The organism is Streptomyces sp. NPDC127197 (assembly GCF_042672405.1).
GTDB classification, from domain to species: domain Bacteria; phylum Actinomycetota; class Actinomycetes; order Streptomycetales; family Streptomycetaceae; genus Streptomyces; species Streptomyces flavusporus.
Genome location: NZ_JBHXVG010000031.1, coordinates 1 through 57,067 on the forward strand (window position 1 = coordinate 1; position 57,067 = coordinate 57,067).

General features: G+C 69.8%; 47 protein-coding genes and 8 pseudogenes (1 of these 55 cut by a window edge). 37 read left to right on the forward strand and 18 right to left on the reverse strand.

The genetic code is table 11. The features are described 5' to 3' along the window. A pseudogene (locus ACFVJQ_RS34360) lies at positions 1 to 320 on the forward strand (ISAzo13 family transposase); the annotation flags it as partial. Between the two features lie 19 nt (positions 321 to 339). Here ACFVJQ_RS34360 and ACFVJQ_RS34365 read toward each other — a convergent pair. Continuing rightward, a pseudogene (locus tag ACFVJQ_RS34365) lies at positions 340 to 668 on the reverse strand (transposase); the annotation flags it as partial. Positions 669 to 715: 47 nt separating this feature from the next. Between ACFVJQ_RS34365 and ACFVJQ_RS34370 the strand changes: the two are divergent. The 3 genes and pseudogenes from ACFVJQ_RS34370 to ACFVJQ_RS34380 all read left to right on the forward strand — a co-directional run. Continuing rightward, positions 716 to 880 (forward strand): hypothetical protein, encoded by a 165-nt coding sequence (locus tag ACFVJQ_RS34370; protein WP_385512374.1) that lies wholly within the window; start codon positions 716 to 718, stop codon positions 878 to 880. A gap of 201 nt (positions 881 to 1,081) precedes the next feature. Then, the gene (locus ACFVJQ_RS34375; RefSeq protein ID WP_385789547.1) at positions 1,082 to 1,903 is read left to right on the forward strand and encodes a transposase family protein; all 822 of its coding nucleotides are present in this window, start codon (positions 1,082 to 1,084) and stop codon (positions 1,901 to 1,903) included. A gap of 58 nt (positions 1,904 to 1,961) precedes the next feature. Beyond that, positions 1,962 to 2,144, forward strand: a pseudogene (locus tag ACFVJQ_RS34380) (IS5/IS1182 family transposase); the annotation flags it as partial. On the opposite strand, the gene ACFVJQ_RS34385 reads toward ACFVJQ_RS34380, so the two are convergent. Then, positions 2,135 to 2,302: a hypothetical protein gene (locus tag ACFVJQ_RS34385; RefSeq protein ID WP_385512245.1), complete on the reverse strand. Its 168-nt coding sequence runs from the start codon at positions 2,300 to 2,302 to the stop codon at positions 2,135 to 2,137. The pseudogene ACFVJQ_RS34380 and the gene ACFVJQ_RS34385 sit on opposite strands and share 10 nt — an antisense overlap. Before the next feature lie 272 nt (positions 2,303 to 2,574). Here ACFVJQ_RS34385 and ACFVJQ_RS34390 point away from each other — a divergent pair, with 272 nt between their 5' ends. Both ACFVJQ_RS34390 and ACFVJQ_RS34395 read left to right on the forward strand, forming a co-directional pair. Beyond that, positions 2,575 to 6,288, forward strand: coding sequence for a S8 family serine peptidase (locus ACFVJQ_RS34390; RefSeq protein ID WP_385789549.1), 3,714 nt, complete (start codon positions 2,575 to 2,577; stop codon positions 6,286 to 6,288). Positions 6,289 to 6,542: 254 nt separating this feature from the next. Next, on the forward strand, positions 6,543 to 7,202 hold the full coding sequence (locus ACFVJQ_RS34395; RefSeq protein WP_385789551.1) for a TetR/AcrR family transcriptional regulator: 660 nt from the start codon (positions 6,543 to 6,545) through the stop codon (positions 7,200 to 7,202). On the opposite strand, the gene ACFVJQ_RS34400 is transcribed toward ACFVJQ_RS34395, so the two are convergent. Together ACFVJQ_RS34400 and ACFVJQ_RS34405 are read right to left on the reverse strand one after the other, a co-directional pair. After that, on the reverse strand, positions 7,186 to 8,553 hold the full coding sequence (locus ACFVJQ_RS34400; protein WP_385789553.1) for a phenylacetate--CoA ligase family protein: 1,368 nt from the start codon (positions 8,551 to 8,553) through the stop codon (positions 7,186 to 7,188). The two genes, ACFVJQ_RS34395 and ACFVJQ_RS34400, sit on opposite strands and share 17 nt — an antisense overlap. Beyond that, positions 8,550 to 10,211: a carboxylesterase/lipase family protein gene (locus ACFVJQ_RS34405; RefSeq protein ID WP_385789555.1), complete on the reverse strand. Its 1,662-nt coding sequence runs from the start codon at positions 10,209 to 10,211 to the stop codon at positions 8,550 to 8,552. Before ACFVJQ_RS34405 ends, ACFVJQ_RS34400 begins: the two co-directional genes overlap by 4 nt. A gap of 289 nt (positions 10,212 to 10,500) precedes the next feature. Here ACFVJQ_RS34405 and ACFVJQ_RS34410 point away from each other — a divergent pair, with 289 nt between their 5' ends. Continuing rightward, positions 10,501 to 11,772: an RNA-guided endonuclease InsQ/TnpB family protein gene (locus ACFVJQ_RS34410; protein WP_385789557.1), complete on the forward strand. Its 1,272-nt coding sequence runs from the start codon at positions 10,501 to 10,503 to the stop codon at positions 11,770 to 11,772. Positions 11,773 to 11,783: 11 nt separating this feature from the next. Here the strand turns inward: ACFVJQ_RS34410 and ACFVJQ_RS34415 are convergent, their stop codons facing one another. Then, positions 11,784 to 13,022 (reverse strand): choice-of-anchor Q domain-containing protein, encoded by a 1,239-nt coding sequence (locus tag ACFVJQ_RS34415; protein ID WP_385789559.1) that lies wholly within the window; start codon positions 13,020 to 13,022, stop codon positions 11,784 to 11,786. A 323-nt stretch (positions 13,023 to 13,345) separates the two neighbouring features. On the opposite strand from ACFVJQ_RS34415, the gene ACFVJQ_RS34420 reads away from it, so the two are divergent. After that, positions 13,346 to 13,504, forward strand: a complete 159-nt coding sequence (locus ACFVJQ_RS34420; protein WP_385512376.1) for a hypothetical protein — start codon at positions 13,346 to 13,348, stop codon at positions 13,502 to 13,504. 72 nt (positions 13,505 to 13,576) lie between these two features. Here the strand turns inward: ACFVJQ_RS34420 and ACFVJQ_RS34425 are convergent. The 3 genes and pseudogenes from ACFVJQ_RS34425 to ACFVJQ_RS34435 form a co-directional block, all read right to left on the reverse strand. Beyond that, positions 13,577 to 13,702, reverse strand: a pseudogene (locus tag ACFVJQ_RS34425) (PAS domain-containing protein); the annotation flags it as partial. Positions 13,703 to 14,109: 407 nt separating this feature from the next. Further along, on the reverse strand, positions 14,110 to 15,630 hold the full coding sequence (locus ACFVJQ_RS34430; RefSeq protein WP_385789561.1) for an alpha-L-fucosidase: 1,521 nt from the start codon (positions 15,628 to 15,630) through the stop codon (positions 14,110 to 14,112). A gap of 311 nt (positions 15,631 to 15,941) precedes the next feature. Further along, positions 15,942 to 16,925, reverse strand: a complete 984-nt coding sequence (locus ACFVJQ_RS34435; RefSeq protein WP_385789563.1) for a discoidin domain-containing protein — start codon at positions 16,923 to 16,925, stop codon at positions 15,942 to 15,944. A gap of 485 nt (positions 16,926 to 17,410) precedes the next feature. Between ACFVJQ_RS34435 and ACFVJQ_RS34440 the strand changes: the two genes are divergently transcribed. Both ACFVJQ_RS34440 and ACFVJQ_RS34445 read left to right on the forward strand, forming a co-directional pair. Further along, the gene (locus tag ACFVJQ_RS34440; protein WP_385789647.1) at positions 17,411 to 18,766 is read left to right on the forward strand and encodes an NAD(P)/FAD-dependent oxidoreductase; all 1,356 of its coding nucleotides are present in this window, start codon (positions 17,411 to 17,413) and stop codon (positions 18,764 to 18,766) included. 73 nt (positions 18,767 to 18,839) lie between these two features. Continuing rightward, a complete protein-coding gene (locus tag ACFVJQ_RS34445) occupies positions 18,840 to 18,971 on the forward strand; it encodes a hypothetical protein (protein ID WP_385512262.1) in 132 nt (43 codons plus the stop codon). Positions 18,972 to 19,777: 806 nt separating this feature from the next. On the opposite strand, the gene ACFVJQ_RS34450 is transcribed toward ACFVJQ_RS34445, so the two are convergent. Continuing rightward, complete coding sequence (locus tag ACFVJQ_RS34450; RefSeq protein WP_385789565.1) at positions 19,778 to 21,082, reverse strand: MFS transporter; 1,305 nt, start codon at positions 21,080 to 21,082, stop codon at positions 19,778 to 19,780. A gap of 1,084 nt (positions 21,083 to 22,166) precedes the next feature. Here ACFVJQ_RS34450 and ACFVJQ_RS34455 point away from each other — a divergent pair. From ACFVJQ_RS34455 to ACFVJQ_RS34465, 3 genes are all read left to right on the forward strand, one after another. Continuing rightward, entirely contained in the window at positions 22,167 to 22,907 is a 741-nt protein-coding gene (locus tag ACFVJQ_RS34455; protein WP_385512266.1) for a VOC family protein, read from the forward strand. A gap of 535 nt (positions 22,908 to 23,442) precedes the next feature. Further along, positions 23,443 to 24,540 carry a MerR family transcriptional regulator gene (locus ACFVJQ_RS34460; RefSeq protein WP_385789567.1) on the forward strand — a complete coding sequence of 366 codons (1,098 nt, stop codon included), beginning with the start codon at positions 23,443 to 23,445 and terminating at the stop codon, positions 24,538 to 24,540. 526 nt (positions 24,541 to 25,066) lie between these two features. Continuing rightward, positions 25,067 to 26,230, forward strand: coding sequence for an IS630 family transposase (locus ACFVJQ_RS34465; protein ID WP_385789569.1), 1,164 nt, complete (start codon positions 25,067 to 25,069; stop codon positions 26,228 to 26,230). Here ACFVJQ_RS34465 and ACFVJQ_RS34470 read toward each other — a convergent pair. Next, positions 26,176 to 27,075 (reverse strand): helix-turn-helix transcriptional regulator, encoded by a 900-nt coding sequence (locus ACFVJQ_RS34470; RefSeq protein WP_385512271.1) that lies wholly within the window; start codon positions 27,073 to 27,075, stop codon positions 26,176 to 26,178. The two genes, ACFVJQ_RS34465 and ACFVJQ_RS34470, sit on opposite strands and share 55 nt — an antisense overlap. A 103-nt stretch (positions 27,076 to 27,178) precedes the next feature. Here ACFVJQ_RS34470 and ACFVJQ_RS34475 point away from each other — a divergent pair, with 103 nt between their 5' ends. The 7 genes and pseudogenes from ACFVJQ_RS34475 (at position 27,179) to ACFVJQ_RS34505 (ending at position 32,491) form a co-directional block, all read left to right on the forward strand. Beyond that, the gene (locus ACFVJQ_RS34475; protein ID WP_385789571.1) at positions 27,179 to 28,705 is read left to right on the forward strand and encodes an MFS transporter; all 1,527 of its coding nucleotides are present in this window, start codon (positions 27,179 to 27,181) and stop codon (positions 28,703 to 28,705) included. Next, a pseudogene (locus ACFVJQ_RS34480) lies at positions 28,702 to 28,944 on the forward strand (helix-turn-helix domain-containing protein); the annotation flags it as partial. The gene ACFVJQ_RS34475 and the pseudogene ACFVJQ_RS34480, both read left to right, overlap by 4 nt. Before the next feature lie 64 nt (positions 28,945 to 29,008). Then, positions 29,009 to 29,281, forward strand: coding sequence for an LLM class flavin-dependent oxidoreductase (locus ACFVJQ_RS34485; protein WP_385789649.1), 273 nt, complete (start codon positions 29,009 to 29,011; stop codon positions 29,279 to 29,281). Next, positions 29,269 to 29,811 (forward strand): LLM class flavin-dependent oxidoreductase, encoded by a 543-nt coding sequence (locus ACFVJQ_RS34490; RefSeq protein WP_385789573.1) that lies wholly within the window; start codon positions 29,269 to 29,271, stop codon positions 29,809 to 29,811. Before ACFVJQ_RS34485 ends, ACFVJQ_RS34490 begins: the two co-directional genes overlap by 13 nt. Beyond that, positions 29,733 to 30,170, forward strand: coding sequence for a DUF692 family multinuclear iron-containing protein (locus ACFVJQ_RS34495; protein ID WP_385789651.1), 438 nt, complete (start codon positions 29,733 to 29,735; stop codon positions 30,168 to 30,170). Before ACFVJQ_RS34490 ends, ACFVJQ_RS34495 begins: the two co-directional genes overlap by 79 nt. Beyond that, the gene (locus tag ACFVJQ_RS34500; protein ID WP_385789575.1) at positions 30,167 to 30,565 is read left to right on the forward strand and encodes a hypothetical protein; all 399 of its coding nucleotides are present in this window, start codon (positions 30,167 to 30,169) and stop codon (positions 30,563 to 30,565) included. The genes ACFVJQ_RS34495 and ACFVJQ_RS34500 overlap by 4 nt, the downstream gene beginning before the upstream one ends. A gap of 510 nt (positions 30,566 to 31,075) precedes the next feature. Beyond that, positions 31,076 to 32,491: an MFS transporter gene (locus ACFVJQ_RS34505; protein ID WP_385789577.1), complete on the forward strand. Its 1,416-nt coding sequence runs from the start codon at positions 31,076 to 31,078 to the stop codon at positions 32,489 to 32,491. Positions 32,492 to 32,751: 260 nt separating this feature from the next. Here the strand turns inward: ACFVJQ_RS34505 and ACFVJQ_RS34510 are convergent. Beyond that, positions 32,752 to 33,475, reverse strand: a pseudogene (locus ACFVJQ_RS34510) (hydroxylase); the annotation flags it as partial. Between the two features lie 22 nt (positions 33,476 to 33,497). On the opposite strand from ACFVJQ_RS34510, the gene ACFVJQ_RS34515 reads away from it, so the two are divergent. The 3 genes from ACFVJQ_RS34515 (at position 33,498) to ACFVJQ_RS34525 (ending at position 34,611) form a co-directional block, all read left to right on the forward strand. Further along, a complete protein-coding gene (locus tag ACFVJQ_RS34515) occupies positions 33,498 to 33,644 on the forward strand; it encodes a DUF6417 family protein (protein WP_385789579.1) in 147 nt (48 codons plus the stop codon). Positions 33,645 to 33,987: 343 nt separating this feature from the next. After that, on the forward strand, positions 33,988 to 34,221 hold the full coding sequence (locus ACFVJQ_RS34520; RefSeq protein WP_385512282.1) for a hypothetical protein: 234 nt from the start codon (positions 33,988 to 33,990) through the stop codon (positions 34,219 to 34,221). A gap of 15 nt (positions 34,222 to 34,236) precedes the next feature. Beyond that, the gene (locus ACFVJQ_RS34525; RefSeq protein ID WP_385512284.1) at positions 34,237 to 34,611 is read left to right on the forward strand and encodes a fic family toxin-antitoxin system, toxin component; all 375 of its coding nucleotides are present in this window, start codon (positions 34,237 to 34,239) and stop codon (positions 34,609 to 34,611) included. Here ACFVJQ_RS34525 and ACFVJQ_RS34530 read toward each other — a convergent pair. The 4 genes and pseudogenes from ACFVJQ_RS34530 to ACFVJQ_RS34545 form a co-directional block, all read right to left on the reverse strand. Further along, positions 34,608 to 35,171 carry a transposase gene (locus ACFVJQ_RS34530; protein ID WP_385789581.1) on the reverse strand — a complete coding sequence of 188 codons (564 nt, stop codon included), beginning with the start codon at positions 35,169 to 35,171 and terminating at the stop codon, positions 34,608 to 34,610. The two genes, ACFVJQ_RS34525 and ACFVJQ_RS34530, sit on opposite strands and share 4 nt — an antisense overlap. A 106-nt stretch (positions 35,172 to 35,277) precedes the next feature. Beyond that, positions 35,278 to 35,478 (reverse strand): annotated as a pseudogene (locus ACFVJQ_RS34535) (IS5/IS1182 family transposase); the annotation flags it as partial. Between the two features lie 81 nt (positions 35,479 to 35,559). Beyond that, positions 35,560 to 35,838, reverse strand: coding sequence for a hypothetical protein (locus tag ACFVJQ_RS34540; RefSeq protein ID WP_385512288.1), 279 nt, complete (start codon positions 35,836 to 35,838; stop codon positions 35,560 to 35,562). A 331-nt stretch (positions 35,839 to 36,169) separates the two neighbouring features. Continuing rightward, positions 36,170 to 36,442, reverse strand: a complete 273-nt coding sequence (locus tag ACFVJQ_RS34545; protein WP_385789583.1) for a hypothetical protein — start codon at positions 36,440 to 36,442, stop codon at positions 36,170 to 36,172. 380 nt (positions 36,443 to 36,822) lie between these two features. On the opposite strand from ACFVJQ_RS34545, the gene ACFVJQ_RS34550 reads away from it, so the two are divergent. The 4 genes from ACFVJQ_RS34550 (at position 36,823) to ACFVJQ_RS34565 (ending at position 40,167) form a co-directional block, all read left to right on the forward strand. Then, positions 36,823 to 36,900, forward strand: coding sequence for a hypothetical protein (locus tag ACFVJQ_RS34550; protein WP_385512370.1), 78 nt, complete (start codon positions 36,823 to 36,825; stop codon positions 36,898 to 36,900). Between the two features lie 914 nt (positions 36,901 to 37,814). Beyond that, positions 37,815 to 38,303 carry a hypothetical protein gene (locus tag ACFVJQ_RS34555; RefSeq protein ID WP_385789585.1) on the forward strand — a complete coding sequence of 163 codons (489 nt, stop codon included), beginning with the start codon at positions 37,815 to 37,817 and terminating at the stop codon, positions 38,301 to 38,303. A 374-nt stretch (positions 38,304 to 38,677) separates the two neighbouring features. Next, positions 38,678 to 39,181 carry a transposase gene (locus ACFVJQ_RS34560; RefSeq protein WP_385512295.1) on the forward strand — a complete coding sequence of 168 codons (504 nt, stop codon included), beginning with the start codon at positions 38,678 to 38,680 and terminating at the stop codon, positions 39,179 to 39,181. A 320-nt stretch (positions 39,182 to 39,501) separates the two neighbouring features. After that, positions 39,502 to 40,167, forward strand: a complete 666-nt coding sequence (locus ACFVJQ_RS34565; RefSeq protein WP_385512296.1) for a nitroreductase — start codon at positions 39,502 to 39,504, stop codon at positions 40,165 to 40,167. Here ACFVJQ_RS34565 and ACFVJQ_RS34570 read toward each other — a convergent pair. Both ACFVJQ_RS34570 and ACFVJQ_RS34575 read right to left on the reverse strand, forming a co-directional pair. After that, positions 40,154 to 41,462, reverse strand: a pseudogene (locus ACFVJQ_RS34570) (IS701 family transposase). The gene ACFVJQ_RS34565 and the pseudogene ACFVJQ_RS34570 overlap by 14 nt on opposite strands. A 158-nt stretch (positions 41,463 to 41,620) precedes the next feature. Beyond that, entirely contained in the window at positions 41,621 to 43,171 is a 1,551-nt protein-coding gene (locus ACFVJQ_RS34575) for a 3'-5' exonuclease (protein ID WP_385789587.1), read from the reverse strand. A 395-nt stretch (positions 43,172 to 43,566) separates the two neighbouring features. Between ACFVJQ_RS34575 and ACFVJQ_RS34580 the strand changes: the two genes are divergently transcribed. Both ACFVJQ_RS34580 and ACFVJQ_RS34585 read left to right on the forward strand, forming a co-directional pair. After that, positions 43,567 to 43,788 carry a hypothetical protein gene (locus ACFVJQ_RS34580; protein WP_385512300.1) on the forward strand — a complete coding sequence of 74 codons (222 nt, stop codon included), beginning with the start codon at positions 43,567 to 43,569 and terminating at the stop codon, positions 43,786 to 43,788. A gap of 14 nt (positions 43,789 to 43,802) precedes the next feature. Then, entirely contained in the window at positions 43,803 to 44,387 is a 585-nt protein-coding gene (locus tag ACFVJQ_RS34585) for a hypothetical protein (protein ID WP_385789589.1), read from the forward strand. A gap of 474 nt (positions 44,388 to 44,861) precedes the next feature. Here ACFVJQ_RS34585 and ACFVJQ_RS34590 read toward each other — a convergent pair whose 3' ends face one another. Further along, positions 44,862 to 45,686, reverse strand: a complete 825-nt coding sequence (locus ACFVJQ_RS34590) for a hypothetical protein (RefSeq protein ID WP_385789591.1) — start codon at positions 45,684 to 45,686, stop codon at positions 44,862 to 44,864. Positions 45,687 to 46,691: 1,005 nt separating this feature from the next. Here ACFVJQ_RS34590 and ACFVJQ_RS34595 point away from each other — a divergent pair. The 8 genes from ACFVJQ_RS34595 to ACFVJQ_RS34630 form a co-directional block, all read left to right on the forward strand. Continuing rightward, positions 46,692 to 47,873: an ROK family transcriptional regulator gene (locus tag ACFVJQ_RS34595; protein ID WP_224733145.1), complete on the forward strand. Its 1,182-nt coding sequence runs from the start codon at positions 46,692 to 46,694 to the stop codon at positions 47,871 to 47,873. Between the two features lie 350 nt (positions 47,874 to 48,223). Beyond that, the gene (locus tag ACFVJQ_RS34600; protein ID WP_385789593.1) at positions 48,224 to 49,747 is read left to right on the forward strand and encodes a sugar ABC transporter ATP-binding protein; all 1,524 of its coding nucleotides are present in this window, start codon (positions 48,224 to 48,226) and stop codon (positions 49,745 to 49,747) included. Further along, positions 49,744 to 50,778, forward strand: coding sequence for an ABC transporter permease (locus ACFVJQ_RS34605; RefSeq protein WP_385789595.1), 1,035 nt, complete (start codon positions 49,744 to 49,746; stop codon positions 50,776 to 50,778). Before ACFVJQ_RS34600 ends, ACFVJQ_RS34605 begins: the two co-directional genes overlap by 4 nt. Positions 50,779 to 50,880: 102 nt before the next feature. After that, positions 50,881 to 51,930 (forward strand): substrate-binding domain-containing protein, encoded by a 1,050-nt coding sequence (locus ACFVJQ_RS34610; protein WP_385789597.1) that lies wholly within the window; start codon positions 50,881 to 50,883, stop codon positions 51,928 to 51,930. 68 nt (positions 51,931 to 51,998) lie between these two features. Next, positions 51,999 to 53,213 (forward strand): Gfo/Idh/MocA family protein, encoded by a 1,215-nt coding sequence (locus tag ACFVJQ_RS34615; RefSeq protein ID WP_385789599.1) that lies wholly within the window; start codon positions 51,999 to 52,001, stop codon positions 53,211 to 53,213. A 31-nt stretch (positions 53,214 to 53,244) separates the two neighbouring features. Then, a complete protein-coding gene (locus ACFVJQ_RS34620; protein ID WP_385789600.1) occupies positions 53,245 to 54,252 on the forward strand; it encodes a sugar phosphate isomerase/epimerase family protein in 1,008 nt (335 codons plus the stop codon). A gap of 456 nt (positions 54,253 to 54,708) precedes the next feature. Then, entirely contained in the window at positions 54,709 to 55,860 is a 1,152-nt protein-coding gene (locus ACFVJQ_RS34625) for an inositol-3-phosphate synthase (protein ID WP_385789602.1), read from the forward strand. Beyond that, positions 55,857 to 57,067: the 5' portion of an SCO3242 family prenyltransferase gene (locus tag ACFVJQ_RS34630; protein ID WP_385789604.1), read on the forward strand. It continues 16 nt past the right edge of the window; the window shows 1,211 of its 1,227 coding nt (coding positions 1-1,211); the start codon lies at positions 55,857 to 55,859; the stop codon falls past the right edge of the window. Before ACFVJQ_RS34625 ends, ACFVJQ_RS34630 begins: the two co-directional genes overlap by 4 nt.

Here is a 57,067-nt window from a genome sequence, read left to right on the forward strand (position 1 = left end):
ACGCCTTGGCCGAGGCGGCCTTCCAACGACGCTTCCACCGTCCACGCAGCTACCTCCACCCGCAAACCAGCAGCCTGGACCACTACCACCGCCTCCTGGCGGCCCTGTTACGCCGCCGCAGAGCGATCACCAGCACACTCCTGGCCCAACTGCTGGGAGTCGGCCGCACCAACCTGTCCAACCAGTTCCAAGACGGCCACCGACTCCTGGACCTGCACCGTGTTGTCGTCACACCGCTACCCGGATCACCCGCCCGCACCCTGGAACAGCTCAAAGCCCGCCTGCCACTCCACGAAGATCGCCCAGCGGATCCACTCTGACAGTTATTCAGATACAAGCCCCTGAGGTTCCGGTGTACTGCCGGCCCACCCCGGCCGAGGTGGTGCCCTTCTTGATGAACCCGGTGTCGTCGATGACCAGCACACCGTCCGGTCCGAGTCGTTCGGCGACGTAGGCACGGACGTCGTCGCGCAGGGCGTCCGCGTCCCGGACACTGCTGTTCAAAAGCCGCTGGAAGCCGTCAGGAGTGCGGTGACCTGCCCATTCCGCGAGCTGCAGCCGTTCTTGCGTGCCGCCTGTCCTAGCAGGCCCCGGACGTAGTCCCGCATCCGCCACCGCAGATCCGCCCGGCCGAACCTGCCAGCAACCCGCCCGAACACCGACTCCAACTCGGCTGCCCAGCAACCGACCTCAGCCGTCCCCTCCCTACCAGAGCGTGGACGCCTGCCGCACCCGGGAAGGCGAGCTACTCCTCGTCGAGCTGGAGGACCTCAACCCCTACCTGTCCCTGGACCTGGTCTCCGATCGGACCCGTGACTCCTTCGTGGCGAGCATGACGGCATCACTCCACCGTTTCCTAGACGCTCGGCCCCGTACCTGAGGTGGCTTACGGGCCCTGAAGAGTGATGCGCTCAAGGAATCGATGTCACAGGAGGGCCTGGGCCGGAACGCAGAGCGAGCCGCACGAGTTGGGGAGATTGGGACGTCTGCCCTGGCCCGTACGGCTCTCTCGCATCGTATCTGCACTGGCATCTCTCGGCGTCGACTCGGTGCGCTCATCGTGGAGTTGGCGCCGGGATGGATGGCGCGGGAGAACTCGCGGCTGCGGGAACACCGAGGCCACGAGCGGCTGCGGGCCGAAGGCGGCGGGCCGGACCATCAACTGGTCTTCACCCATCGGGCGATCGCGACTCTGGTGGTCCTGCGGTTCCAGCTCCCGCACGCAGCCCTGGCCCTCTTCTACGGAGTCGACCGCTCCACGGTCACCCGGGCCGTCCACGAGATCCGCCCGCTGCTGGCGGCGCGTGGTTTCGCGGTGCCCGGCGAGGCCGGGGTACGCCTGCACACGCTGGCCGATGTCTTCGCCCACGCCGCCACGCGGGGCGTTGAACTGCGGATGGAGGGCACCGAGGTGCGAGTGCGGCGACCGCGGGCGGGCAGGCCGGGACGGCGCGCGTTCGTCTCCGGCAAGACACGGCAGAACACCAAGAAGGCCACTGTCATCACCGGCGAGAAGGGCCGCACCCTGTTCACCGGCGCCATCCGCCCCGGTCGCATGCACGATCAGACGGCGGCCAAGAGCGAGGGTATCGAGGACCTCTTCGAGCAGTACCCACAGGTTAAGGCCAAGGTCGATGCCGGATACCGGGGCCTGGCCAAACGGTTTCCCGACCAGGTCCAGGCCCCGCCGAAGAAGCCCGGCAAGGACGCCTCGTCCGCGGAGATCGAGGCGTGGGAGGCCGTGCGGCAGCAGCAGTCCTCGATGCGGATCTGCGTCGAGCACGCCAACGCCGAGCACAAGCAGTGGCGGCCCCTCCAGCGATACCTCGGACGCCGCGAGTACTACGACGAGACCCACCTGGCGATCGCCGGCCTGGTCTCCGACCGCACCGCCAAGCGGTGATCAACCACCAGCCGACCCGCCAGGCCGACACAACCCGATCTCAGTCGCGCACCACACCGTAACCAGCAAGACGTACCTGGCCGCCGACCGGCGCTGCCGACCGATGGCTCCTTCTGACCGCCGGACAGGCCGCCGACAGCCCTCAGTTCATCCCGGTCCCGAGCAGGTGCGAGTCCGTCTGCCCGTCGGCCGTCCCCGCGCCCGGTCGGCCGCCGTGACCGGCGATAAGGCCTACTCCTCCTGGCGGAGGTGGAACGCGAAGAGCGCCGGCACCCTGAAGGCCGCGCCGAGCCCGATGACGATACTGGTCGCGGCAATCTCCGCGGTGAAAGCCGCGATGGCATCGGGCACGCTCAGCGAGAGCCCGAAGACGACGCCGCGGACCGCGCCAAAGCGCAACAGCCCTTCGACTTTTCGATCCTGGACATGTCCTTCTGTCTTGACGTCGGTGACTCTTGCGCTCCGACGTCACCGCACCCCCATGGGTGACCGGTGCGGCGTGCTGTCGCGGTCGGCGGGGCGACACCGCGACGCCAGGGGATCCATCCCCTGGCGTCGCAACTGCGCCATGGCACAAACGCGACGGCGCCGGACTCTTGAGCACGGTTGAGTGCGGCCGGACGATCAGGCGTCTTCCACTCTTCGCAAGCGTCTGAGGAGTCTCCTTGCGCATGGTTCCCATCCCCGGACCCGGGCCGATCGCGCTCGGCGTGGTCACCGCCCTGGCACTCGGGGTCATACCGGCCGCCGCCACCGCCGTATCCGCGCACCCGGCCGGTCCCGTGCCGCCTGCTGGCGCCGCACAACGGTCGCCCGGCAACAGCAGCACGCACACCGTCACCCTGATCACCGGCGACAAGGTCACGATCGGCACGGCTGCCGACGGCACCGTAGTCCGGTCCTTCAAAGGCGCGAACGGAGCCGCCACAGGTTTCCACCGGGCTGTCGTCGACGGCTCGACGTACGTCTATCCCGACGCCGTCCTGCCGTACGTCAGCGCCGGCAAGCTGGACAAGCAACTGTTCAATGTGACCCGGCTGATCAACGACGGCTACGACGACGCGCACACCTCCCGGCTGCCACTTATCGTGCGCTACACCAACGCCGCCGCCAGATCCCGGACCCAGCCGAAGGTGGCCGGCTCGACCGTCGTCCGCCGGCTGGGCAGCATTCAGGGGGCTGCCCTCGCCCAGAACCGCGAACAGGCTCCGGCGTTCTGGTCCGCACTCACCGGTGATGCCGACGCGGCGGCCCGGTCGGCGAAGCCCGCCTTCGCCGGTGGCATCGCCAAGGTCTGGCTCGACGGCAAGGTGAGGGCCAACCTCGCCGACTCGACAGCCCAGATCGGCGCGCAGCGCGTCTGGGCTGAGGGGAACACCGGCAAGGGTGTGAAGGTTGCGGTGCTCGACACCGGTGTCGACCCCGAACACCCCGACCTCGTCGGGCAGGTCGACGACAGCGCCAGCTTTGTCCCCTACGAGCTGGAGATCACCGACTACCACGGTCATGGCACCCACGTCGCCTCGACGGTGGCCGGCACCGGCAGCGCCTCCGACGGAAAGGAGCGGGGCGTAGCCCCCGGCGCCCGGCTGGCCATCGGCAAAGTGCTCGACAACGAGGGCCGGGGCGAGTCGTCCTGGATCATCGCGGGCATGGAATGGGCCGCCCGGGATCAGCGGGCCAGGATCATCAGCATGAGTCTGGGCGGCAGCGGCGACGGCACCGACCCGATGAGCGAGGCGGTCAACCAACTCAGCCGCGAGACCGGAGCGTTGTTCGTCATCGCGGCGGGCAACGGCGGCCCGCGCTCCATCAACAGCCCCGGTGCCGCCGACGCCGCGCTGACCGTCGGCGCCGTCGACTCCGCTGACCGGCTCGCCGAGTTCTCCAGCCAGGGTCCGCGTGACGGCGACGCCGGGCTGAAGCCCGAAATCACCGCACCCGGCGTCGACATCCTCGCGGCCCGCTCCCACTACCGACGGGGCGGTTCGGGTTACTACACCACGATGAGCGGTACGTCGATGGCGACACCGCACGTCGCCGGCACCGCCGCGCTGCTGGCTGCCACGCACCCCGACTGGACCGGCCCGCGGCTGAAGGAGGCACTGGTCAGCAGTGCCAAGGCCACGCCTGCGTACGCCCCGTATCAGGCGGGTGGAGGGCGGGTCGACGCCGTGGCGGCGGTGCGCACCTCGGTCTTCGCGACCGCCAGCGCCTACTCCGGTTTCCACGCGTGGCCCCCGAAGCCGGGAGAGACCGACGTCCAGAAGGTGACGTACACCAATGCCGGCGACGCACCGGTCAGTCTGGACCTGGCGATCGACGCCGCTGCCCCAGCGGGCCTGTTCGCCCTCTCCGAGGACCGGGTCACTGTTCCCGCGCACGGCACCACCTCGGTCGCCCTGACCGCGGAACTGGACCGGCTGCCGGTCGACCAGCCGGTCAGCAGCATGATCATCGGCACGGACAGCACCGGAGCGGTCCGTGCCCGGACCCTGATCGGCGCCGCCAGGGAGGGACAGCGGCAGAACCTGACCATCAACGCGAAGGACCGCTCGGGCAGGCCGCTCTCCGGCAGGGTCCTCCTCACCGCCGACCACCTCTTCACGGTGATGGAACTCGACGAGTCCGGCACCGGTACGGCGCGGCTGCCCGTGGGCAGCTACAGCGGATGGCTCACCGCCGATGTGCGAGGGGCCAACGGGCCGCATTCACTCGGGATGGCGCTGCTCAGCTTCACCGACGTGCAGTTGGACCAGGACCGCACCGTCACCCTGGACGGCCGAAAGGCGCGTCAGGTCTTGGCGCACGTACCGAGGCAGACCACGGCGGTCGCGCCGCGGCTGGACGTCCACCGGTCCTTCACCGACAGCCTGGTCGAGTCCTCCATGCTGCCCGACGCGTCCTACGACAGCATCTGGGCTCTGCCGACCGGCAAGAAGGTCACCGTCGGCGAGTTCGAGTTCGGCGCGCGCTTCCGCCTCGAGCAGCCGGCGCTGACCGTGGGCACGCAGTCGGGAACCTACGACGACCCGCTGGTCAAGCGTGCGGCCAAGCCGCTGCCGGCCGGCACCCGGATGCTGAGGGGTGTCTTCGCCGGCGAGGGTTCGGCCGACGCGCTGGCCGGGCACGACGTGCGCGGCAAGGCCGTGGTGGTGCGGCGCAGCGACACCGTCGCGATCAAGGAGCAGGCGCAGGCCGCGGCAGCGGCGGGCGCGCTGGTGCTTCTCGTCGTCAACGACGGAATCGGCCGACTGCAGCCCTGGGACGAGACTCCGTGGAGCCCTCTGGACCCGGCCCCGCTGACGGTGGCGACACTCAACGCCGACCAGGGCGGTGACCTGATCGACGCGCTCCAGCAGGGCCGCGCCGTGCTGAAGGTGACCTCACAGCCCACCACCGACTACGTCTACGACGTGGTGCACCACTGGTCCGGCGCCGTCCCGGCGGACCCGACCTGGCGGGTGGAGCAGCGTGACCTGGGCCGGGTGGACGTCTCCTTCCGCAACCACCGTCCCGGCAAGGCGAACGAGTTCCGTTACGACGTCTGGCGGGGCTGGACCGCCGGAAACCAGCTCACCGCTCCCGCCCAGGGAGAACGGACCGACTGGGTCACCTCCGACGCCGCCTGGCTGGAGGACGCCATCGTTCCGGGGGAGACCGGCCAGCACTCGGTCGGCGTCCTTCGTTACCCGGCCGGGAAGAGCGCCAAGGTCAGCTGGTTCGGGCCTGTCCAGCGGCCCCGGATGGGCCCGATCGGCTTCCAGCCGGTGCGCTACCTCGACACGATGTACATTCCGGCGCCCGGCTGGGGTGACTCCGGAGCCGGCCACGTCGGGGAAGCCCGCGGCAACCACGACGTCAAGAACTGGATGTCGCTCTACCAGGGTGACCGGCAACTTGACTGGGGCAACTCCGAGTTCCTGCCGGTCCCCGGGCTGGCAGCGGAGCGGCTGCCCTACCGGCTGGTGGTCGACAACGACCGGGGAGCCTGGGCCAACCCGTACTCGACGCACACGCTGACCGAGTGGAACTTCACCTCCGCGGCCACCGGGAGCGCGTCGGCCGAGTCCCTGCCGCTGATCCAGCTCGACTACGGTGTGGACACCGACAGGGCCGGCCGGGCCGGCCGGCGCGCCGAGCTGACGGTGACCGCCTCGCACCTGCCCGGCACAACGAGCACCATCGGCAAGCTCTCTGTCGAGATCTCGTACGACGACGGGGCGACCTGGCAGCGGTCGGAGCCTGCCCGTCACGGTGACCGATGGCGGACCACCCTGAAGGCGCCGAGCTCCGCCGACTTCGTCAGCCTCCGGGTCACCGCCCGGGACAGCGCCGGCAACAGCGTCTCGCAGACGATCACCCGGGCCTTCGGCCTGCGCTGACGTCACCTGAATCAGCCCCCACGCACGGGCGGGTCCGCAGCCGGCGGCCCCGCCCGTCGGCGTTGCGACGCGCCCCCCGGATCAGTCGGGCTGGGGCAGGGCAGCTGTTCGGCAAGCCGGTGAACACCCGTAAGGAGTTCGGCTCCCCGGCCAACTGAGCCGACAGGGGCGGTCTGAGTCGATGCCCGGCACTGAGGACCGCCCCCGTCCCTTCGAGGCCCCGTTGGCCTGTGTTTCCTCTAGAGTCGGGCCCTATGACGCAGGCACCGGCCCCGGACCGCGGCGCGCGGTCCCGTGACGCGATTCTGGACACCGCCGGCGACCTGATGGCGCGCCATGGCTACGCCGCCACCTCCATCTCGATGATCTCCGCCGCGTGCGGTCTGCCGGTCAGCTCGATCTACTGGCACTTCGGCAGCAAGGACGGGGTCTACGTGGCGGTGCTGGAGCGAGCCAGGACCGCGCTGCTGGCGGCCCTGCCCCCGGCCGAGGTGCCGGGCGCCGACGTCGTGCAGCGTCTGGACACCTTTCTCGCGGAGGTCGAGGACGCCTTCCAGCGTCACCCGCACGGTGTGAAGCTGCTGTTGGGGCTGGGCATGGTGCAGCAGGATGCCAGTGCGGCGGCCGTGGCCGAGGTGCGTCACTACCGCGACGCGCTGGTGGCCTGGGCCCGCGATTCGGTGAGCTCCGTCTTCGCCCTGCGTGACCGCCCCGAGGTGGCGGACGAGTTGGCGCGCTTCACCCTGAGGATGGCGAGCGGAACCGCCGTGGCCCGTTGGTTCGAGCCGGGCACCGTCCTGGAGATCGGATCGCTGCGCGTGGCGCTGCTGGCGCTGGCGGCCCACCGCGGCGTTCCGGTGCGGGGCGTCCCGGGCGAGGACGCCCCGCCGCGCACCGTCACGACCAGGGAATGACGACCCGGTACTTGCCGCCCGGAGACTGCTCGGGTGGCTCGTGGGCGCGCTCGACGCTCACCTGGCCCACCCCGTGGGCCGTGAGCAGAGCGGCCACCTCCTCTCGCACCGCCGTCCACAGCCGGTCCCGATCGGCTCCTGCGGCGGACCGGATCCGCACGCGGACACAGGTGGGCGCCGTCTGGACGATCTGGAACAGATCGATGTCCGGGATGCTCTCCAGGAGCGTCTCGAAGGCCATGGGCACGATACGGACGGTGCCGCCGTCGCCGCGCGGGAAGGACAACAGGTCGGCCGCGCGGCCGCGGACCCTGATCGCGGGGAGCGGGTCCCCGCACGGGCACGCGTCCGGGCGCAGCAGGACGCTGTCGCCGAGGTCGTAGCGCAGGATCGGCTGCGCCCATCGGCACAGGCTGGTCAGGAGCACGGTGAAGGACTCCTGACCGGGCGGGGTGGGGCGGTGATCGGCGTCGACGGGCTCCAGGAGCAGCCAGTCGCTGTGGACGTGGAGCCATCCGAACGCGCAGCCGTAGGCCAGGGCGAGGCTCTCGTTGCAGCCGTAGGTGTTGACCACGTGCGCACCGAAGGCAGAGCGGATCCTCAGGTGGTCGCGGTCACCGATGCCCTCGGCCAGCAGTGACACCACAGCCGGGGCGATGCGCAGCCGACCGGCCAGCTGCTCGCCGGCGAGCAGCGCGATCACGGTGGCGTAGCCGGCCAGCAACACTGGGCGACACCGGTTGAGTTGGTCGACCAGGTCGGGCAGCGGGCTGTGCGCCGACAGCACCCGGCTGCCCCGCGCATGCAGGCGGCCGGCCGCGCGGGAGCGGGCGATGACGGCGTACGCGGCCAGATGACCGCTGGTGGCCACGATGTGCGCGGCCCGCATGCGGTGGGCGAGCAACCGGGCCGTCACCGAAGGGGTGAGGGTACGCCGGGCGGCCCGCAGCGACAGGGCCCTGACCACCGCCGACGCGCGGTCGTCGAGCAGGAACAGGCCGCGGTGCCCGGTGGTTCCGGACGTGGTGGTGACCAGGTACCTGCCCAGGAAACGTTCACCGGCCCGTCGGGGATCGGCGACGAAAGCCCGTACGCGGTCGATGGTCACCTCGGGATCGGTGACCCAGTCGTCGAAGCGGGCCATCAGGGTCTGCTTGCGCGTCACCGGCAGCAGGGCGGGGTCCTCGACGCGTTCGGGCAGGGCCCGGTACAGCTCGCGGTAGTACGGGGAGTTGGCCCGGGCGAAGTCGACCATCGCGGCCAGACGCTCCCGCTGCCGGTCGGCCAGGGCGTCCGGGCCCTGCCGCAGCGTCCGGCGCCCGTCCCGGACCAGGGCCAGTGCCGATGTCATCGCACGGCTCCTCGGGGAGTGGGGGAGGGCTGCCAGAAGGCGCAGTGGTGGTCGGCCGCGAACCCGGTGGTGGGTGCGACCCGGTCCGGTGCCAGCACCTGGATGCGGTCCCCGTCGGCGATGTGGCGCGGCCAGGGGGGAGTTCCGGGCGCGTTGGGGTCGCCGGTGGCGACGAAGCGGGCCCAGTAGTCGGTCATCGTCGCGGACAGCCGCCGCTGGGCGGGCGTCAGGGGCGGCAGTGCGTCCGTGGGGAATAGGTAGGCCAGTTCAGAGGCGTGGAAGGCGCCCTGCGGCGTGTGCGGTGCCGGGATGAACGACGGTGCCTGGGGGTCGTGGAACTCGTAGGCATAGAGGGGTGCGCGGCTGCTGTACAGCCGGGCGTCGGCGCGTGCCGGGCAGGCGAACCGCTGGTCGGTGCCGACGGCGGAGTAGGCCAGGTTCGCGGACGGATACGCCGGGGCGGGGTATGTGTCGAGGACCGCGGCCGCGCGGTTGCCGTGCTGGAGCCTGATGAGGGCGGCGTAGGTGTCCGGGGTCAGCGGGCCGCCGCCGAGCAGGTCCACGTACAGCGCGGTGAAGTAGCGGTATTCGTCGTGGGTGCTCCCGTTCAGCGTCGGCACCGCGTTGACGCGCCCCTCGGCCCAAGCCGTCCGGGGTGGGCGGGGGAGGACGCGGGGCCCGGTGTTCGGGGCCCACAAGGATGCGGCACCCGTGCCGGTGGCGCGGATGAGCTCGGCGGTGGGCACGGCACGCAGGCAGTCCGCCGCGGTGGACGGGTCGACGCAACCGACCGAGGCCGCGAAGTCGTTCCCCTTCCGCTCAGCCGCGCCGAGCGGGAGCGGTGTCAGACCGCCAGGAGAGGCGCAGCTTCCGCTCTGCTGGATCGCTCGGTGAAACAGGCCTTTCGCGGTCGGCGAGGCGATGTGGAGGCACGTGTCCGCCGACCCGGCGGACTGGCCGCCCAGCGTCACCCGGTTGCGGTCGCCGCCGAAGGCACCGATGTTGCGCTGCACCCAGCGCAGCGCGGCCTGCTGGTCCATCAGCCCGTAGTCGCCTGAGGCGTGGTCCGCGCTCTCGGCCGACAGGGCGGGGTGGGCGAGGAACCCCAGTGCCCCGAGGCGGTAGTTGACAGTCACCACGACCATGCCGCGCGCGGCCAGCGCCGCGGCGTTGTAGTCGCTGCCCGCGCCGTAGACGTTGCCTCCGCCGTGCAGCCACACCAGCACCGGCAGGGGGCGGCCGCCGGTGCGAGCGGGCGTCCACACATTGAGGTACAGGCAGTCTTCCGTGGTGCTGCCGGTGCGGTTGGACTCGCCGGGCAGGACGGGTCCGCCGTCGGGCAGCAGCGTCAACGGCAGTTGAGCACAGGGGTCGGCCGGTTCGGTGGCGTTCCGCAGGCCGGACCACCGCGCTGCGGGGCGCGGCGGACGCCAGCGCAGCTCACCGGTCGGCGGGGCGGCGAACGGGATCCCCTGAAAGACCCGCCCGCCGTCGCGGACGGCCGCGCCCCGCACCCAGCCGCGGTCGGTGCGCACGACCAGGGAGTCGGGGCCGGAATCGGCGCGGGCAGCAGGCGGGGGCACGGTCAGTGACAGGAGCAGGGCCGCTACGACGGCTGTGGCGCGGGCCAGAGGGTGGCTCGGGCTTGGGGCTCTCATCCGTCAGACTCCTTTCGAGGGGACCACCGGCTTTAGCCGGTGGGGGAATCGAATCCGCTCTTGCGCTGCGGAGCAGCGCAGCGTCTGGTCTTGGACGTGACCTACCGTCAAAAGAGGCGGCATTTTGGTTGTGGCTAGAGGTGACTGCCGGGAGTCGCTGAACCTTCGCGTACCCCCGGGACTTGAAGCGGCAGATCGAGGAATACGCCCACCGGGCGGGCATTTCGATCAACGCTGCCGCGTGCGTGCTCCTCGCCGACGCCTTGCGCCTTGAACGGAGGCGCAAGGGGTGATCCGCGCCTACAAGTTCCTTCTGCGTCCCACGGCCCGTCAGACGGTCGCGCTGGCCGGGATGCTGCGGGAGCACTGCTCGCTGTACAACGCCGACCTTCAGGAGCGCCGGGACGCCTGGCGGCACGGCTCGAAGACGAGCATCAAGTACGGCGGCCAGTCCGCCCAGCTCAAGGAGATCCGCGCGTTCGACCCCGACCGCCAGGGCCGCTGGTCGTTCTCCTCCCAGCAGGCCACCTTGCGCCGCCTGGACAAGGCGTTCGCCGTGTTCTTCCGCCGGGTCAAGAACGGCGAGAAGCCGGGGTACCCGCGGTTCAAGGGGGTCGGGCACTTCGACACCGTCGTCTTCCCCAAGGACGGCGACGGCTGCCGCTGGGACTCCACCCCGCACGATGCGCATACCCGCGTCCGCCTCCAGGGCATCGGACACGTCCGTGTGCACCAGCACCGGCCCGTCCAGGGCCGGGTGAAGACGATCAGCGTCAAGCGGGAAGGCAGCCGCTGGTACGTCGTCCTCGCCTGCGACGACGTCCCCGCCGAGCCCCTCCCAGCGACCGGCGCGGTGGTCGGCATCGACATGGGAACCACGTACTTCCTGACCACCTCCGACGGCGCACACGTCGCCAACCCGAAGTTCCTCGGCGCGGCGGCCGCCGAGCTGGCCGACGCGCAGCGGCACCTCGCCACGTTCCCCAAGCGGACCCGGCAGCGGACGAAGAAGCACCGCGCCGCCGCCCGGAAGGTCGCCAGGCTCCACGCGAAGATCCGCCGGCAGCGCCTCGACTTCCACCACAAGACCGCGCTCGCCCTGGTCCGCGACCACGACGCGATCGCACACGAGCGACTCAACACCGCGGGCATGACCCGCACACCCAAGCCCAAGCCCGACCCCGGCACGCCCGGCGCCTTCCTGCCGAACGGCGCCACCGCCAAGGCCGGGCTCAACCGCAGCATCCTCGACGCGGGGTGGGCGCAGTTCCTCGGAATCCTGGCGAACAAGGCTGAGAGCGCCGGTCGCCTGACGATCCCGGTGGACGCCCGCAACACCTCCCGCACGTGCTTCGAATGCGGGCACGTCGCGAAGGAGAACCGCGTCACCCAAGCGGAGTTCCAGTGCACGGCGTGCGGCTTCACCGCGAACGCGGACCACGTCGGCGCGACGAACGTCCTCAACAGGGCCGGGCTGGTCCTCTGCGACGTGGCCTGGCCACCGACGCAGGAAGCCCGCGCGTTTACGCGTGGGCGGAGTCACCGCACCAGGTGCCAGTAAGGGGGTGGGGGTCATGGCGTGTGCTCGTAGGCGCCGATGTCGCAGGCGGCGCCCTGGGGGCGGGAGACGCCGCGCTGATCGGTGGCCGGGCAGCCGTCGGCCGCGTCCAGGGCAGGGCTGCCCGGCAACAGCGCCGCGGTGTCCGTGGGGCCGCCGTTGTCCGCCGGCGGTCCGACCAGTGGGTCACGGCTGGGCAGATCGCCCGCGGCGGTGAGCCGGCAGCTGCCGTCGCCGTCGATGTTGTGGCCCAGCGACGTGATGGTGGCGAAGGCTTTTTCGCAGTCGGCGGCCGTGCCGTCGACGGTGTTGCCCGCGACGACGGAGTTGCGCAGGGTCATACGCCCCAGTGGCAGATCGACGATGTCGGGGAGGGGCGCGGGCAGGCTGTCCAGGTAGGCCGGCGCGATGTTGATTCCGCCCCCGCCGTCGCTGGAACTGTTCCGCGTGATGGTCGAGTTGAGGATCTGCACGGTTGCCAGTCCACGGATGTCGATGCCTCCGCCGTATCCGCCGAGACTGCCGGGGCGGTTGCCGGGGTTCGTCACCCGGTTGTCGGCGATCGTCGAGTTCGTCACGGTGCCGCTGTCGTCGAATCTGATGCCCCCGGCCTCTCCGGCGGCGTTCCCGCTGACGGTGCTGTCGATGAGATCCAGGTGGGAGTCGGGCACGTTGAAGACGCCGCCGCCGTAGCCGGCGGAATTCCCGTTCACGGCGACCCGACGCAGCGTCAGATGCCCTTCGTTGGCGATGCCGCCGCCACCGGGGTCGGTGAAAGGCAGTTCGCGCTGTCTGGCCCGGCCCCCGGTGATCGTCACATCGGACATGTGGGTGTCCGCCCGCAGGCGGAACACCCGGTCCTGGTGGCCCGCGTCGATGACGGTGCTCCGCGCGCCGGCACCCCTGATCGTGGTGGGCGCGTCGACGTTCAGGTCGCCCGTGGTCGGGTCGGGATGGTCGCCGATGATCAGTCGGGGATCGGGGGGGATCGTCAGCTGGTAGTGGCCGGGAGGCAGCGTGATCGTGCTGCCCGGCCGGGCGTTGGCGGCCATCACCGCGGCACGCAGGCTGCACGCGCCGGACGCGGTGAGGCACCGACCGTCCGACGCCTCGGCGTCCACCGTGTCGGACGTGGTGTCCACGGTGAATTCCGCAGGCCCGGCTTCCGCGGGAGCGGTGGCAGCGGCGGCGGGATGCGCCGCACTGACAAGGAGGACGGCCGCGAGTGCCGCCGGGATCGCTTTGCCTGTCATGGGGTGAACCCCTCTCGGCGAGGAATCTGGGCGTACCAGGACTCGGCTGCTGCGAGGATTTCGTGCTGGAGCGCGATGCGCGGCTCGTACGAGGAACGCGTTGGGCCCGGGCCGACGGGGCTGTGCCGCAGATGACGTCGTCTCCGGTCTGTAGCGAGCGTTCCATTCAGTGCGGCCTCCGTCCAGAGACCGACAGGGAAATGGCCGAATGGAGGCGGCGCGGCTGTTCGGAGCGACAGCAGTCCGCGGAAGCACCGGCACGTTCACTGGGCGGCCTCCGCAGGGCCGGGCAGCGAACCCGCGGTGGCATAACTGCAGCTCCGATGAGCGAACCAACTGTGGCGGCCCGCCGCCCCCCGACCAAGCGCGACGACCAGCGAGAGGCCTCCCGCCGCAGGCTCCTGAACGCAGCGCTGGAGATCCTCGCGGAGGAGGGCTACCGCACGGAGCAACTGGCCGCCGAAGGGCAGGACTGCTCGTAGAGGTCGGGATGGCGCACGAGCGTGGTGAAGATGTTCGCGTCCGTTGCGAACCGGGGGCAGGCCGACGCCCGTCTCGGTGGGTGCCAGGATCTCGTGGACGGACCGGCCGAGCACCTCCAGAGGACTGTGGCCGAACAGTTCCTCGGCCTCGGGGCTCCATCCGACGAACCGCATGCCATCGTCCAGCACCGCTGTCACGCTGTTCCGGCATCAGCGCCGAAGCGGAGGCGTCGTCCCGTGATGCCGGTGCCGCGTCATGGGAGCACGACCGTGTTGCCCGCGGCCAACGCGGTGCCACCTTCCAGGTCACCAGCACCTTGTGGAGGGGCCCACGACTGTGCCGGTGCTGATGAAGGCCCGCAATTAGCTGGGCCGCCCCAGGGGCGCGCAGCGATCCGCTGAGCGCCCTGGGTGCCCGGGAGCCGTAGGTCCTGGGCATCTGGCACGCCGGCCGCCACATCGCCGAGGAACGACATCAGTGAGTCCACGGTGAAGTTCCACGTGGCGAGCAGGTGATCTTGAGCCGCTATCGCGGCCGGGACGGTCCGGACGTCACTCCGCATTCGCGACCGGCAGTTGTGTGCCGACGGACCGGCGCTCGACAGTCAGCCGATCTTGGTCATGCTCCACTGCTGAGGATTGCCGCTGTTGGAGGTGTACTGGATCACCGAGCTGCCCTGCGTGGTGACGTTGCCGTTGTCCAGGGCCTTGCCACTGTGGACGGACACCAGCCGATAGACGCCCTCGGCCAGGACCGCCGGCATGCCGCTGACTTCGACGCAGATCACCGAGACGTCGGCGTGGGGCGCGGTGGCCGGCACCGTGACGTTGATCGTACCGCCGGTGACGGTGTAAGAGAGCGAGGTGGAAGGGGCGTTCAGCAAATGGACGCGGCTGATGGTGTTGTGGACCTCCGGGATCCGGAGGACGCCGTCCGTGGGCCAGTTGAAGACGTGGGCGAACAGCTTGCCGTCCTTCATGGTGACCTTGTCCCAGGACGGCTCGGCAGCGAAGGGGCTGCCGCTGGTGCCGTAGACGCTGTCACCATAGGTGTCCATCCAGGAGGCGAAGCCGTTCAGGACGTTCACGGTGCCCGAGGTGACCGTGCCATCGCCCTTGGGCCCGACGTTGAGCAGGTAGTTGCCGTCCCGGGAGACGACCGTGACGAACTCCCGCAGGAGGTCCCGGACGGACCGGCAGGAGCTCTCCCGCGACTGGTTGTAGCCCCATGCGCCGTTCATCGTGACGCAGGTCTCCCAGGGCCGGTCCAGCGGTGCCGAGGGGACCTTTTCCTCCGGGCACATGAAGTCACCGAGACCGAGGTCGCGCTTGACCCGCTCGTTCACGATGAGTCCGGGCTTGCGGCTGATCAGCCAGTCGTACAGGGCCTGACCGTCCGACTTGATCCACCAGTCGTCGAGCGTCGGGGTGGACGGGTTACCGCACCAGTCGCCGTCGAACCACAGCACGGCCGGGTCGTAGCGGTCCAGCAGCTCCTGCAACTGCGCCTTCATGTCGGCGATGTAGGCGGTGCGGGCGGACTGCGAGGCCATCGTGGAGAAGACGGTGCTGTGGTTGGCGGTCTGCGAGGAGTGGTTCCAGTCCATGATCGAGTAGTACAGACCGAACTTCACCCCCCGGCTCTCGCACTCCGTCTTCGGCTGAGCGAGCAGGTCGGCCTGGTAGCCGCTGTAGTCGTGCAGGTTGTACTCCTTCGTGCCCGTGGTGTCGGTGAAGCTCGCCACGTCGGAGTTCCACATCGCGTAGCCCTCGTGGTGCTTGGCGGTGATCACGAGGTACTTCATGCCGGCGTTCTTGGCCAGCTCGGCGACGGTCGCGGCGTTGAAGGAGGTCGGGTTGAAGGGCGCGCTGACCTGGTTCTGGTAGTCGGCCTTGGACCAGTTCTCGCTGTAGAAAGCCCACTCGCCGTGGTCCAGGTAGGAGTAGGACCCGAAGTGGATGAACATCCCGAACCGGCCCTGGTACCACCAGTCCATCTTCGAGGGGATCGTGTACGCCTCGGCGGCGGAGGGCCACAGGGCCTGCGGCAGCCCGAAGGTCGCCACTCCTCCGGCAAGGGCGGCGGCCTTCATCAAAGAGCGTCTGCTGAGGCGAGCTGAGGACATGGTGCGACTCCATGTGTCAAGGGGAGAGGTGGCAGGGCGTCAGGAGCGGAACGCCGGCATGGTGGCCGTGCTTCGCGTCGCTGGCGTCGTCCAGGGCAGTAAGGGATTGGCCTCCTCACCGGGCGCCGCCTGCGCGCCGGGCGCGGCCGTGGTTGCCATTGCGGGGTGTACGAGGCTGCGGTGTCCAGCGCATGCTGGCCGTCGATCCACACCGGAGGTGAAGGGGAGGAGTTGGGGGCCGCGCGGCGGCCGGAGGGAGGGGAGGCCGAGGGCCGGTGTGGCGCGGCACCGGCCCTCTCGGGCATCGCCGGCTACAGCGCGATGACCTGCCATTCCTGGTTGGATTGGCCGGTGTTGGGCCACTGGATGACGGCGGCGCCGTCGGTGCTGGAGGCTCCGCTGACGTCCAGCACCTTGCCGCTCTTGCGGTTCACCAGCCGGTAGGTGCCCAGGTCCGCGGTGAAGGGGCGGTCGTAGACCTCCAGGTTGCGGATGGAGGCCCATACGCCGGAGGGCAGTCCGGTCACCGTCACCCGAACGTACCTGGCCTGGGCGCTGAACATGGCGACCTGGACCTGGCTCGTGCTGGTGGTGTCAGTGCGGTCGGCCAGCGTGGTCCAGGTCGCGTTGTCGGTGGATCCCTCGATTCTGTACCGGTAGTTGGTGGCGTTGGACTCCCAGGCGATACGAGCGCCGGTGATCGACTTCGTCGCTCCCAGGTCCACCTTCAGCCAGTGCCCGGTGTTGCCGTTGTTCGCGCACCAGCGGGTCGCGGTGGAACCGTCGACGGCCTTCACCGCGGTGTTGCCCTGGGAGGTCTCCTGGCTGCTCGCCGTGGCGGTCCTGCCCGCGGCGACGTCGGCCGGCTGCACGGTCCGGTCCAGCACGACGCCGACCACGCTGTCCTCAGGAACGCGGATGCGATTGATGCCGGTGACGGTCACCTTGCCGCTGCCGTCCACGCTGTACGACAGGTCGGTACCCGAGGCGACGTCGAAGACCCGGGTGACCTGGGCATCGCCGAGGGACGGGGTGGTGAACGACGTGCCGCTGTAGGCGGAGAGGAGGTGGATGTAGAAAGTCTTGTCCTTGTACGTGTAGCCGTACTGGCCGTCGACCGGGTTCCAGGGGCCTCCGCGGGTGCCGTACACGGCGTCGCCGCAGGTGAGCGTGCCGACGAGGAAGATCCGGCGGCGGCCGTAGTCGTCGGCGAGGCTGCCTGCGACCAGGAGGAGGGCGGCCAGATCCAGCGGTGTGCCCAGGACGATCGATACCTCAAGCTGATCGACGAACACCGCCGATGGACCAGGCTGGCCATCAGACAGGACCCTGTGGCCCGGACGCCGATCCGGCTTGCATCGCGTTCACAGCCCCCAGGCGGTGCAGCGGATCCGGGACGAGCGGCGCGGAGCAGCCCGCCGAGCCCCAGCTCCGCCAGCGCCTGGGCGCACTGGACGCTGCACGCCAGCGGGCGGGCCGTGGCGTGTGCGGCCGCAGGCGGGGTGGCGGTGGACGCTGCGTAACCGTGATCGCCGAGCGGCCGGACAACTTGATGGGCATCAGCTGCAACACACCCTGACGGCGGGGCCCGGGGGGAGTGATGCAGGGCGGGTGTATTCGGGAGGCGCAAAGGGCTGGAACGCGGTCAACCCACCCCGCGGAGCAGGATACTGGTGCCTTCCGACGACGTGGCGACCAGGGGAGCGGATTGGTGAACTCTGCCGGAGAAACGGGTGGTTGGGGCGTGGGCGGCGGCCGGGGTGAGCGGCATGCGGTCGTCGTGGGCGGGAGCCTCGCGGGGTTCCTCGCGGCGCACGTCCTGGCCGGGCACGCCGACCGGGTGACCGTCGTTGAACGCGACCGCTTCCCGGGGGGAACGAAGCCGCGGCCCGGCGTACCACAGGGCCGGCATCCGCATGTCCTGCTGGAGGGCGGGCAGTCGGCCCTGGAGTCGCTGCTGCCGGGCTTCCTGGCGGAGCTGCGGGCGGCGGGGGCGCCGCGCGTGGGCATGCCGTCGGACATGGTGCTGTGGCAGAACGGCCGCTGGTTCCGCCGCGTGCCGGCGACGACGCACATCTACACCGGTTCCCGTGCACAGCTCGAGGAACTGGTGCGGCGGCGCGTTCTCGCCAACCCGGTGATCAGCGCGGTGGAGGGGACCGATGTCGTCGGGCTCCTCGGAGACGCCTCACGTGTGCGGGGCGTGCTGCTGCGGTACCGCTCCGGTGACGCCCGAGCAGAGCACCGTGCCCTCGAGGCCGACCTGGTCGTCGACGCCTCCGGCAGCGGCACCAAGGCCCCGCAATGGCTCACGGCCTTGGGGGCCGAGGCCCCGTACGAGGAGACCATCGACACCGGGCTCGCATACGCCTCACGCATCTACCGCGGCAGGAGCGGCGTCCTCGACGGCGACACCGCCGGCTACTACGTCTACCCCAGCCCCGACCAGGTCCACGCCGGCGGTGCGCTGCCGCTGGAGGACGGCACCCATCTGGTCATCGTCTCGGGGCTGCGCGGCGACGAACCGCCCACGGACGACGACGAGTTCGTGACGTACACCAAGAGGCTGCCGCATCCGCTCCTGCACCGGTGGCTGGACGAGTCAGAACCGCTTTCGCCGGCGTTCGGGTACCGGCGGACCGCGAACATCCGCCGCCGCTACGACCTGCCCGGCCGCCGCCCGGCCGGATTCCTCGCCACTGGTGACGCCCTGTGCACCTTCAACCCGATCTACGGGCAGGGCATGGCCGTTGCCGCGATGAGTGCGCTCGCCCTGCGCGACGCGCTGGCCGACCAGCGCCGGACCCCCACCACACAGCGTGTGCAGCGGGCACTCCTCACAGCGTCCCGGCAGGCGTGGGACATCTCCGCAGGGGCGGACCGCAAGATGCCGGGCGCGGTCGGTAACGCGGTCGCCGGCGGGCCCGCGGACCGCGTTGCCGACTGGTACCTGCAGCGCGTCCAGGACTGCTACCCAGGCGACCCCGTCGTAGGGCGCGCCTTCCGCTCTGTACTGACCCTCTCCGCGCCCGTCACCGCCCTGTTCGCCCCGCCCGTGGCCCGGGCCGTCCTCTTCCGCCCGCCCGCGCCGACCCCTGTCGAGCCGCCGACGACACCGGAGGAACCGGAGGCCTGAGCAAGGCCGGCAGCCCGGACATCGACATCGGGAAGCCTTCGTCGTCCTGATCGTCATCCCACTCGCCCTGGCTTTGCCCGACACTCTCGCCGTCGCCGCGGTCGTCATGGTCACTCAGACCCTCGTCGAAGTCCTCGGCATGGTCACCTACGTCCGCCTCGTCCCCCGCCTCATGCCGGCCGCGAGCGAGCCTGCTGCGCTCTGACCTCCAGGGCATGACCTCCGCATCGCCGGCCTTCCCCTGGCGCGTCCGAGGCTGGGGAGGGGAGCGGCAGTCAGGCGCGGCTGGCCAGGTGGGCGTTCCAGTCGCGGCCGGCGCGCCGGGTCCACTGGAGGGTGCTGGTGCACCCGGACCAGGTCGGCGCGCGCGAAGACGATGGCCCTGAAGCCATCCCGTTTCTGTTATGCGCTGTTGAGCTGTCCGTGAGACAAGGCTCCAGCGCCATGTCGATCAGGCCGTCTGGGGGTGCTGCTTGCCGACCTCGACACCGTGGCCGAAGCCCTCGGGGACTGACCACCCTGCCGCGCAGCGCATGGGGCCGGGCCGGACATCGGAGCGGGAACAGGGCCCGGATCGGGATGTGATCCAGCCCGGGGCTCTGCTGGGATGCTTCTTCAGGTCAGTGGGCCTGGGCGGCTGCCTCGGCCTGAGGGGGGAGGGGTCCGCGACATGCTGACCTCGGCATGGTGGTACCACTGCCGGCGCAGTGCTTCCTCTCCAGTCTCCGGGTCCGCGAAGTCGGCCTTCTGGCGGGGCCCTTGCCAGCCGCACGGGCAGACGATCCTGATGCCCGCGGCTCGCGGACGCCCGTCGGCGTCGTCGTACTTGATGCTCCACGCCCAGCTCCGGTCCCGAGCGTTGGCCTCCTCCGTGTCCTCCCACGTGTCCCGCGGCGAGTCCTCCCCCTTCGACAGCACGGCGACCACGAATCCAGTTGGTTGTGACCGCGCTTCCGTGATGGATACGACCGCTGACGGAGTTGTGCCGGCTGTTCGCGGCGATAGAAGCCGTCACGCAGACGGGACCGGAGTCTCCGGCGGGGCGGGAAGCGTCCGTCCCAGGCGGGCGAGTGGGGACAGGGCCATCAGTGCCGGCGACAGCAGCATGCCTGCGGCTGTTACCAGGAGGCTGGTGCGCGTCCCCCACACTTCCGCGAGAAGGCCGCCGAGCAGCGAGCCGAACGGGGTCATCCCCATGCCGGCGAAGGTGATCGTCGCGGCCACGCGGCCTTGCATCCCGTCCGGCGTGACGGTCTGCCGGACGGCCATGACCGTGACATTCACCAGCTGACCGAGGATCCCGAAGACGAAGTTGACCGTAAGGAGCGCGGGAACGGTCACCACAGAGGAGCCGTGCAGTGCAGGCACCAACAGGAGCAAGCAGTCGCCGAGTGCTGCCGCGGACACGAGCACAGTGCCGTATCCGAAGCGGTTCGGCAGGCGGGCGGCCAGCAGTGAGCCCAGGAGCGCGCCCGGCCCCGTCGCCGCGAGTGCCAGCCCGACGGCGGTGCCCGACAGGTGCAGGTCCCGTGGCAGGAACAGCAGATAGACGGTCATCACCGCCGCGAAGAAGAACTGGGCGGCGGCTGACGCGAGGCACACAGTCCGCAGCAAGGTGTCGCCGACGACAAAGCGGAGGCCCTCATGGATCCGCCGCCAGACCCGGGCAGGACCTTCCGAGCGTTCGGGGATGGATTCGCGGCGATCGATCCGTCGGATCGACAGGAACGACAGCGCGAAAAACGCTGCGCTGGAGGCGGCAGCGATCGGCGCCGACAGCACAGACACCAACGCACCGCCGAGGGCGGGACCGCCGATCTGCGCTGCGGACCGACTACCTTCAAGTGCGCTGTTGCCCCACATCAACTGATCGCGTTTCACCAGCCGTACCAAAGACGTCTGGTACGCCACGTCAAAGAACACGGACAGAGCCCCGACGGCGAAGGCAACCACGAGCAGCGCTGGCAGGCCGAGCCAACCGAGGAGGCCGGCCACGGCGGCGGCGCCCAGCGCCAGGGCCCGACCGGCGTCCGTCAGCACCATCAGCGTACGGGTCCGCCACCTGTCCACCCACGCGCCGGCGAAGAGCGACAGCAGCAGGATCGGCGCCTGCCCCACCGCGCGCAGAGCGCCCAACTGGCCGGCACCGGCGTTGAGCGTCAGGACGGCGAAGAGCGGCAGAACCACCAGGCTTGCATGTTCGCCCAGTTGGGAGGCCGTCTGGCCCACCCAGAGCCGGCGGAAGTCGCCGTCCCGCCACAGGCTTGACGCAGCAGGTCGACCGGAATCGGATACAGCGGAGGAAGAGGACGGCACAGGGACCCCTTGGATGACCGAAGACGAGACCCGCCAACCGGCGCACGACAGGTGCACCGACCATTTCGGGCAGCGGGAAAGGAAGGCTCGCTGTGCCGCGCATCAAGGGCAGCACGCGATGACAGGCCGCTCACGGCCTCAAACGTCAACGCGTGCTCGGACGACCGACCATGTCTTCGCTCCTCGTGAGTCACTCGCTGCGCGAACACTAGCTCCCGCTCGGCAGGGCACGAAAGGCGATTAAGGGCCGGGCAGACCGCGGGAGAAGTCCGGCTGTTCGCGCCGGGTCACGAGGGCGGGGCGGCTCAACTGGTCGCTCGGGCCCCGGACGCCGCATGGTGACCGCAGAGCCCTGGACTGGCACCACCTGGACTGCAAGGACCGTTCCGCCGGGGGAGCCCTCCAGTATGCGGATGGAGGCACTTGAAGACGTTCTGTTGCCGGCTCTGAGCCCCAAGGTGCGGCAGCTCATCGCCGGCGAAGCTCCTTGGTGGTCGACGCGGCAGGATGCGGCCCGCCCGGCAGGTGTCCTCGGTGCGAGCGTCCTGCCACGCGAATCCACAGCCGATATTGGCGGCACATAGCCGGGTCACCCGTTGCCGACCGAGCGTTTGTCCGCGTACAAGTGAACGTGGCTCTGGCAAGAGTTTCGTAGCCGGAGATCATCTCGGTCCGGTGGTCGGCGCCGGCGAGCGGAGCCAGTCCACTGGCACTGAGCTTGTCGAGCCAGTCCGGCAGGGGTGCGGCATCACGGGCATCGAGCACGGCGGCGAACTGACGGACAGGGTCGTGGGTGCGGCGGAGCTCTGGGCGGTGCTCGAGTAACCGCTGCGGACGTTGCGCGGTGGGCGGGCCGTGCCGGTTGGGAGCGGTGATGATCCAGCGTGCGGCTTCGCGTGGGGAGGGTGGGCGCTCGTGCGGCTCGAACTCGTGGTGTCGTAGGGGCTGACTGTGACTCAGCAGTTCACCTGGCGGGGCTGGGCGCTCTGGTTGGCGAGCTGAGCATTGCGGCTGGTGAGCGGGTTGATCTCTGTTTGGCGACGGTGCGGATGTCGTTGCAGAGCGGGTGCATAGGATCGCCGGCATGGCACTGCGACCTGTTCAGGTGAACATAAAGGCTCTTGATGCCTCGGCGGTCGGCCGGTTCTGGGCGGAGGCGCTCGGCTGGAGTGCTTACAGCCCCGGCGTGACCACCTACGTCGGACCCGTCGGCGGCCTCGTTTGGCCGGACCCGGTCGCCGTCGGCATCGACGTCGTTCCCGTCCCGGAACCCAAGACGACAACAAAGAACCGTGTGCACCTCGATCTCGCCACCACCTCTGCGGCCCATCAGGCGGAGCTGGTCGCGCGCCTGAAGGCTCTCGGTGCGACGCCCGCCCACGTGGGCCAGGGCAAAGTGCCGTGGACGGTCCTCGCCGACCCGGAGGGCAACGAGTTCTGCGTGCTGGAGCCTCGGGGGATCCACCGGGACACCGGGCCGATCGCCCGGGTGGTGGTCGACTGCGCGGATCCGCGGGCCATGGCCCGGTTCTGGGGTGAGGCGATGGACTGGACCCTGCATGAGGTGACCGACGATCATGCGGTGTTGCGCTCCGCCACGGGTGTCGGCCCGTATCTCGAGTTCCTCCGTACGCCCGGCGTGAAGACCGTGCCGGACCGCGTCCATCTTGACCTGCTGCCGTACCCCGGTGACGACAAAGCAGCGGAGGTGGCCCGGCTGCGGGCTCTCGGCGCCACCGACCTCGACCTCGGCCAGGGCGACGTCCTGTGGACGTGCCTGGCCGACCCGGAGGGCCACGAGTTCTGCGTCCTCGCCCTGTCCTGACGCGGAGCCTTGACGACACCCCGACACGTGAGCCTTGTGTGCTCATGCGCCATGACCCGGGTGGGTTGGGCTGCGGCGTCTCGGTCGATTCGGGCGGCGAGAGCTTGCGTGCAGGGGGCGAGATCAGCTCGCTCGCCGACCACAACACTCAACTCGCCAACTGAAGCGCTAAGTGTTGTGGGACAGGAGGTTATGGACGCCCCTCGGGTGCGTAGACCACCGTTCCCATGAGGGTGCTAAGTGGTCAGCTCCGGAAGTCCTTCGGGGGCTGGCTCCGGAGCCGGTGTCGTGTCTGGCGAAATAGAGGCCGCAGGCGAAACCCCCTGGTGACAACGGATCGGGAGAACCCCACGTGGGCCTCCCGATGGCCGTTGATCTGCGGCACACTGCTGTCGGCCTGCCCACGTTCAGCACGGATCGTTCGTCCTCCTCGACCTCCATCGGCCGTCTCGCCTCTGTACCCGGATGCTGTTCATATTCGAGTCGGCCGGCTGGGGTTGACCCTCGACTTGGTGGAGGGCTCAGGGTTCTGGGTGTGGAGAGCGAGATGCGCAGTATTGGTGAGATGGCCCGGGACAGTGGACTGAGCGTGAGCGCCCTGCGGTTCTACGACGGTGCCGGCGTGCTGGTCCCGGCCTGGGTGGATCCGGTGAGCGGCTATCGCTGGTACGGCCCCGAGCAGCTTGAAGAGGCCCGGTTGCTGGCCCGGCTGCGCCGGGCCGGTATGCCGTTGGCGGACATTCGGCTGGTGCTGGCCGGCTGGTCCAGTGAGGACACCGACCTGGTGCGGAAGCTGCTTCAGGCGCATCTGCGTCGTCTTGAACTGGGGCTGTCCGATGCCCGCATTGAGTTCTCCGCGGTCCGAGCGCTACTCGAATGCAGGGAGAATCCCATGACTTTGTTCCGCACCGCCAGCACCGTCCGGTTGGCTGTCTCCGCGCCTGAGTTGGCCGCGGCGTTGGACGCGGTCCGCTTCGCCGCCGGCACCGACCCGGAGCTGCCGATGCTCGGCGGTGTCCTGTTCGACATCGAGGGTGAGACGCTCCATGTCGTGGCCACCGACCGGTACCGGATGGCAATCGCACAAGCCGGTACCACCGGGCATGGCGGGCCCCGTATGCAGGTCATCGTGCCGTCCCCGCTCGCCGACGCGATGCGAGCGCTGCTCAGTGATGACGCATCCGTCCAGCTCACTGTGGACGATGACCGCGTGGCCTTGGAGGCAGGGGACCGTCAGGCGGCCGGCCGGTGTCTCGATCACGACTTCCCTGATTACCGTCGCCTCGTCCGCCTGCCGGCAGGGCACCGTGCCCTCGTCGATGTCCCGGCTTTCAGGGCGGCGGTGGAAACCGGCCCCGTCCGCGTCAGCGAGGTGCGCGAGCAGGACGGCGTGTCCTGTGACCTCAGCGTGCTCAAGGTGGCGGGCGACGGCACGGTGTGCGTCTGTGAAGACGGTGACGACGGCCAGGGCAACATCGCCGTCAATCGCGAGTTCTTGCTGCATGCCCTCGCCGCCGGGGCCCGGGACCAACTGATTCTGGAGGTCGGCGCCCCTACGGCGCCCCTGGCGATCCGCCGGATCGACGCCGAGGACACCTTTTCGATACTGATGCCTGTCCGCCTGGAAAACTGACTGGTCGGCTTCGGAAGTCCTCAGAGGGCGACTCCGGAGCCGGTGCCGTGTGGCGTTGGGGGCGTCCTCGGGGGTGCTGACGAAGCTGCCGGTGGGCAGGATGGTGTCCTCGTACTTGTCGGTGCTGGCGAGGTAGAGGGCGAAACCCCAGGTGCTGGCGGATCCGCCGTAGCGCAGGCGCATGAGCTTGATGCTGTTGCCGTCGGCCAGTTCGCCGTCGACGTAGGCGAACTGGCCCCGGTAGCGGATGTGTACAGCGGCCAGCTGGGGCCAGGCCGTGCGGGCTCGCGCGGTGAGCTTCTGGACAGGGAGGACTTGGTCGACTCCGGCACGGTGGGCATGGGGGGCATCCTGCCTGGTCGCGGTCTCGGGTGCTGCGGCAGGATCCGACCGGTAAGATCCACTTCTGCTGATCGGCCTGCCTGCCTTGCCCGTTGCCGCCGCCTGCCCGAGATCACTGACCGCCTCGCAGAGGCACCGGCTGAAGACGATGGCCTACGGTCACAAGACTGAGCACCGGATACGCGTGCGTGCACAGGTCGTGCTGCACGCGGCGCGCGGACGCTCCAACGCGCGCATCGCCCGGGAGACGGGCCTGCGCCTGGATACCGTGCGCACTTGGCGGGACCGGTTCGCCGAGCATGGCCTGCCCAGGCTGGCCGACCGCGAGCGCTCAGGCCGCCCGCCGGTGTTCACCGCGTTGCAGGCCGTCCAGGTCAAGGCACTGGCCTGCCGACTGCCCGCCGAGACCGGCGCCCCGCTGTCGCACTGGTCGTACCCGGAGTTGGCCCGCGAGGCCGTCGAGCGAGGCATCGCCGAGACGGTGTCCGCGTCCACCGTGCGCCGCCGGCTGGCCCAGGACGCGCTCAAGCCCTGGCAGCACCGCTCCTGGATCTTCATCACCGACCCGGACTTCCGGGCCAAGGCCGCCCGCGTGCTGGACCTGTACGCCCGCACCTGGCAGGGCGTCCCGCTCGGCGAGGACGAGTACGTCATCAGCGCGGACGAGAAGATCTCCATCCAGGCCCGCTGCCGCTGCCACCCCACCCTGGCCCCCGGCCAGGCCCGCGCGATGCGCGTCAACCACACCCACGGCCGCGGGGGCGCCCTGGCCTACCTGGCCGCCTACGACGTCCACCGAGCCTGGGTGTTCGGCCGTACCGAGCCACGCACCGGCATCGACCCGTTCATGAACCTGGTCGCTCAGGTCATGAGCCAGGAGCCGTACGCCAGCGCCAAGCGGGTGTTCTGGATCGTGGACAACGGCTCCTCCCACCGGGGGCAGAAGGCAGCCGACCGCCTGGCCGCTGCGTTCCCGGACGCGGTGCTGGTCCACACCCCCGTCCACGCCTCCTGGCTGAACCAGGTGGAGGTCTACTTCTCCGTGGTCCAGCGCAAGGTCGTCTCGCCCAACGACTTCACCGATCTGACCCAGTCGGGGACCGGCTCCGATCCTTCGAAGACCGCTACAACGCCACGGCACAGCCATTCCAGTGGAAGTTCACCACCTCCAACCTGGACGATCTGCTGGCCGGACTCGACCTGCACACCGCCGATCACCTGGACGGATCCTCCGCGGAGCCGACAACTTGATCAACCCCCGAAGGACTTCCGGAGCCGACCACTAAGCAGCGGTTACCCGTCCAGATGCCAGGGGGCCTCGGAGAGGGCGACCTCAGGTTCCTGTTGATCGGCGACTTGGTGGGACAACAGTCGCAGCGCGTCGGCAGAGGTGCTGTCGTTGGGTGTATAGACCTCCAGCCGGTGGTCGGGGCTGTCGGGTTGGAGCCACACCTGGTAGTCGACGTCGACGTCTCCGACGGTTGGGTGTTGCAGGCGCATGGTGCCCACGGTGCAGTCCGCGACGTCGCCTTTGGCCCATAGCGTGGCGAAGTCGCCGCTGTGCATGGCGAGTTCGCCGATCAGTTCGGCCAACCGGGCGTCGGTGGGGTACCTCCCCGCGGTGAGGCGCAGGTAGGCGACATGGGTTCGGGCCAGTTCATCCCAGTTTCGGTGCAAGTCGCGGGTCAGGGAGTCGAGGAAGAACATCCGAGGGATGGACGGCCGTCGCGTTGGATGGTGGGGCGCGTCGAAGTCGACGTGTTCTGCGACGAGGGCATGTCCGGTGCGGTTCCAGGCCAGCACGTCGCCGCGGCGGCCGAGCACGACGGCAGGCGTGGTCTCACCAAGGGACGCCAGGAGCGCCAGTACTCGTGGGTGCGGCCTTTCAGGGCGGGGACGGAGCAGGCGTGATGTGGTGGGCTGACGGGCGAGGTTGTGCAGGTGGGCTGTCTCGGCCGGATCGAGCTGTAGCACGTTGGCGAGCGCGTCGAGGACCTGTTGGGAGGCTGTACCGGCCTGACCTTGTTCCAGCCGCGTGTAGTAGCCGACGCTCACGCCGGCGAGCTGGGCGAGCTCCTCACGGCGCAGGCCCGGTACTCGGCGGGTGATGCCGTAGGTGCGCAGCCCGACTTCGGCGGGCGTGACCCGGTCGCGGCGGCTCTTGAGATAGGCCCCGAGGCTCTCCAGCTCCATGACTCGAAGCGTAGGCGCGACGGTCCGTGTCTGGGTGTCCCTGGGAGGTGTACCCATGACGCGGGTCTGGTTGCCCAGTGAACGGCGCCGCACCGTCAAAGGCATGGATGAACAGCGTGTTTCTCACTCACCCGGTCTGCGGGAGTGGCTCGGTCTGCTGGTGGTACTCGGACCGGTACTGCTGGTCGCGATGGATGGTTCGGTCCTGTTCCTGGCCATGCCCAAGGTCGCCGAGGCGCTGTCGCCGACTGCCGATCAGGCGTTGTGGATCCTCGACGTCTATGGATTCGCCGTCGGGTCTTTGCTCATCGCGTTCGGCAACATCGGCGACCGGTACGGTCGGCTGAAGCTGCTGATGACCGGCGCGGCGGTGTTCGGCGTCGGCTCGGCGGGAGCGGCGTTCGCACCCGGGCCGGAACTGCTGATCGCCTTCCGGGCACTGATGGGCGTGGCCGGTGCCACGCTGCTGCCGTCGGCGCTGGCGGTACTCAGCGAACTGTTCACCGATCCACGCCGGCGAGCGCAGGCGATCGGGATCTTTGCAGCCACCTTCGCCGCCGGGTTCGCGATCGGCCCGGTCGTCGGCGGACAGCTGCTGAGCAGGTTCTGGTGGGGATCAGTCTTCCTGATCAATCTCCCCGTCGTCCTGCTGTTCTTGGTTCTTGCCCCGGTCCTGCTCCGTGAGGTACGCGCCACCCGAAGCGGTCGCATCGACGTCTTGAGCGTTCTGCTCTCCGCTGCGGGCATCCTGCTGACCGTCTACGCGATCAAGCACGCTGCCGTGGAGGGGCTGGCCGGGGCCCCGGTGGCCACGGGGAGCGTCGGCATCGTCACCCTGGGGTGGTTCACCCGGCGGCAATTTCGCCTCGAGTACCCGCTGATCGACTTCCGCCTCTTCCGCGACCGGGTGTTCACGATCGCGGCCATCACAGGGCTTCTGCCTCTGGCCGCATGGTCGGCAGTGGCCTACCTCGGCGGCATCTACCTCCAGTCCGTCCTCGGGCTGCCCGTCCTGGACGCGGCTCTCGTCGCGCTCCCCGGCGCCGCTGTGCTCACCCTCACCTGCATCGTCACACCGGCACTGGTCGCGCGTATCGGCACACGAGCAGCGCTCATCACCTGCCACTTCTTCATCGCCGCAGGTCTGCTCCTGCTGTTGCCCACCAGCGTCTCCGGCGGGATCGGTTGGTACATGGCGTCCACCGTCATCGCCGGCATCGGCTACGGCATCTCCTTCAGCGTTGTCGCCGACACCGCCGTCGCCGCAGTTCCCGCAGAACGTGCCGGGTCCGCAGCAGCGATCGCCGAGACCAGCAACGAGATCGGCAACGCTCTCGGCATCGCGCTCCTCGGCTCGCTAGCCGCCCTGATCTTCCGACTTCAGGGACCTGACCTCGCCGGCACCCTCAACGAGACACTCCAGATGCCCGGCCTCGCACCCGCGGTGATCGGCGACGCGAAAGCCGCCTTCGTCACCGGTCTGCACGCCTCTGCCATCGTCGCAGGGATCCTCCACGGCGCACTCGGTGCATTCGCCCTGCGCCGGACACCGACAACCTTCCTCAGCACGAGCGCCGTCGGCAAGGAGCCCCTGGCCCGGGACGCCGACGAAGAAAGCAGCGTTCGATGACCCATGCCAACTCCCCGCTCAGCATCGATGGCCGACGACGCCTCGTCGAGCGATGCCGGACTCGGCCGATCGCCCACGTTGCAGCTGAGATGGGTATCTCCCGATCTTGTGCATCGAAGTGGGTCAATCGCTACCGGCGGTACGGCGCGACCGGACTGCTCGACCGGCCTTCAACCCCACACCACCAGTCGGCATCGACGCCCGACATGGTGGTGAGCCGCATCGAGGAGCTGCGACGAACGTGACCAATCTGCCGCTGCGTCCGCCGTACACGCTCGCCAAGCACGTGGCCACACCTTCGATCTGCTCAGCGGCGGCAGGGGCGAGCTGGGCATCGGAGCCGGCGCGTTCTGGGACGCCATCGCCACCGCCGGCGGCCCGCGCCGCTCGGCACCGCAGGCGATGGCCGCGCTTGAGGAAGCCATCGCGCTCATCCGAGGCACCTGGGACGTCTCCCGGCGCACGGTGCACTTCGAGGGGGAGTACTACCAGGTCGGCGGACTGCGCACCGGGCCAGCACCCGCGCACGACGTCGAGTTCTGGGTGACGCCTACGGTCCGCGCATGCTTTCTCTGACCGGACGGGTCGCAGACGGCTGGCTGCCCAGCCAGTCCTTCAGGCCGCCGGAGACCCTCGCCGACGGCCAGGCGCGCATCGATGAGGCCGCGGCGGCCGCTGGCCGCGACCCGGCCGCGGTGCGCCGCCTGTACAACGTGACCCCCTCGGACGATCCCGCGTGGCCGGCCTGGCCGGCACAGCTGACCGTCGAGCACGGAATCAGCACGTTCATCCTCCCCAGCGACAATCCCGACATCATCCGCCGGTTCGGCGAGGAAGTCGCCCCCGCCGTACGAGAGCTGGTCCATGCCGAACGGTCCTTCCGCGCACGCGGCGGGCCCGGCGCAGGTTCCGGGCTCGGCCTGGTTCTGGTTCCAAGCCCGGCTCGCGGCCAGGGGCCGGGTCCGAGCCGGCCGGCACCGGAGCACCCCCGTCCGCCTCCTCCGCGTCCTCCGCTTCTTTCGTCGTCATCACGCAGGAGTCGCTGCCGGTGCCCTTGGCACTGGAGAACATCGTCCCGCTGTTCGCATGGCCCGACGACGAGCTGACCGAGGGACAGTTCCTGGCCGAGATCGTCGACCGCATCGGAGTGCTCCTGCTGGTCGACGTCGCCAGCCTCCACACCGCTCATGTCAATCTCGGCCAGGACCCGGACGAGGTGCTTGACCAACTGCCACTGGAACAGCTGGCCTACGTCCACGTCGCCGGTGGTGTCCTGCGGGACGGACTGTGGCACGACACCCACCGGCACCCGGTCACCGGCTCCGTACTGGACGTGCTCGCCGCACTCGCCGAACGCGCCGATGTGCCCGGGGCCATGCTCGAACGCGACGGCGACTACCCCGGACCGGCCGACCTGGCGGACGAGCTGGCCGCGATCCGCGCAACCGTGGAAGGCACGAGGTGACCGGCACACACAACCCCCAGGAAGAGGTCCGGGCCCGGCTGGCCACCGCCCAGGCCCGGCTCCTCGCCGCGCTCCTCATCGGTGCCCCTGCACCGGCCGGGTTCGACGCCGCGCGCCTGGCCGTCCAGACAGCCACGCTGGTCGCGAAGCGACGAGACGGCGTGCACCGCGTCCGGCCCGACCTGCACGAGGCGCTGGGACCACGGTTCCGCGCCCTGTTCGACGCCTACGCCACCGCCTACCCGAAGTCGGCCCATGGCGGCAGTCGCGCGGACGCGCAGGCGTTCGTCCAGCATTTGGCGGCACAGGGCCTGCTGCCCCAGCCGCAGGCCAGGCCCTCACGGCCACGGACCCTGCTCCACCGACTGGCGCACCGCCTGACATTCCGTCGATGACACGCGCGGGGAACAGCCGGCGTGCCTCGTCACGCACGCACCGCACCCGGCCCCTCCGAGGAAGACCTCTTCGGCATCGGATCGCGCTGTTGCGGCTGTGCTGGAACGAGGCACTCGCCAGCCCGGACATCCAGCGCTACGCCTGGAACGTTCTGTGAGGTACGCCGGGCTGTCTCCCGGAATGCTGACTGCCTGGGGCTGGAAACCGGCGCAGCCACGCTGACCAGGCAGCTGGACATGTGGCTGCCGTCGAAGACAGGCCATGTCCGTCAGGAGTACCCACTACCAAGCGGTGTCCGGTGGGGCGTAGGACGCATCGCACACACACGCACCGCACACGCTCTGCGCCGCCCGCTGGTGCCGACGCGTTTGCCGCGGCCGGCCGGGTGACCGTGGGCCCTCTTCCCCGCCTGGGCGCGGTGAGCCGGCCCGGTCCTCAGCCTGGAAGGTTTTTGTCCCATTATTGTGGCTTTTCTGCATAGGTCTTTGTGGAGGGGATGGATCTGGGACGTGGCGTTCGCGGAGTCGGCCGGGGATGAGCCCGGGCCCCCTGCTGAGCCGGCCTCGGAGTCCGGCCGGGGGTCCTTGGCGCCGCTGCTGGCGGTGTGCGCCGGGTACTTCATGGTGATCCTGGACGTGACAATCATCAACGTCGCCGTGCCAGTCGTGGGCCGGGAACTGTCTGCCTCGCTCACCGACATTCAGTGGATCACGGATGGGTACACCATGGTCTTCGCCGGGTTTCTGATGACTGGTGGCGCGCTGGGCGACCGGCTGGGTAACCGTCGGGTCTTCTGCTGGGGCGTGGTGGTGTTCACTGTGTCCTCGGCGGTGTGCGCGTCCGCGCCGAGCGCTCCATTCCTGGTGACGGCCCGGTTGGTGGAGGGACTTGGGGCGGCGCTGATCGTGCCCGGCTCCCTGGCCTTGCTTCAACAGGCCTACCCTGCGCCGGCCGCACGGTCGTGGGCCTTCGGGCTGTGGGGTTCGATGGCGGGCATCGCGGCCTCTGCCGGACCGCTGCTGGGTGGGCTGCTGGTCGACACGGCGGGCTGGCGGTGGGTTTTCCTCATCAATCTGCCCGTCGGCGTGGCCTGCCTGGTACTGACCCTGCACGACGTGACGCCCTCGCCGCGGCGCGCCGCCCGGGCTCTGGACTGGCCGGCGCAGTGTGCGGTCGTGGCAGCAGTGGCCCTGCTGACCGGCGCGCTGAATGAGGCCGGACGGCGCGGCTGGTCGGATCCCGCTGTTGTCGCCGGGATGGGCCTTGCCGCACTGGCTGCCGCAACGTTCGCGGTGCGCGAGCGGCTGGCCCGGTCTCCCGCCCTGCCACTGAGCCTGCTCCGCTCGCGTGCAATGAGCGGAGCAGCCGCCATCGGTCTACTGTTCAACTTCGGCTTCTACGGCATGGTCTTCACCGCCAGCCTTGAGTTCCAGCACCAGCGCGGCTTCAGCGCCCTGGCCACTGGGGCGGCACTGTTCCCCGCGGTGGCGATGACCATGTTCGCCTCCGTCCTGTCCGGGCGGCTGACCCGCCGCACCGGCGATCGTCCGCTGGTGGCCTCCGGCATGCTCCTGGCTGCGCTGGGGCTGGCCGGCTGGGCCGCGGCGGGCGCTGATCCCGTCTACTGGCTGCTGGTGGCTCCCATGATGGCCGCAGGGTTCGGCACTTCCTTCGCCCTCACCGGCTCGACCGCCACTGTGATGGGCGCGGCACCCCCGGCGTATTCAGGGGCCGCCTCCGCCCTGTTCAACACCACCCGCCAGATCGGCAGCGCCACCGGCGTAGCACTGGGGGGCAGCCTGCTCGCCACCGGCGCCGACTACAACGCCGGGCTGCGTATCAGCATGGCCATCGGAGCCCTCGCCTATCTGACCGCCGCAGTCCTTGCGTGGCTGTGCGTGCCGGAGAAGGCCGAAGAGGCGTAGGGCGTCGCGACTGAAACTGTCGGGGGTCGGCGTCTCTGCGCTGTGGTGGGACTGTGCGCTGCGGCTGAGCAGATGCAGTGTGCCGAGACCTCGCACTGGATCAACTCGGCTCCTTCTTCGAGCACTTGACCACTAGTGCCGCGACAGGCAACGTTCGCCCCGTCGCGACGCCCGGCACTCCCCCAGCCTCCGGCCGGGGGGACCCCCAGAGCACGCACCGGACGCCGTTCCTTGACGGGCAAACGTTGCCTGCCGCGGCACTAGGCCGTGAAGGCGTCCGCGTGCTCCGCAGCCCACTGGGCGAAGGTGCGGGCCGGGTGGCCGGTGACCTTCTCGACGGTGTCGACGACCGTACGGCCCACCTCCGGGGTGTTGCCGTACGCCTCGATCAGAAAGCCGATCACGTCTTCCGGATGGCCCGCCGCCCGCCACTGCGCGACGGCCTGCTCCTCGGTCAGCTCGACCAGGGCGATCTGTCGGCCGCGGGCGGCGGCGATCGTCGCTACCTTCTCGCCGACGGTCAGCAGCTCGGGGCCGGTGATCACGTACTCCTGGCCCCCATGGCCCTCCTCGGTGAGCGCGACGGCGGCGACGGCGCCGATGTCGCCCTCATGGACCATGGCGCTCAGCCGGGAGACGAACGGCTCGCGGACTTCCCCCGAGGCCACGATCTGGTCCGCCCACTCAAGGGCATTGGCCATGAACTCGACCGGCATGAGGACGGTCCAGTCCACACCGTCGTCGGCCCGCACGGCGTCCTCCAGCAGGGACGGCCCGCCGCCGTGCAGCACGGTGACCCGGCGCACGCCGGCCGCGCGGGCCAGCTGAAGGATCCGCGGGCCAGTCTGAAGGGGGGGGCGAAGTAGGCCCGCCGAAAGTGATCAGATGGAGGCCGGTGACGCCCTGAAGGGCCGGCACCAGGCTGTCGGGATCGGTCAGGTCACCCTGGACGACCTCGACGCCGGCCGGGAGGCCGGCCCTCGCCTTCCCGCCCGCCGAGCACACCGTGGAGCGCCTGGCCCTGCTGACCCTGGAAGAGGCGCACGACCTGCTCCAGCTGCTGCAGACGGTGGCGCAGCAGGACGGGCCGGTGTCACCGGAGGCGGATCGGCTGGCGCGCGAGATCGCTGCCCGCATCCCTTCGGAGAACTGACCCGCGCCCGGGCACTGTGCGCGCAGGCCATCGAGGCCGGCCTGGTCGTACGGGCTGCCTGCGTACGAGTCATTGAGTCGCCCAAACCTCCGGTCCGCCGCCACGCCACTCGATCAGCCCGGGCTGCCGCACCCACGCCTCGTCGACGTCCTCCGCCCGCGGGACGCAGGAACTCGACGACGTCCAGCAGCCCGTGCTCAATTCACGGTCCGTCGTCTGCCACCGCGTACACGAACTGATCGAGAGCACGCCTGCGGGTGGAGAGCACGACAAGTGGCGGCCGGGTCACAGGACCGCCGCTATTCCTCTCCCGCGGCCTGAGGAGTGCGGCTACCGTGGTGCCATGGCGAAGGAGATCCGCATCGAGGTCGACGACGAGACGTACGCGGAGTTGCAGCGTCTCGCCGCCGACGGCCACGAGGAACCAGATCAGTACGCGAGCCGACGGCTGACAGCGGACCTGGCGCGCACACGGTTTCTCGAGGGTAGTGCTCTTTTCCTCAGCACTCCCGGGATGCGCGAAGAGTTCGCCCGCCGGTTCGGCCCGCAGCCCGGACCCAGCGCGTCCGCGGCGTAGGGTGGGCTGCCCGTAGTGGACCTCACGGTAGATCTTCCGTGGCTCCTGGAGATCGCCCGCATCCAGCTGGGCGACCCTGACGTGACCGACTGGGGAGCGCTGGAGGCGGCCCGGTCGCGCCACGCCTTCCATGTCATGGATGAACCCGTATACGCCCAGCCTCATCACCGGGCCGCCGCTCTCTTCCACTCGCTCGCCCGGGTCCCCGCGCTGGAGCACAGCAACGAGCTCTTCGGCGTAACCGTCGCGGCCGGCTACCTGCACGCCAGCGGCCTCCCTGCACGGTTCAGCGCCAAGGAGGCCGCCGACCTCGCGGAGCAGGTGTCGGCCGGGCACGTGGACGTGCGCGCCCTGGCCACTGCCCTGAAGGAGTGGACCGAGCGCGGCTAAGAGGTTGCGCGGACAGGCGGCTGGTCATGGTCGGCGTTGGGGCGTGTATCCCAGCGGTGGGTGGTCCATGCCCGTCGGATCGGGCTCCGTACGGTGATGATGGTGTCGGCGAGGTCGAAGAAGGCTTCGATGACGCTGGTCCGGTGTTCGTAGCAGCGGGCGAGTCGGTGGAAGGCGTTCTGCCAGGCGTGAGTGCGTTCGACATGCCACCGCTGGATGGCCTGGACCGGTGCCTTGGTCCCCTTGTGCGCGATCTGGCCGCGCAGGCCCCGCTCGTCGAGCAGGGTGCGGGACTTGGTCGAGTCGTAGCCGGCATCGAGGTGGACGGTGATCTCGTCAGGCAGTGGCCCAAGTGCGTTCAAAAGGTCGAGGGTTGGGGCCAGGAGCGGCGAGTCGTGACAGTTGGCGCCGGCCAGGACACGGCCGAGCGGGATGCCGTAGGCGTCGGTCATGCCCGAGCGCTTCATGCCCTGCTTTGCCCCGGTCGACCGGTGAGCGTCCGGCCGCCTGGCCGCCGCCGGGGGCCTTGGTGATGGCGCCGTCCACGGCGATCTGGTCAAGGACGAGGCCGACGATGCGGTCGTAGGCGTCGAGCGCGATCTCCTTCAGACGGGCGAACAGGCCCAGGCGGATCCATTGGTCGCGGCGGTTGCGGATGGTCGTGGCCGAGCAGGTGGAATCCGCGATCGCCTCGTAGGAGCACCCGAACCGGAGGACCTGCAGCAGCTTGTCGAAGACGATCCGGTCGCCGATCCGGCGCCGGTGGCAGCCCAGCGGATGGGCCGGATCGAGCTGCGGCCGCCGCGGCAGCAGGGCGGCGAATTGGTCCCCTAGCGGTTCCGTCAGCCATGATGGCAGCGCAGGCACAGGTCTCCCCGATGATCACAGAGCGTCGCAACTCCATGATCACGGGCCTGTGCCTGCCTCCCCTGACGCTGCACCCCATCACTACACGTCGCGGACCGCGAACAGTTCGACCGCTGCCCCCGACGATTCCAGCAGTGGTGCAGCGGCAGAACGCCGGGGGTCCGCCCGGTAGGCAGCGAGATCCTCGCTGTTGGGAAAGGTTATGAGATGGGCCTCGACCTGATCGTCCAGAGTGCGCAGTCGCCGCTCAAGATGTCCTCCATACTCGGCAAGGAGTGGCACAACGGCGCTTTCATAAGCGTCGAAGGCGCCCAAGCCTCCTTCAGGCAGCCGCGCGAGCATCAAGTATGTGACGGCCATGGCTCCCTCACAGCAGTCTGAAGACGAAGACAGTGATCTTCTGAGCCTAGCTGGACCGCGCGCCCTCAACGCCACCCTGGCGATCGCCTATCTGCGCGACCTCTAAGGCGGTTGGCGATCAGGAGGTCCATGCGGCTGTTGCGAAACGAATGGGACCTTCGTGATCGCATCCAAGGTCCACTGGAGGCTGTGGTGAGGTTTCCACTGCCGGATGGGCGCGCTCGCATCGTTGAGCTGGAGCGCATCGGCGACGGATCCGGGAGTGACGGTGACACGCCGGCGAGGTTGCGCTTCAGCTTGGCTTAGCACTTGATGTGGACATGGTGCATGATCACGCGTGCGCCCCGGGTGCAAGAGCGTTGTCGTGAGCCCAGGTGTCGATGGCGGCGAGGGTACGGGGCATGAAGGTGCCGACGGTCATTATGTGGTCGGAGCCGACGAGCTCGACGTAGGTGCCCCGTGACCCGTCCTTCTTGGCTGTGACCCTGCCGATCCGCGGCACCGTGCACTTGTCCTCGGAGCCTGTGACGACGAGGACGGGAGCGTCGACGGCGTCGAAGTCGACTCGAGCGTTCTGCCGGGGGTCGAGACACCACAGCGACATCTGCCGGTATCCTGTGGACCCTGCCGGTGACGACCGCCGAGATCGAGTTCCGCCTACGCCACGGCCACGAGGCGTTGGAGCAACGCTTCGACGAAGCAGAGGTCATTCCGACCGATCCGTTCAGAGCCTCTGTCGTCTGAGTTCGCGTCCGCACCACTCTGGTGGTCCCAGAAAAGACCGCCCTCCGGGACCATCTCAAGACGCCTGATCTTCACCAATCACCCGCAAAATGGGGCCAGTTGGAGTCGCCTTGGTGGAGCCGCAGAACGCCGCCCTAACCAATCCTGGCGAGTACGGGAACTGACGGAGTTCGCCTCTGGGATGTACGTACACGTACGGAGCGTCGAGCACTGACCTGGCCCGCCCGTACAGCACGTTCGGTGGCGTTCAGCCCGGATGGCCGCGCCCTGGCCTGCGTAAGCAGAGACGAGACCGTTCGCCTCTGGACAGCCCGATGAGGAGGATGTCTCTGTTTCCCGGGATCGATGTGCGAGTGGAGCGCGTCAGCGACTCCTCCGACCCTGATGGTGGAGGCGGTGTCCACCGCTCGTCCGGGCCGCTGCCCGGACTGCCGCAAGCGGGCGAAACGCGTGCACAGCAAGCATGTACCAACACACCCTGGACGAAGGCCCGTTGGTCTCTCGCCGCGTCAGAGTTACGCTCCGGGTACGTCGCTACTTCTGCGGCCGGCGAACCTGAGCCCGTCAGACGTTCGTCGAACAGATTGGCGGACCGGCGGAACGGCACCGCCGCTCCAGCGTCGGGCTGACGGGCCGGCTGCGGTCGATCGCGATCGAGTTGGGCGGCCGTCCGGCCGCGCGGCTGTGCCGGACCGCGCCCCCGCGGGTGCTGGGGTGGACGAGTTCGCCTTCCGCAGGGCTACGCCTACGGCACCGTCCTGGTCGACGCCGAGGCCGACCGGGTCGTGGACGTGCTGCCCGACCGCACCTCGGAGGCGTTCGCCATCTGGCTGGCTCGGCATCCAGGTGCCGAGATCGTTTGTCGTGACCGGGCCACCGCCTACACGAAGGCGGTCAAGGATGATGAGGACTCTTGAAACCAAAGAGCCCCATCACTGCGGACAGAGCCCTGAAAGCGGCCAGCAACGCTCCTCGCCTCGCTTCGTTGGCATCGGCGCAGCTCGCTCGTCCTGCGTGACGACGAGGTGGGGCCCCGCCACACCGCACCAGCCTCGACCTGGACGGGGCACGGCGGTGGTGCGTCTGCCCTGATGCGCCGCGGCCGGCGCGCGATTGCCGCGTCCTGGGTGGCGCCCGCAGCGGCCACCGGAGGCCGGGGTGGCGTGCCTGCCTGCTGCGTGTGCCGGAAATCCGGATGTGTGCGGCCGCGGCCGTCGCCTAGGGTGTCGGTCATGCGTGTCGTTTTCACCAAGGGGCCCGGTACGAGTTACGACATCGCGGTGCACCGCGAGACCGGTGCCGCGCTCGCCCCGCGCAACGGGCCCGGCGGGCATCCGTATCTCCCGCATGACTTGGTGCACTTCCTCGTCGAGGCGGAGGCCGGCATCAAGCTCGGGGTCTACGGGCGGCTGGCCGCCGGTGACAACGGCCTGTTCTGGCCCGCCGACCCCGCGGAGCGGGCCAAGGCCGCCCGGCGCCGCAGGTCGAAGCGGGTGAAGTCGTCTCCCCAGGCGAAGGCCGACATGGCCAGGTCGGAGGAGCTGGCGGGCATCGCCGTACCCGTGTGGGAGGTGCGGCATGGCCACGCGCGGGAGCTGCCGGCGTATGTGACGGCGGGGGAGATCACCCCGGTGGTCGACCGGATCGTGTCCCGGTTCGACGACTACGCCGACCGCTGGCACACGCTGCCGGTCGGAGGTTCGCTGACCCTGACGTGGTGACGCAGGCTCAGTCCGCCTGATCCAGCTGCCACTCAATGGATGGGGCGATCAACGCAGCAGGTTTGCGAAGCCTGGGAGAAGCTCGTGAGCGGGTCCCGGCGGTCCGCAAGATGGAGCACACCATCGAATTCCTGCCAGACCAAGACGGGCGGCCGGGCCTGAGAAATGGCACCGCCGCGAGATCGTCGGCGCCATCCGCTACCTGGTCGACAACGGCGTCGAATGGCGGGCACTGCCCGCCGATTACCCGCCCTGGCAGACCGTCTCCACTACCGCCTCGCTCGCTGGCACAGGGCCGGAGTCGTCGCGTTCCTGCACGACCAGGTCCGCCGCCAGATCCACACTGGCCAGGGCGATGCCCCTGGCCAGTCACCTTGATCGTCGACTCGCAATCCGTCAAAGGAGCCGAGACCGTTTCCAAGGCCACCCGCGGCTTCGACGCGGGAAAGAAGATCAACGGATGCAAGAGACACATCGCCGTCGACACTCTCGGACTCCCGCTGATGATCACGGTGACACTCGCCGACACCACCGCCGGGACGCCGCCCGTGAACTCTCTGGCGACTTCGCGTCATGCAGCCCCAGATCACCCAGGTCTGGGCCGACTCCGCCCACGCCGGCCAGCTCACCAACTGGTCCAGCGGCTTCCTCAACATGACCTTGAAGGCCGTCTCCCGCCCTCACGGAGCACACGGGTTCGTCGTCCTGGCCCGACGCTGGAGAGTCGAACGAACCCTGGGCTGGATCATGAAGTCCCGGCGCAACGTCCGAGACTACGAGCGACTCCCACAGCACTCAGAAGCCCACCTGACCTGGGCCCTGATGACCCGCAGGCTCACCCGGAAAGGGTCCCGGCCCAACTGGTCGAAGAAATCTGAGTGTTCCTGCCGGGAGGGCGGCAACGAGAACCGGGTGTTCCGCCGGAATCGGTCCGCTGCTGCTGACCAGATGACCTCGCCATCAGGCATGCCGCACGTCTCTGCCCAGCCGTGGGCCTCGTCATCCCTCTCCTATGTCTGCTCACCGAGAGGCTTGAGCGAGTATCTCCCGTTCAGCGGCACGATCAGCGGCAGGCAGGCCGAGGAACAGCGCTGCCGCCTGTCGCAGATCGAAGTGCGATCAGGATCACCTTGTTGCAGTGCGTGCGTGCTGAAGACGGTAGAGAGGTGGTTGTCGTTGAGCGAGAGGACGAGAAGACGTGGATGTGTATGAAGCCGTGGACAGTCGCCGGGCTGTGCGGGCGTTCAGCGATGAGCCGGTATCCAAAGAGATACTCGAACGAGTGCTGGCTGCAGCGACGCGGGCTCCGTCGAGTGGGAACCTCCAGCCATGGCATGTGTATGTCGTGACCGGCGAGCCCTTGGCCGAACTGAAGAGGCGCGCGACGGCCAGGGCACTGGCGGGAGACCCGGGTGATGAGCGGGAGTATCCGATGTACCCGGCCGAACTGACCTCGCCGTACTTGGACCGCTTTTCCATCGCGGCCGCCCAGCGGTACAAAGCGCTGGGAATCGAGCGCGACGACCCCGACAGGCCCATGAAGATCGCCGCCTTGAACTCGGAGGCGTTCGGGGCACCGGTCGTACTCTTCTGCTACCTCGACCGGACGATGGGGCCCGGACAGTGGGGAGACGCGGGGATCTACTTGCAGACGGTCATGCTGTTGCTGAGGGCGGAAGGGTTGCACAGTTGCCCCCAGGTGATGTGGACGATGTATCGCAAGACTGTCAGCCAGATAGTCGGAGCCGATGACGGGCTCGTGCTGTTCTGCGGTGTCGCGGTGGGATTCGAGAAGGAAGGCGTGCCACGGCTGCGTACCGGGCGGGCGGACATGACAGAAACAGTGAGCTTCATCGGAGTGTGACCGCCAGTACTCCAGTGTGGTTTCGTGATCCATCCGGTGGGTTCGTCGGCGGACCGTCGTTAGTAGTGGCAGCGTCGGGCGGTTCCTGGTGGCGTCTGCGCCAGGCGGACCAGCGCAGCAGTCTGGCCGCGGTCATGGCTGGTGGGGTGAGGGCGGCGGCGAGCAGGCGGCGGATCTCCGGGACTGCCAACGCGATCGGATCGTGGCTGCGGGCGGTCCGGTGCGGATCGGCGCGCCTCGTCGCGGCCGATGGGGCGGCGACGGCGGCCAGGAAGGCAAGGGCGAGCATGGCCGGCGTGATGTGCCGGTGCCATGAGGTCCAGTTGCGGACCTGGTAGTGGGCGAGGCCGACCTGGCTTTTGGCGGCCTGGAAGCATTCCTCGACGCTCCAGCGGACACCGGCGACGCGGACCAGTTCGGACAATGTCACCTTGCTGGGTGACCAGCACAGGTAGAAGGCGAGTTCACGGGTGGTCCGGTGCGGCGGATGAGCAGGTGGCGGTGGCTGTCGGTGCCGATGTGGGTCCAGGCCCATTCGTAGGAGCGCGGGCCCTTCGCGACGCTTCCGGCGTTGTGCCGTTGCCAGGCCGTGGCGGGCAGACGGTTGGCGACGGTGTCTGCGCGAGCGGGGGTGCGGCCGTGGTGGATCCGGACCCTGGTGGAGCAGGCGACGGCCATCACGTAGCCGATGCCGCGTGTTTCCAGGGCGGCGCGGAGTTGCGGGTCCTGGCCGTAGGCTTCGTCGCCGGTCACCCATGAAGCGGTGACCCCGACGTCCAGTGCGGCGGCGATCATCTCCTCGGCCAGGCGGGGCTTGGTCGCGAAGTGCACCTCGTCGGGTATCCCGGCCGCGCGGCGGCGCTCGGCATCGGTGCACCAGGAGTGCTCGGGCAGATACAGCCAGCGGTCGATCAGGGCCCGTCCCTGGGTGGTGGCCAGGGTGAGAAACACTCCCACCTGGGAGTTCTCGATGCGACCTGCGGTGCCGGTGTACTGGCGCTGCACCCCTGCCGAGGCCCGGCCCTTCTTCACGAAGCCGGTCTCGTCCACGATCAGAACCGCGCCCTCGGTACCCAGGTGTTCCACGGCGTAGGCGCGTAGGTCGTCGCGGACGGCGTCGGCGTCCCAGCGGGTGTGACGCAGCAGGCGCTGCATCGGCCCGGGCCGGGCGTAATCGGCCTGTTCGGTCAGCTGCCGGCAGTTTTTCGCTCGACACCCGACAGCAGCCCGAGCAGATGGGCGCGGGCGGTGGCCCGGGGCTCAACTCGCCCGAATCGTCCTGCGATCCGGGCCATGACGTGGTCGGACATCGCCCGCCGGCGGGCAGGGTCTACGCTATGGCCTGCGGCCACCGCACGATCTTCAGGAGTCCACACAACCCCCGATGATCATGCGGTGGCCATACCCGTTCCCAGCTGGGCCCACCGCAAGATCGCGAAACCGGACTGGAGTATTAGGCGCTGACCTTGTCCTCCAGATGCTGCAGCACCCATCCCGGTGCCGATGCCAGGGACGTGAGCATCTCCAGCGCGGCGCACGTGTTGCCAAGGGCACGGTGCTGGCCGCCCAGCGGCAGGAAGTCGCGCATGCCCTCCCAGTCGGAGCGCTTGCGCATGATGCACCCCCACCGATCCCTCTCTCGTAGGTGCTGCGGATCCGCCTCCACCCGAAGGCAGTCGCTCATGATGACCGTCTTGTCGTACTCCGCGTTGTAGGTGAGGATCTTCCGCCCGGCGGTGACGCGCAGCACCTCCGGCAGCACCTGGTCCCAGGTTGGTGCGTCCGCGACCATCGCGTCAGTGATCTTGTGAAGGTCGAAACTGTCCTCGGTCACCGGGATTTGCGGGTTGACCAGGTTCTCCAGGAGGACCTCGCCGGTGGCCGCGTCGACCACGGCGATCTCCATGACCCGGCCCCACGGGGCGTGTGTCTCGGTGTCCAGCACGCAGGCCACGCCTGGTTGCAACATCTGCCGCGCCCAGTGGATGGCCCTGCCCTGTTCGCTCAGCAGCTGGATGCCGTCCGCGAAGCGGGAGGCGACCGGGTTGCCGGCGAGCAGCGCGGCGACGTCGTCCCGCGACGGGGTGCCGTCCAGGCCCGGCTCCCAGTCGATCAGCCAGCGGTTGTCGAGGTTCGCGAAGCGCGTCCAGACCGGCAGGTCGAAGGTCTCGCGTAGCTCGTCGACGAAGGCGCGGACGATGGTGGCCGCTGCGGTGCCAGCTGGGCGAAGGCCCGCAGCGGAGAGGGTCGGCCGGGCTTGGTCGCCCGGACCGCCTCCCAATCCACCCCGGGAATGTCCTTGAGCGCGTCCAGGTCGCCAACCCGGTACATCGGCACCTCGACGACTTTCCGGTGGCCGCGGTCGCCCGACCACACCGTGCGCCGCACGTGGCTGACCGGCGCCCGCCATCCGGCCTCGATGCAGTACTCCAGGTCCCGGCGCCGGATATCCAGGTGCTGCGCCGCCCGCTCCGGGCCGAGCATCCGCGCACAGGATGTCCGCCCCCAGGTCCTCGTTGCCGGCGAGCCGCTCGACGTCCTCAAGCGCCCACCGTCCGAAGCGGCCGGGCGCGATGCCTTGCTTCTGGGCAGCCTTCTCGAACTCGGCGACCTCCCAGCCGCACCGGCCAGCCGCCTCGTCCGTACGGGCCGAGGCCTGAAGCCACGCGACCCGCTCGGTCACGATCTGCTCCAGCGCCGCGCACATCTCCGAGGTGAGCTGCTCGATGTCACACGCCCAGACCTCGAGCAGCTCGCCGGCGAGATGCGGCGCCTGCGCCAGCAGTTGCGCCCCGTGGCGCGCGCCGTAGTCGGGGTGCGTGCCGAGCACCTCGATGATCTGGTCGCGGCGTGCCTTGACATCGTCGGCCTGCTCGTTCGACCACCGGCCCGAGTTCAGGGTCGGAGCCGGGATGAGTCCCGTGAGCTGCCCCCGTTCGACCTGCCACCGGGCCAGGCCCGCGTGATCGGCCAGCTGGACCGGGCCGAATCCCTTGCGCCCCATCGCTAGTCCCTTCTCCTGGTCACTCCGCCATCGCAGAACAGAACGTGACAGAACATCTGAAAACTTGTCAAGAAGTTTTGAACATAGGCGAATTGGGGCAATGCGCTTATGACTGCACACGCGTACGCGAGGGAAAATCACCCGGCCGGAGCCGCCTCCCGGCCCGGCGACGACTCCCCTGCCGATGGGCGGGGCTCCGTCGTCGTACGAGGGAGGGCGGCGGGTGTCCCGCATGCGGGTGACACTCACCCGCCACGCTCGTGACCCGGGGCCTCACGCGCTCTGGGCACGGCTGTGCCGGTTGACCTCCGCCGCCCACGCCCATGCCCACGGTGACGGCCCGCCCCTTCTGGCCTGGGGCGACCTGCGCCGGCGCGCGGGGGAGGGGCTGACCGTTGCGCGGACCCGCCTCCGAGCCGGTCCGCGCCCTGGCTGCCGGCCGACCCGACCTCGCGGAACACCTGCTGGCCCCCCTGGGGCAGCTGCCCGGCATCCAGCTACGCCTGGAAGCCTGCTTCCACTACCTCACCGGCACCGCCTCGCCGACGTCCTGGACACCGCCCGCCTGCTGCGCCCCATCGACCGACGCCACCTCGACTCCGGCGAGCGCTGGCTGAAGGACGCGGCCGTCATGCGGGAGATCGCCCGCCGTATCGCCGCGGCCGCCGGCCACGGCGACGACCGCGCGGCCCGGCTCCTGGCGGAAACCGCCGCCACGGCCAACGCCTGCGCCGTCGACCCCGCGGGCGACCTCGGCCTGGGCCGTCCCCACTTCCCCGAACCCGCCGTCGTCGGCGCCCCGGCGGCCCCGAGCACGCCGCTCAGCTGCTGCGTGAGCGCGCCGAGGCCGGCCTCATCCGCCGCGGCTTCGACCGAGACCTCCCGCGCCCGCCGGCGACTCGAGGAAGAGCTCGCCGTCATCCGCACGCTGCAGTACGACACCTACTTCCTCACCGTCGCCCCGGTCGTCGCCGACGTCCTGTGGGTTCGCATTTCGCCTGTCCCTTTCTCAGCGGCAGTGGCCCTTGCCCGGCTCTTGGGACAGAGAAGTGAGACGAACGACCGTGTGTCCGAACCCTCCATGAACCTGCCGTTCGCCTACGCACCATCCCGCTCCCACGCTGGTGTCGCGGTCACGAAGAGGGCTCAGGAGTACGCGCGAGGTACTCCTGGAGTTCGCGGTGCCGGAACTGCTGGGCAACACCGGCTGCCCTGACCAGGCCGGCCCCGTGACACCACCACAGGAATCGGTCGAGGCCCGTTGGCAAACGCCCTCTGGTGGACACCAGCAGGGCGAGATGCCTCGCCCCCGCGAGCCCCGCCGTTACTCCGAACCCCGCTCCCACAGTCAGAGCGCATGCGAGCATGAATCCCGGTGCCAGCACCTCTCGCATGATCAGTGCGAGTGCGCGCTCATTGTGAGCGCTGATGCGATCCTCAACCGAAGACTGCGCGAGATGGGCGTGCGCGGGTCGGTGGCGTAGTCGACGTCCTCCTCCACGACCGGACCGGTGCGCAGAGCTGTGGCGAAGATACTCAAGATCCCCAACGCCACAGCCGAGGCCACTGGCAGGAAGAGCCAGCTCACCGCCCTGATGATGACGGCAGTTGCGACCGGCCCGCCCACCGCCGGCCATGACAAGAACCACCCGCATCCCGCTTGGAACAGATCGATGCGGGCCGGCTTGGGTCAGGTCTGTGCCCAACTCGCGGTCAGCATCGCGAAGGCTGAGAGTCCTGCGGCAGAGACGGCGCCGAGGTACTGCCAGGACAACAGGGCCGGCGTGTGGAGCAGCATGATCGAACCACCAGTCAGCCAGATGACAGCGACGGCTGCGAAGGTGACATATCGCGGGCGACGGCCTGCGAGCGGCCACAGTTCGTGAAGGACGATATCGGTGCCCGAAAGGAGGCGCCCGCCGACGGAACGAGATGTGACCTCGTTGTTCCCCAGGTAGGAGGCGAGTGTCGCGAGCCACATGTGGACCCGCTGCGGTGTATAGGCGGCCTTCCGGCCTTCTCGGCCCGCCTTGACGGCGGCCGGGATGTAGAGGCCGAGCAGATGATCTCGGATCTTGTCCTCGCCATCCAGCTCTGGGCGCAGCAGGTCGGACGGATCGCGGATGTACGTCCGGGCGTCGTAGTCCTGATAGGCCGTCACGGCCAAACTCAACCGCCACGGCGTGGCGAGGCTGCGAGCCAAAGCCCCGTCCGGATGGAAGTCGATGGCGTCAAGGACGTGTTGCCAGCGCGCTGTACCGTGCCGTCCCACCCGCGATTCCACGAACATCAGCGCCTTGTCCGCGGCGACGGCCTGGATCTCCACGCTCGCCGCGTCCTCCACTGCCATCGTCACGGTCTCCAACGCCCTGTGCTGCTCGGTGCGGCAGCTCACCACCAGCCCGGGTCTGCCCTGGGCGCTCTGGAAGGCGTTGAGAACCTCAAGCGCCAGGACCGCGCATCCAGGTCTCCGGCGACGGCACCACTGGACCACAGCCGCCACCGAAAGCGGCACCGGCGCCACAGTACTGGCGCAGTTCCCGGCCCAGACCGCACAGCACATCAAGATCACCCTCACCGGTTCCGCCACCAGCTGGTGGTCCGTCCACGAACTCAACCTCTACAGGGAACTGGAACGCAGCCGCAGCGGCTGGACCGCCACCGAGTCCGGCGGAGCGGCAGGCAACGTGCTCGACAGCGACAGCGGCACGCGCTGGAGCACCGCAGGCCGCCCGCCAGTGGTTCAAGGCCGACATCGGCTCAAGCCAGTGGTTCAACCACATCGTCCTCGACTGCGGAACCCGTACCGGCGACCATCCCCGCGGCTTCACAGTGGAGGCGTCCGACGAAGTGGCCATCGCGCCTGGGGCCTACGGCGCCTCGGACAGGAGGACCTGGACTGCCAGGGCGCCACCTGCCTGTACGCCGTTTACGACCTGGGATCTGGAACCGCTGGCCTGCCTGGTCGCTTGGCTTTCCTTCCACTGGGGGACCCGCTGCACCACCGACGGCAAGACCGTCTGGGCCGAGCAACCCCAGTCTTCCCGCTGAGCCAGTCCCGCGATGTGACACGGAGAGCTGCGGCTAACCGCCGATTGCCTACATGGGTCGTGTCGGCTGCAGGAACGTCGGACGTCCAGGCCTGAACCCGCCTTCTTGCCTCAATGGTCAGGTGCCAGATGCGGGCGCAGGGCCCCGCGAGCTGCCGCAGGCCGAGGCCGGGGTCGGCGAGCAGGGTGCTCAACGGCACGGCGGGGGTGCCCGGCGCGGGTGGGGTGGGGCCGGTCGGCGGCATGAGCGGTTTTCGGGGTGACGGTGCACCACGGACGGGGGCTCCGGGTGGTCACCCACCAGACTTTGTCCTGTAGGTGGAAAAAGATGCATCCGAGTCGTGCGTAAGTCCTTCCCAGTCTGGAAAATCGTTGCTACGTTCCTCCCGAAAGCCTGACGACTCAGCCAGCGGAGACAGGCGTTTGGGTCCCCAGCCGTAGGCGAGGGGAGGGGAGGGTTCGTGAGACGGATGACTGCTCGACCTGAGAACGCGCATCAGGCGCGGCTGCTTCGTCTACTGCGTGACAACGGGTCCAACTCCCGTGCTCAGCTGGGTGATCTGATGGACCTGTCCCGTTCGAAGCTGGCTGTCGAGGTGGACCGGCTGTTGGAGACGGGGCTGGTTGTCGCGGACGGGCTCGCCCCTTCGCGGGGCGGCCGGCGTTCGCACAACATCCGGCTCGCGCCGACGCTGCGTTTCCTCGGTGTCGACATCGGTGCCACGTCGATCGATGTCGCCGTAACGAATGCGGAGTTGGAGGTCCTGGGGCATCTGAATCATCCGATGGATGTCCGGGAGGGGCCGGTGGCGGTCTTCGAGCAGGTGCTGTCGATGGCTGCCAAGCTGAGGGCCTCCGGTGTCGCGGAAGGCTTCGACGGCACCGGGATCGGGGTCCCGGGACCGGTCCGCTTTCCGGAGGGAGTGCCGGTCGCGCCTCCGATCATGCCGGGCTGGGACGGCTTCCCGGTGCGGGAGGCGCTCAGTCAGGAACTGGGCTGTCCGGTCATGGTCGACAACGACGTGAACCTGATGGCGGTGGGGGAGCAGCACGCGGGCGTGGCGCGTTCCGCAGGTGACTTCCTGTGCATCAAGATCGGGACCGGCATCGGCTGCGGGATCGTGGTCGGCGGCGAGGTCTACCGGGGGACGACGGGCAGCGCCGGCGACATCGGTCATATCCAGGTGGAACCGGGAGGCCGTGCGTGTGCGTGTGGCAACCGGGGTTGCCTGGAGGCGCATTTCAGCGGTGCCGCGTTGGCCCGTGACGCGGAGGAGGCCGCGCGCGCGGGCCGGTCGGTGGAGCTTGCTGCCCGGCTGGAGACGGCCGGGCATCTGACGGCCGCGGATGTGTCGGCCGCTGCGGCGGCGGGGGACGCGGTGGCTTTGGAGCTGATCCGGGAGGGCGGGACGCGTCTGGGAAAGGTCATCGCCGGTCTTGTCAGTTTCTTCAACCCGGGGCTGGTCGTGATCGGCGGTGGTGTGACCGGGCTCGGGCACACGCTACTGGCCAGTGTTCGGACCCAGGTGTACCGGCAGTCGTTGCCGCTGGCCACGGGCAACCTGCCGATCGTGCTGGGGGAGTTGGGACCGGCCGCCGGAGCCATCGGCGCGGCCCGGCTCATCAGCGACCACGTCTTCTCACCGGCCTGACCGCTGCCGGGCCCCGCCGGACACGGACCACCACCGACCACGGCGATCACCGCAACACCCTCGTGCCACGGCAACCCCATGGCGCCCTCGCAACACCCATAGAGCCGCCGCACCGCCCAAACCACCGCCGTACCACGGCACCACGCCTCGGTGACCGGCTCCCACCACCGCACTACTCGCCGGGCCGTCAGGCCTGCCCTGCCCTGCTCAGCCCGTACGCCGCCCTGTCTTGCCCAACCCCTACGCCCCGGCGCACACGATGCCAGGGGCGCCCCAGAGCCGCCCATGTACCCGAACCGCCCTGTCCAGCCCTGCCCGCTCACGGCCCGCACCCGCCCGAGGGGATTCCCATGGCACCACAACCACCCCTGCTCACCGTGTCCGGTATCACCAAGTCGTTCCCGGGCGTCCGCGCCCTGGACGGTGTGGACCTTGAAGTCCAGGCCGGCGAAGTCCACTGCCTCCTCGGCCAGAACGGCGCCGGCAAATCAACTTTGATCAAAGTGCTCGCCGGAGCTCACCAGCCCGACGGCGGTGAGATCACGTGGCGGGGCGAGCCTGTGACCTTGGGGTCGCCGATCGCCGCCATGCGTCTGGGTATCGCCACCATCTATCAGGAACTCGATCTGATCGAGGGGCTGTCCGTCGCGGAGAACGTCTTCCTCGGGCACGAACCCACGTCCGCCGGGTTCGTCGTACGCGGCTCCGCCGCCCGTACGGCGACCGCGGAGTTGCTGAAACGTCTCGGGCACTCGGAGATCGATCCCTCGCGGCTCGTCGGCGACCTGTCCGCGGCGCAGCAGCAGATCGTCTCGATGGCCCGCGCGCTGTCCCATGAGGTTCGGCTGATCGTGATGGACGAGCCGTCTGCGGCGCTCGACCCCGACGAGGTCGACAACCTCTTCAGGATCGTGGGCGATCTGACGGCCGACGGTGTCGCCGTCGTCTACATCTCCCACCGTCTTGAGGAGATCCGCCGCATCGGCGACCGGGTCACCGTCCTGAAGGACGGACGGGCCGTCGCCGGCGGTCTGCCCGCCAAGACGACTCCGACCCATGAGGTCGTGGCTCTGATGACGGGCCGGAACGTCGAGTACGTCTTCCCCGAGCGCCCCCAGGCGGGGTTCGCCGCGGGGCGGGAACCGGTGCTGACGGTCGAAGGGCTGACCCGGCGCGGCGAGTTCGCGCCCGTCGATCTGGAGCTGCGGCCCGGTGAGATCGTCGGTCTGGCCGGGCTCGTCGGTTCCGGACGCAGCGAGATCCTGGAGACGATCTACGGAGCTCGCAGGGCCGACGGCGGCCGTGTCCTCGTCGACGGCACCCCGTTGCGCCCCGGCAGTGTCCGCGCCGCCGTCCGCGCCGGCATCGGCCTCGCGCCCGAGGAACGCAAGGCGCAGGGCCTGCTGATGCTGGAGTCCGTCAGCAGCAACGTCTCGGTCGCCACCCTGTCCCGGTTCTCCCGCGCGGGCTGGCTCGACCGGCGTGCCGAGCGCGCCGCGGCGCACCAGGCGGTTCGGGAGCTGTCCTTGCGGCCCGACAATCCCGACGCCGCGATCCGGACGCTGTCCGGCGGCAACCAGCAGAAGGCGGTGCTCGCACGCTGGCTGTTGCGCGGCTGCAAAGTGCTGCTGCTGGACGAGCCGACCCGGGGTGTCGACATCGGCGCCCGGGCGGAGCTTTACGCAGTGATTCGCCGGCTGGCCGACGAGGGCCTGGCCGTACTTCTCGTGTCCAGTGAGGTGCCCGAAGTCCTGGGCCTCGCCGACCGGGTGCTGGTGCTGCGGGAAGGCAGCGTCGTGCACACGGCGGACGCCCGGGAGCTCGACGAGCACCGTGTACTTGATCTTGTGATGGAAGGGAGCCCGACGCCATGACGCAGCCGGCCACTGCGGCGCAGCAGGAAGCGCCGACGTCCGCCGCCAAGTCCGCGGGGGACAAGGAGAGTTCGCGCCGACCGCTCGGTCTGCGGTGGGACGTGCGCAGTCTGTCGCTGCTCGGCGTCCTCGCCGTACTCGTCGTGGTCGGTGGGATCACCGCGCCGGAGGAGTTCCTGGCGACGAGCAATCTGCAACTCGTCCTCACCCAGGCGTCCGTGATCGGTGTCGTCACCGTCGGCATGACGTTCGTCATCACCAGCGGCGGGATCGACCTGTCGGTCGGCGCGATCGTGGCGCTCGCCTCGGTGTGGGCGACGACCGTGGCCACGCAGGAGTTCGGCTTCGCGGGCATCCTCTTCACCGCCGTGACCGTCGGTGTGGGCTGCGGTCTGGTGAACGGCATGCTGGTCGCCTACGGCAGGATGGTGCCGTTCATCGCGACGCTGGCCATGCTTGCCTCCGCCCGGGGCCTGGCGTTGCAGATCACGGACGGCAGCACCCAGGTCGTGACCGTCGAATCGGTGCTCGATCTCGGTGTCAGGGACGCCTACATCCTCGGCATCCCGCCCCTGGTCCTGGTCTTCGCCGCGGTCACCGTCATCGGCTGGCTGGTGCTCAACCGCACCACCTTCGGCCGCCGCACCGTCGCCGTCGGCGGCAATGCGGAAGCCGCGCGCCTCTCCGGCATCGATGTCCGCCGCCAGCGCCTGTACCTGTACCTGTTGTCCGGCCTGTGCTGCGGTATCGCCGCGTTCATGCTGATCGTGCTCGCCGGCTCGGGTCAGAACACCAACGGCAACCTCTACGAGCTGGACGCCATCGCCGCGGCGATCATCGGCGGCACCCTGCTCAGCGGCGGTCGCGGCACCATCGTCGGCTCCGTCCTCGGCGTCCTGATCTTCACCACGATCACCAACATCTTCGCGCTGAACAACCTCGAGACCGCTGTCCAGCAGATCGCGAAGGGCGCGATCATCGTCGCCGCCGTCCTGGTCCAGCGCCGCTCACTGCGCGGCGGCGACGCCTGACGCCGTGCAGCACACCGCCGGACGGCGGGCCCTGACCCCGCCGTCCGGCACCCCCACCTGCTCCATCTGACGCACACCGCCCAGTCGAAGGGTCGATCCGCCATGGCAAGAATCCCCGCCACCAGCCGCAGAGCACTGCTGTTCGGCGCCGCAGCCGTTTCCTCCGGCGCGCTGCTGACGGCCTGCACCAGCAACGAGCCCACGAACCAGGAAGCGGCCGCGGACAACGCCGCCCCGGTCGCGGACGACAAGCCGGGCAAGCCCGTCACCATCGGCTTCGCCGGCCCGCAGGCCGACCACGGCTGGCTCAACGCCATCAACGACAACGCCAAGTCGCGTGCGGAGAGGTACTCCGACGTCACGCTGGAGATCACCGAGGGTTCCAACGACACCGCCCAGCAGATCGGCCAGATCGAGACCCTCATCAACAAGAAGGTCGACGTGCTGGTGGTGTTGCCCGCCGACGGCAAGGCGCTCACCCAGGTCGGGCTCAAGGCGATGCGCGCGGGCATCCCGGTCGTCAACCTCGACCGGATCTTCAACTCGCCGCAGGCGTACCGCTGCTGGATCGGCGGCGACAACTACGGCATGGGCCTCAACGCCGGCCACTACATCGGCGAGCAACTCAAGGACAAGCCGAACGCCCGCGTCGTCGAACTCGCAGGGCTCGACAACCTGGAGCTGACCCAGCAGCGCACCCAGGGCTTCGACGACGCCCTGAAGAACTACCCCAACATCAAGAAGGTGGCCCGCCAGGCGGCCGACTTCACCGTCGAGTCCGGCCAGGCCAAGATGGCGCAACTGCTCCAGGCCCAGTCGAAGTTCGACGCTCTGTGGAACCACGACGACGACCAGGGCGTGGGCGCGCTGCGCGCCATCGAGCAGGCCGGCCGCGACGACTTCCTGATGGTCGGCGGAGCGGGTGCCAAGTCCGCGATGGACGCCATCAAGGCCGGCAACAGCGTGCTCAAGGCGACCGTCCTGTACCCGCCGACGATGGCCGCCTCCGCCATCGATCTCGCCCGGGCGCTCGGCCAGGGCAAGGGTGTCGGCGGCCTCGCCGAGTTCGAGATCCCGTCCTCGCTGACCCTCTACTCGGCCGTGGTCACCAAGGACAACGTCGACCAGTACCTGCCGACCGGCTTCATCTGACCGGTCCGGGCCTCGTGCCCCACGAACACAACGATGAGTCAGTGACACTCCGACGAGGAGGAATCCGTATGGAACAGAGGGACGGTCGGACCGCACCGCCGGCACTCGGCGTGGGCATGGTCGGCTACGCGTTCATGGGCGCCGCGCACTCACAAGGATGGCGCACCGTGGGGCACGTGTTCGACCTGCCGCTGCGGCCGGTCCTGGCCGCGATCGCCGGCCGCGACGCGCACGCCGTGCGGGCGGCGGCCGACAAGCACGGCTGGGCCGCGGCGGAGACCGACTGGCGCGCCCTCGTGGCCCGCGACGACGTGCAACTCGTCGACATCTGCACACCGGGCGACAGCCATGCGGAGATCGCGATCGCGGCCCTGGAGGCGGGCAAGCACGTGCTGTGCGAGAAGCCCCTGGCCAACTCGGTCGCCGAGGCGGAGGCCATGGTCACGGCCGCCGAAGCGGCCCGCGCGCGCGGGCAGCTGGCCATGGTGGGCTTCAACTACCGGCGCGTGCCCGCCCTCACCTACGCACGCCGGCTCATCGCGGACGGCAGGCTCGGCACGCTGCGCCACGTACGGGTCAGCTACCTCCAGGACTGGCTGGTCGACCCCGACTTCCCGCTGACGTGGCGGCTGCAGCGGGAGCACGCGGGGTCGGGGGCGCTCGGCGACCTCGGCGCGCACATCGTCGACCTCGCCCAGTACCTGACGGGTGACGTGCTGGTCGGGGTCTCCGCCCAGATGGAGACGTTCGTGACGGAACGCCCCCGCATCGACGGTGCCTCCGCCGGTCTGACCGCTTCCGGCGGCGCCCGGCGCGGGCCGGTCACGGTCGACGACGCGGCCGTGTTCACCGGCCGGCTCTCCTCGGGGGCGCTCGCCACGTTCGAGGCGACCCGGATGGCGTCCGGGCGGAAGAACGCCCTGCGGCTGGAGGTCAACGGCGAGTTCGGTTCGCTCGCCTTCGACCTCGAGCGGCTCAACGAGCTGTCCTTCCACGACCACCGGGAGCCCGCCGCCACGGCCGGGTTCCGCAGGATCGTCGTCACCGAGGCCGAGCACCCGTACCTGGAGGGCTGGTGGCCGCCGGGCCACGCGCTCGGCTACGAGCACACCTTCGCCCACCAGGCCCGCGACCTGGTCGAGGCCATCGCGTCCGGCACCGACCCGATGCCGTCGTTCGCCGACGGTCTGCAGGTGCAGCGGGTGCTCGCCGCGGTGGAGGAGAGCGCGCAGAAGAACGCCGTCTACACCCCTGTCCAGGCCGTCGAGGCCGAAGGCCGGTAGAGATCCGGCAGGAACCCCGATCGGAGGCGCCATGCCACGCCCGTTCACCCTGTTCACCGGTCAGTGGGCCGATCTGCCGTTGGAGGAGGTCTGCCGGCTGGCCCGCGACTTCGGCTACGACGGTCTCGAACTCGCCTGCTGGGGCGACCACTTCGAGGTCGACAAGGCCTTGGCCGACCCGTCCTACCTGGCCGGCCGGCACGCCCTGCTGGAGAAGTACGGCCTCCGCTGCTGGGCGATCTCCAACCATCTCGTCGGCCAGGCCGTCTGCGACAACCCCATCGACGAACGGCACCAGGGCATCCTGCCCGCCCGCATCTGGGGCGACGGGGAGCCGGAGGGCGTACGCCAGCGGGCCGCTGCCGAGATCAAGGACACGGCGCGTGCCGCGGCCGCCTTCGGCGTCGACACGGTCGTCGGTTTCACCGGATCGTCGATCTGGCATCTGGTGGCGATGTTCCCGCCGGTACCGGAACGGATGATCGAGCGCGGCTACGAGGACTTCGCGGAACGCTGGAACCCGATCCTGGACGTGTTCGACGCCGAGGGCGTCCGTTTCGCCCACGAGGTCCATCCCAGCGAGATCGCCTACGACTACTGGACCACCCGACGCGCCCTGGAGGCGGTGGACAACCGGCCGGCTTTCGGGCTCAACTTCGACCCCAGCCACTTCGTCTGGCAGGACCTGGACCCGGTCGGCTTCCTCTACGACTTCCGGGACCGGATCTACCACGTCGACTGCAAGGAGGCCCGCAAGCGTCTGGACGGGCGCAACGGGCGGCTCGGCTCCCATCTGCCCTGGGGCGACCCGCGGCGCGGCTGGGACTTCGTCTCCGCCGGGCACGGCGACGTCCCCTGGGAGGACGTGTTCCGGATGCTGCGTTCGATCGGTTACGACGGTCCGATCTCCGTGGAGTGGGAGGACGCCGGCATGGACCGCCTCATGGGTGCGCCGCAAGCACTCGCCGATCTGAAGCGGTTCGACTTCGACCCGCCCTCGGCGTCCTTCGACGCCGCCTTCGCGGGCGGCGACAACTAGGCACCGGCCAGGTCAAGGCCCGGTGGCGGGAGAGCCGCCGGGCCGGTCCGGGCTGCCCGGACACGCCTTTGTCCTCGATCTGGAAAAAGTTCGACTTCCTTGTTGCGCAAGGTCTTTCCGTCGAGGACGAACCGGGCTACGGTCCCCTCTCGTGCACAGGAGCTACAGGTGGGTTCGCGAGTGACAGCGCGTCACAGCTCACCTTCCCTCGTTCGACCGGCCTACGGAGGACATCCGTGCACAGCACAGAGTCAAGGGCACCCAGGGACCCCGCACTTCTCACCGGCGGCCTTCTCGCCGCCGACTCGCTCGCCGTAACCGCGCCGACCACGGGGCTGCCCTCCTAGGCCGCGGCCAAAGCCCGCCCACATGCCGACGGCGGGCGGGGAGGCCCTCGAGCCCCCGCCCACCGTCCTCCAACCACATCGGAACATCGCCATGGCAGGGAGGCAGCCCGTGAACAACGACGGGAACGCATCGCAGCCCCGGAGCGGCGGGCGGACCGCACGCACCGGTGTCTGGTTCGTCGGAGCCCGCGGATCGGTGGCCACCACCGCCGTCGCCGGATGCGCGGCGGTCACCGCCGGACTGCATCCGCCGACCGGCATGGTCACCGAGACACCACCGTTCCACGGCACCGGCCTGCCGCCCCTGGACTCACTCGTCTTCGGCGGCCACGACACCGCCGACTGCCCGCTGCCCAAGCGGGCCGAACACCTCACCGGCGCGGGCGTCCTGCCGCACGGCCTCGCCTCCGCCGTACGCGCCGAACTTCAGGCCGCGGACGAGGAGATACGGCCCGGCGGCCCGCTCCCTGGTGACACGTGCAGCGACGAGGAACTCATCACCCACTTCGCCGCCGACCTCACCTCGTTCCGCCTGCGCAACGCACTGGCGCGGGTGGTCGTCGTCAACGTCTCCTCCACGGAGCCGCTGCCCGCGCCCGACGCCGTACGGCTGCCGCCCAGCTCCCTCTACGCGGCCGCCGCCCTGCGAGCCGGCTGCCCCTACGTCAACTTCACGCCGTCCACCGGGCTGCGCACCCCGGTCCTCACGGACGCCGCCGCGGCCAGTGGACTTCCCCACGCGGGCCGTGACGGCAAGACCGGCCAGACGCTGCTGCGGGCCGTGCTCGCCCCGATGTTCGTCCAGCGCGCCCTGTACGTGCGGGCCTGGTCCGGCACCAACCTGCTGGGCGGCGGCGACGGGGCGGCGCTGGCCGACCCGGGGGCGGCCGCGGCGAAGAACGCCGGCAAGGAGCGCGTCCTGGCCGAAACCCTCGGGCACACGCCGGAGGGCGAGGTGCACATCGACGACGTGCCGGCGCTCGGCGACTGGAAGACCGCCTGGGACCACATCGCCTTCGAGGGCTTCCTCGGCTCGCGGATGATCCTCCAGACCATCTGGCAGGGCTGCGACTCGGCCCTGGCCGCACCGCTCGTGCTGGACCTGGCCCGCCTGGTCGCCCGCGCCCACGAGGCGGGCCTGTCCGGCCCGCTCCCGGAACTGGGCTTCTACTTCAAGGACCCCGACGCAGGTCCGTCGGGCCTCTCGGAGCAGTTCACCGCGCTGCTGGCGTTCGCCGACCGCCTGCGGGAGGGGAAGTGATCCGCTCCCTCCTGTCCCGTCTCGCCCCACCCGCACCGGTGCCCGCCCCGAAGCCCACCCGACCCGGGAACGGTCAGGGCCCCGTGGGCGCCGCACCGGGGCGCGGGCGACGCGCGCGACTGCGGGACTGGGCCGAACTGCTGCGTGTCTCTGCGCTGTTCACCGTGCCCGGTGACGCCCTCGCCGGCGCCGCGGCCGCCGGGCTGCGGCCCAACCGGGGCACGGCGTACGCCGTGGGCGCCTCGCTCTGCCTCTACGAGGCGGGCATGGCGCTCAACGACTGGGCCGACCGCGACGAGGACGCCGTCGACCGCCCCCAGCGTCCCGTCCCCTCCGGCCGTATCTCCCCGACGGCGGCGCTGGGTGCGGCCGGACTCCTGACCGCGGCGGGCCTGACGTGCGCCGCCCGCGCCGGCCGCCCCGCACTCGCGGTGGCGACGGCCCTGACCGCCACAGTCTGGGCGTACGACCTCCGGTTGAAGCACACCCACGCGGCCCCGGCGGCGATGGCCGCGGCCCGCGCCCTGGACCTCCTGCTCGGCGCCACGGCAACCATGTCGGCGCCCACCAAGACGCGGTCCGGCCGAGGAGCCGCCGGCACGGCACCGTCCGCGCGCGCTCGTGGCCCGCTGCCCCACCGGGGCGGCGCCACAGCGCCGTCCGGTCCGGACGTGACTGCTCCCGCTGCCGGCCCGGCGCTCTCCGCCCCGGACGCCCGCACGCGGCGGGGCGAGGCCGGCGCCGGGGCCCCAATGTCCCGTCAGGGGCACGGCTACGGGAAGGCATGGGGTGGGCCACCTTCCGCCACGCCCAGTGCTGCCCTGCGCGTCGCGGCCCCCGCCGCCGCGCTGGCCGCCCATACCTACGCCGTCACTGCCGTCTCGCGGCACGAGGCGCACGGCGGTTCGACGCTCGCCCCCCTCGCCGCGCTCGGTGCGACAACCGCGCTCGGCCTGCTGTTGGCACGGACACGCGGGACGGCAGGGCTCATCCCGGCGTTGCTGGCCGCCGCGTACGTCCGTACCGCCGCCATTCCCTGCCTGCACGCCGCCCTCAACCCGTCCCCGCCTCTCACGCAGCGCGCCGTCGGCGGCGGGATCCGCGCCATGATCCCGCTCCAGGCCGCGCTCGTCGCCCGGTCCGGAGCGGGTGCCACCGGGCTCGCCCTGCTGGGGCTCGTACCCCTGGCCCGCACGCTCGCACGGAA

Coding starts and splice junctions, on each gene's coding strand:
- ACFVJQ_RS34375 (WP_385789547.1), top strand. CDS start 1,082: ATGGCGCGGGAGAACTCGCGGCTGCGGGAACACCGAGGCCACGAGCGG.
- ACFVJQ_RS34390 (WP_385789549.1), top strand. CDS start 2,575: ATGGTTCCCATCCCCGGACCCGGGCCGATCGCGCTCGGCGTGGTCACC.
- ACFVJQ_RS34395 (WP_385789551.1), top strand. CDS start 6,543: ATGACGCAGGCACCGGCCCCGGACCGCGGCGCGCGGTCCCGTGACGCG.
- ACFVJQ_RS34400 (WP_385789553.1), bottom strand. CDS start 8,553: ATGACATCGGCACTGGCCCTGGTCCGGGACGGGCGCCGGACGCTGCGG.
- ACFVJQ_RS34405 (WP_385789555.1), bottom strand. CDS start 10,211: ATGAGAGCCCCAAGCCCGAGCCACCCTCTGGCCCGCGCCACAGCCGTC.
- ACFVJQ_RS34415 (WP_385789559.1), bottom strand. CDS start 13,022: ATGACAGGCAAAGCGATCCCGGCGGCACTCGCGGCCGTCCTCCTTGTC.
- ACFVJQ_RS34420 (WP_385512376.1), top strand. CDS start 13,346: ATGAGCGAACCAACTGTGGCGGCCCGCCGCCCCCCGACCAAGCGCGAC.
- ACFVJQ_RS34430 (WP_385789561.1), bottom strand. CDS start 15,630: ATGTCCTCAGCTCGCCTCAGCAGACGCTCTTTGATGAAGGCCGCCGCC.
- ACFVJQ_RS34455 (WP_385512266.1), top strand. CDS start 22,167: ATGGCACTGCGACCTGTTCAGGTGAACATAAAGGCTCTTGATGCCTCG.
- ACFVJQ_RS34470 (WP_385512271.1), bottom strand. CDS start 27,075: ATGGAGCTGGAGAGCCTCGGGGCCTATCTCAAGAGCCGCCGCGACCGG.
- ACFVJQ_RS34475 (WP_385789571.1), top strand. CDS start 27,179: ATGGATGAACAGCGTGTTTCTCACTCACCCGGTCTGCGGGAGTGGCTC.
- ACFVJQ_RS34490 (WP_385789573.1), top strand. CDS start 29,269: ATGCTTTCTCTGACCGGACGGGTCGCAGACGGCTGGCTGCCCAGCCAG.
- ACFVJQ_RS34520 (WP_385512282.1), top strand. CDS start 33,988: ATGGCGAAGGAGATCCGCATCGAGGTCGACGACGAGACGTACGCGGAG.
- ACFVJQ_RS34540 (WP_385512288.1), bottom strand. CDS start 35,838: ATGGCCGTCACATACTTGATGCTCGCGCGGCTGCCTGAAGGAGGCTTG.
- ACFVJQ_RS34545 (WP_385789583.1), bottom strand. CDS start 36,442: ATGTCGCTGTGGTGTCTCGACCCCCGGCAGAACGCTCGAGTCGACTTC.
- ACFVJQ_RS34555 (WP_385789585.1), top strand. CDS start 37,815: ATGCGTGTCGTTTTCACCAAGGGGCCCGGTACGAGTTACGACATCGCG.
- ACFVJQ_RS34575 (WP_385789587.1), bottom strand. CDS start 43,171: ATGGGGCGCAAGGGATTCGGCCCGGTCCAGCTGGCCGATCACGCGGGC.
- ACFVJQ_RS34585 (WP_385789589.1), top strand. CDS start 43,803: ATGCGGGAGATCGCCCGCCGTATCGCCGCGGCCGCCGGCCACGGCGAC.
- ACFVJQ_RS34595 (WP_224733145.1), top strand. CDS start 46,692: ATGACTGCTCGACCTGAGAACGCGCATCAGGCGCGGCTGCTTCGTCTA.
- ACFVJQ_RS34600 (WP_385789593.1), top strand. CDS start 48,224: ATGGCACCACAACCACCCCTGCTCACCGTGTCCGGTATCACCAAGTCG.
- ACFVJQ_RS34605 (WP_385789595.1), top strand. CDS start 49,744: ATGACGCAGCCGGCCACTGCGGCGCAGCAGGAAGCGCCGACGTCCGCC.
- ACFVJQ_RS34610 (WP_385789597.1), top strand. CDS start 50,881: ATGGCAAGAATCCCCGCCACCAGCCGCAGAGCACTGCTGTTCGGCGCC.
- ACFVJQ_RS34615 (WP_385789599.1), top strand. CDS start 51,999: ATGGAACAGAGGGACGGTCGGACCGCACCGCCGGCACTCGGCGTGGGC.
- ACFVJQ_RS34620 (WP_385789600.1), top strand. CDS start 53,245: ATGCCACGCCCGTTCACCCTGTTCACCGGTCAGTGGGCCGATCTGCCG.